This is a genomic window from Streptomyces sp. NPDC002573 (assembly GCF_042889625.1).
Lineage (GTDB): Bacteria > Actinomycetota > Actinomycetes > Streptomycetales > Streptomycetaceae > Streptomyces > Streptomyces gibsoniae.
The window spans coordinates 1-57671 of record NZ_JBIARC010000040.1 but is presented as its reverse complement, the minus strand read 5'-3'; the positions used below and the strand labels follow the sequence as shown (position 1 = coordinate 57671).

General features: G+C 70.7%; 52 protein-coding genes and 1 riboswitch (1 of these 53 running past the window's edge). Of the genes, 33 read left to right on the top strand and 19 right to left on the bottom strand.

Annotated features, from left to right (window positions below):
* Both ACFYX0_RS30805 and ACFYX0_RS30800 read right to left on the bottom strand, forming a co-directional pair.
* On the bottom strand, positions 1–1101 hold the 5' portion of the coding sequence (locus ACFYX0_RS30805) for an ABC transporter ATP-binding protein (RefSeq protein ID WP_388974923.1). Its footprint begins 768 nt before the window's first position; only the first 1101 of its 1869 coding nucleotides appear in the window; its start codon is at positions 1099–1101; its stop codon lies off the left edge, out of view.
* Entirely contained in the window at positions 1098–2927 is a 1830-nt protein-coding gene (locus ACFYX0_RS30800) for an ABC transporter ATP-binding protein (RefSeq protein WP_388974920.1), read from the bottom strand. Before ACFYX0_RS30800 ends, ACFYX0_RS30805 begins: the two co-directional genes overlap by 4 nt.
* A 207-nt stretch (positions 2928–3134) precedes the next feature.
* Between ACFYX0_RS30800 and ACFYX0_RS30795 the strand changes: the two genes are divergently transcribed.
* The 4 genes from ACFYX0_RS30795 to ACFYX0_RS30780 are packed head-to-tail and all read left to right on the top strand — an operon-like array spanning position 3135 to position 6775.
* Positions 3135–4055 carry an ABC transporter ATP-binding protein gene (locus ACFYX0_RS30795; protein WP_388974918.1) on the top strand — a complete coding sequence of 307 codons (921 nt, stop codon included), beginning with the start codon at positions 3135–3137 and terminating at the stop codon, positions 4053–4055.
* Positions 4052–4816: an ABC transporter permease gene (locus tag ACFYX0_RS30790; RefSeq protein ID WP_388974915.1), complete on the top strand. Its 765-nt coding sequence runs from the start codon at positions 4052–4054 to the stop codon at positions 4814–4816. Before ACFYX0_RS30795 ends, ACFYX0_RS30790 begins: the two co-directional genes overlap by 4 nt.
* A gap of 29 nt (positions 4817–4845) precedes the next feature.
* A complete protein-coding gene (locus ACFYX0_RS30785; RefSeq protein WP_388974913.1) occupies positions 4846–6150 on the top strand; it encodes a sensor histidine kinase in 1305 nt (434 codons plus the stop codon).
* Positions 6140–6775 (top strand): response regulator, encoded by a 636-nt coding sequence (locus ACFYX0_RS30780; protein ID WP_388974910.1) that lies wholly within the window; start codon positions 6140–6142, stop codon positions 6773–6775. Before ACFYX0_RS30785 ends, ACFYX0_RS30780 begins: the two co-directional genes overlap by 11 nt.
* On the opposite strand, the gene ACFYX0_RS30775 is transcribed toward ACFYX0_RS30780, so the two are convergent.
* Positions 6720–7601, bottom strand: coding sequence for a transposase (locus ACFYX0_RS30775; protein ID WP_388974907.1), 882 nt, complete (start codon positions 7599–7601; stop codon positions 6720–6722). The genes ACFYX0_RS30780 and ACFYX0_RS30775 overlap by 56 nt on opposite strands.
* 134 nt (positions 7602–7735) lie before the next feature.
* On the opposite strand from ACFYX0_RS30775, the gene ACFYX0_RS30770 reads away from it, so the two are divergent.
* The gene (locus ACFYX0_RS30770) at positions 7736–9214 is read left to right on the top strand and encodes a transposase (protein WP_388974904.1); all 1479 of its coding nucleotides are present in this window, start codon (positions 7736–7738) and stop codon (positions 9212–9214) included.
* Positions 9215–9912: 698 nt separating this feature from the next.
* Here the strand turns inward: ACFYX0_RS30770 and glgX are convergent.
* Positions 9913–12174, bottom strand: a complete 2262-nt coding sequence (gene glgX, locus ACFYX0_RS30765) for a glycogen debranching protein GlgX (protein ID WP_388974901.1) — start codon at positions 12172–12174, stop codon at positions 9913–9915.
* A gap of 268 nt (positions 12175–12442) precedes the next feature.
* Here glgX and ACFYX0_RS30760 point away from each other — a divergent pair, with 268 nt between their 5' ends.
* From ACFYX0_RS30760 to ACFYX0_RS30720, 9 genes are all read left to right on the top strand, one after another.
* Complete coding sequence (locus ACFYX0_RS30760; RefSeq protein ID WP_388974898.1) at positions 12443–13648, top strand: Ig-like domain-containing protein; 1206 nt, start codon at positions 12443–12445, stop codon at positions 13646–13648.
* 328 nt (positions 13649–13976) lie between these two features.
* Positions 13977–15248 (top strand): Ig-like domain-containing protein, encoded by a 1272-nt coding sequence (locus ACFYX0_RS30755; RefSeq protein ID WP_388974895.1) that lies wholly within the window; start codon positions 13977–13979, stop codon positions 15246–15248.
* Positions 15249–15332: 84 nt separating this feature from the next.
* Entirely contained in the window at positions 15333–16100 is a 768-nt protein-coding gene (locus ACFYX0_RS30750) for an enoyl-CoA hydratase-related protein (protein ID WP_355921464.1), read from the top strand.
* A gap of 248 nt (positions 16101–16348) precedes the next feature.
* Positions 16349–16921 carry an ATP-binding protein gene (locus tag ACFYX0_RS30745; protein ID WP_355921526.1) on the top strand — a complete coding sequence of 191 codons (573 nt, stop codon included), beginning with the start codon at positions 16349–16351 and terminating at the stop codon, positions 16919–16921.
* Between the two features lie 184 nt (positions 16922–17105).
* Entirely contained in the window at positions 17106–17945 is an 840-nt protein-coding gene (locus ACFYX0_RS30740; protein ID WP_388974892.1) for a polysaccharide deacetylase family protein, read from the top strand.
* On the top strand, positions 17945–19117 hold the full coding sequence (locus ACFYX0_RS30735) for a hypothetical protein (RefSeq protein WP_355921458.1): 1173 nt from the start codon (positions 17945–17947) through the stop codon (positions 19115–19117). The genes ACFYX0_RS30740 and ACFYX0_RS30735 overlap by 1 nt, the downstream gene beginning before the upstream one ends.
* A 45-nt stretch (positions 19118–19162) precedes the next feature.
* Positions 19163–20074: a MerR family transcriptional regulator gene (locus ACFYX0_RS30730; protein WP_388974890.1), complete on the top strand. Its 912-nt coding sequence runs from the start codon at positions 19163–19165 to the stop codon at positions 20072–20074.
* A gap of 60 nt (positions 20075–20134) precedes the next feature.
* Positions 20135–20350, top strand: coding sequence for an EF-hand domain-containing protein (locus tag ACFYX0_RS30725; RefSeq protein ID WP_355921452.1), 216 nt, complete (start codon positions 20135–20137; stop codon positions 20348–20350).
* Between the two features lie 126 nt (positions 20351–20476).
* A complete protein-coding gene (locus ACFYX0_RS30720; protein WP_388974974.1) occupies positions 20477–21187 on the top strand; it encodes an NADPH-dependent F420 reductase in 711 nt (236 codons plus the stop codon).
* Positions 21188–21446: 259 nt separating this feature from the next.
* Here the strand turns inward: ACFYX0_RS30720 and ACFYX0_RS30715 are convergent, their stop codons facing one another.
* Together ACFYX0_RS30715 and ACFYX0_RS30710 are read right to left on the bottom strand one after the other, a co-directional pair.
* Positions 21447–22004, bottom strand: a complete 558-nt coding sequence (locus tag ACFYX0_RS30715; protein WP_388974887.1) for a glycoside hydrolase family 25 protein — start codon at positions 22002–22004, stop codon at positions 21447–21449.
* An 85-nt stretch (positions 22005–22089) separates the two neighbouring features.
* Positions 22090–23112: a phosphatidylinositol-specific phospholipase C domain-containing protein gene (locus ACFYX0_RS30710; protein ID WP_388974971.1), complete on the bottom strand. Its 1023-nt coding sequence runs from the start codon at positions 23110–23112 to the stop codon at positions 22090–22092.
* Positions 23113–23608: 496 nt separating this feature from the next.
* Here ACFYX0_RS30710 and ACFYX0_RS30705 point away from each other — a divergent pair, with 496 nt between their 5' ends.
* Together ACFYX0_RS30705 and ACFYX0_RS30700 are read left to right on the top strand one after the other, a co-directional pair.
* Positions 23609–25375 (top strand): endonuclease/exonuclease/phosphatase family protein, encoded by a 1767-nt coding sequence (locus ACFYX0_RS30705; protein ID WP_388974885.1) that lies wholly within the window; start codon positions 23609–23611, stop codon positions 25373–25375.
* Positions 25376–25404: 29 nt separating this feature from the next.
* Positions 25405–27384, top strand: a complete 1980-nt coding sequence (locus ACFYX0_RS30700; protein WP_388974883.1) for a phosphocholine-specific phospholipase C — start codon at positions 25405–25407, stop codon at positions 27382–27384.
* Positions 27385–27554: 170 nt separating this feature from the next.
* Here ACFYX0_RS30700 and ACFYX0_RS30695 read toward each other — a convergent pair whose 3' ends face one another.
* The 8 genes from ACFYX0_RS30695 to gcvT form a co-directional block, all read right to left on the bottom strand.
* Positions 27555–28337, bottom strand: a complete 783-nt coding sequence (locus tag ACFYX0_RS30695; protein WP_388974881.1) for an ABC transporter permease — start codon at positions 28335–28337, stop codon at positions 27555–27557.
* Positions 28334–29326: an ATP-binding cassette domain-containing protein gene (locus ACFYX0_RS30690; RefSeq protein ID WP_388974968.1), complete on the bottom strand. Its 993-nt coding sequence runs from the start codon at positions 29324–29326 to the stop codon at positions 28334–28336. Before ACFYX0_RS30690 ends, ACFYX0_RS30695 begins: the two co-directional genes overlap by 4 nt.
* A gap of 97 nt (positions 29327–29423) precedes the next feature.
* Positions 29424–30266 (bottom strand): DUF4097 domain-containing protein, encoded by an 843-nt coding sequence (locus tag ACFYX0_RS30685; protein WP_388974879.1) that lies wholly within the window; start codon positions 30264–30266, stop codon positions 29424–29426.
* Between the two features lie 90 nt (positions 30267–30356).
* On the bottom strand, positions 30357–30878 hold the full coding sequence (locus ACFYX0_RS30680; protein ID WP_388974877.1) for a hypothetical protein: 522 nt from the start codon (positions 30876–30878) through the stop codon (positions 30357–30359).
* Positions 30879–31199: 321 nt separating this feature from the next.
* Entirely contained in the window at positions 31200–32567 is a 1368-nt protein-coding gene (locus ACFYX0_RS30675; protein WP_355904656.1) for an L-serine ammonia-lyase, read from the bottom strand.
* 86 nt (positions 32568–32653) lie between these two features.
* Positions 32654–33916, bottom strand: coding sequence for a serine hydroxymethyltransferase (glyA, locus tag ACFYX0_RS30670; RefSeq protein WP_355904659.1), 1263 nt, complete (start codon positions 33914–33916; stop codon positions 32654–32656).
* Between the two features lie 12 nt (positions 33917–33928).
* Complete coding sequence (gcvH, locus tag ACFYX0_RS30665) at positions 33929–34306, bottom strand: glycine cleavage system protein GcvH (RefSeq protein WP_311695112.1); 378 nt, start codon at positions 34304–34306, stop codon at positions 33929–33931.
* Positions 34307–34413: 107 nt separating this feature from the next.
* Positions 34414–35535 carry a glycine cleavage system aminomethyltransferase GcvT gene (gene gcvT / locus ACFYX0_RS30660; protein ID WP_388974875.1) on the bottom strand — a complete coding sequence of 374 codons (1122 nt, stop codon included), beginning with the start codon at positions 35533–35535 and terminating at the stop codon, positions 34414–34416.
* A gap of 185 nt (positions 35536–35720) precedes the next feature.
* Positions 35721–35831: riboswitch (glycine riboswitch) on the bottom strand.
* A gap of 171 nt (positions 35832–36002) precedes the next feature.
* Here gcvT and ACFYX0_RS30655 point away from each other — a divergent pair.
* The 10 genes from ACFYX0_RS30655 (at position 36003) to ACFYX0_RS30610 (ending at position 47954) form a co-directional block, all read left to right on the top strand.
* Complete coding sequence (locus tag ACFYX0_RS30655; RefSeq protein WP_388974965.1) at positions 36003–36686, top strand: AAA family ATPase; 684 nt, start codon at positions 36003–36005, stop codon at positions 36684–36686.
* A gap of 115 nt (positions 36687–36801) precedes the next feature.
* Positions 36802–37593, top strand: a complete 792-nt coding sequence (locus tag ACFYX0_RS30650) for an enhanced serine sensitivity protein SseB (RefSeq protein WP_388974873.1) — start codon at positions 36802–36804, stop codon at positions 37591–37593.
* 278 nt (positions 37594–37871) lie between these two features.
* Positions 37872–38672 carry an enhanced serine sensitivity protein SseB C-terminal domain-containing protein gene (locus tag ACFYX0_RS30645; protein WP_311695108.1) on the top strand — a complete coding sequence of 267 codons (801 nt, stop codon included), beginning with the start codon at positions 37872–37874 and terminating at the stop codon, positions 38670–38672.
* A 342-nt stretch (positions 38673–39014) separates the two neighbouring features.
* Positions 39015–40022, top strand: a complete 1008-nt coding sequence (locus ACFYX0_RS30640; RefSeq protein WP_388974871.1) for an ABC transporter permease — start codon at positions 39015–39017, stop codon at positions 40020–40022.
* Between the two features lie 70 nt (positions 40023–40092).
* On the top strand, positions 40093–41883 hold the full coding sequence (locus ACFYX0_RS30635; protein WP_388974869.1) for an ABC transporter substrate-binding protein: 1791 nt from the start codon (positions 40093–40095) through the stop codon (positions 41881–41883).
* 110 nt (positions 41884–41993) lie between these two features.
* The gene (locus tag ACFYX0_RS30630) at positions 41994–42992 is read left to right on the top strand and encodes an ABC transporter permease (protein ID WP_388974867.1); all 999 of its coding nucleotides are present in this window, start codon (positions 41994–41996) and stop codon (positions 42990–42992) included.
* Positions 42989–44086 carry an ABC transporter ATP-binding protein gene (locus ACFYX0_RS30625; RefSeq protein ID WP_388974865.1) on the top strand — a complete coding sequence of 366 codons (1098 nt, stop codon included), beginning with the start codon at positions 42989–42991 and terminating at the stop codon, positions 44084–44086. Before ACFYX0_RS30630 ends, ACFYX0_RS30625 begins: the two co-directional genes overlap by 4 nt.
* A 23-nt stretch (positions 44087–44109) precedes the next feature.
* Entirely contained in the window at positions 44110–45660 is a 1551-nt protein-coding gene (locus tag ACFYX0_RS30620) for an ABC transporter ATP-binding protein (RefSeq protein ID WP_388974863.1), read from the top strand.
* A 177-nt stretch (positions 45661–45837) separates the two neighbouring features.
* Entirely contained in the window at positions 45838–47229 is a 1392-nt protein-coding gene (locus ACFYX0_RS30615; RefSeq protein WP_388974861.1) for a M1 family metallopeptidase, read from the top strand.
* 68 nt (positions 47230–47297) lie between these two features.
* Complete coding sequence (locus ACFYX0_RS30610; protein WP_388974963.1) at positions 47298–47954, top strand: trimeric intracellular cation channel family protein; 657 nt, start codon at positions 47298–47300, stop codon at positions 47952–47954.
* On the opposite strand, the gene ACFYX0_RS30605 is transcribed toward ACFYX0_RS30610, so the two are convergent.
* Positions 47863–49089 (bottom strand): alpha/beta hydrolase, encoded by a 1227-nt coding sequence (locus ACFYX0_RS30605; RefSeq protein WP_388974859.1) that lies wholly within the window; start codon positions 49087–49089, stop codon positions 47863–47865. The genes ACFYX0_RS30610 and ACFYX0_RS30605 overlap by 92 nt on opposite strands.
* Before the next feature lie 219 nt (positions 49090–49308).
* On the opposite strand from ACFYX0_RS30605, the gene ACFYX0_RS30600 reads away from it, so the two are divergent.
* Positions 49309–50169 carry a thioesterase family protein gene (locus ACFYX0_RS30600; protein WP_388974858.1) on the top strand — a complete coding sequence of 287 codons (861 nt, stop codon included), beginning with the start codon at positions 49309–49311 and terminating at the stop codon, positions 50167–50169.
* A gap of 70 nt (positions 50170–50239) precedes the next feature.
* Here the strand turns inward: ACFYX0_RS30600 and ACFYX0_RS30595 are convergent, their stop codons facing one another.
* Positions 50240–50824, bottom strand: a complete 585-nt coding sequence (locus ACFYX0_RS30595; protein WP_355904691.1) for a TIGR03086 family metal-binding protein — start codon at positions 50822–50824, stop codon at positions 50240–50242.
* Positions 50825–50925: 101 nt separating this feature from the next.
* Between ACFYX0_RS30595 and ACFYX0_RS30590 the strand changes: the two genes are divergently transcribed.
* Positions 50926–51891: a helix-turn-helix transcriptional regulator gene (locus ACFYX0_RS30590; RefSeq protein ID WP_388974856.1), complete on the top strand. Its 966-nt coding sequence runs from the start codon at positions 50926–50928 to the stop codon at positions 51889–51891.
* A 36-nt stretch (positions 51892–51927) separates the two neighbouring features.
* Here the strand turns inward: ACFYX0_RS30590 and ACFYX0_RS30585 are convergent, their stop codons facing one another.
* A complete protein-coding gene (locus ACFYX0_RS30585; RefSeq protein WP_388974854.1) occupies positions 51928–52554 on the bottom strand; it encodes a TetR family transcriptional regulator in 627 nt (208 codons plus the stop codon).
* 131 nt (positions 52555–52685) lie between these two features.
* Here ACFYX0_RS30585 and ACFYX0_RS30580 point away from each other — a divergent pair, with 131 nt between their 5' ends.
* From ACFYX0_RS30580 to mnmA, 4 genes are all read left to right on the top strand, one after another.
* On the top strand, positions 52686–52853 hold the full coding sequence (locus ACFYX0_RS30580) for a hypothetical protein (RefSeq protein WP_388974852.1): 168 nt from the start codon (positions 52686–52688) through the stop codon (positions 52851–52853).
* A 39-nt stretch (positions 52854–52892) separates the two neighbouring features.
* Positions 52893–53225 (top strand): DUF4190 domain-containing protein, encoded by a 333-nt coding sequence (locus ACFYX0_RS30575; RefSeq protein ID WP_388974850.1) that lies wholly within the window; start codon positions 52893–52895, stop codon positions 53223–53225.
* Between the two features lie 97 nt (positions 53226–53322).
* On the top strand, positions 53323–54486 hold the full coding sequence (locus ACFYX0_RS30570; RefSeq protein WP_388974848.1) for a cysteine desulfurase family protein: 1164 nt from the start codon (positions 53323–53325) through the stop codon (positions 54484–54486).
* An 88-nt stretch (positions 54487–54574) separates the two neighbouring features.
* Complete coding sequence (mnmA, locus tag ACFYX0_RS30565) at positions 54575–55699, top strand: tRNA 2-thiouridine(34) synthase MnmA (protein WP_388974846.1); 1125 nt, start codon at positions 54575–54577, stop codon at positions 55697–55699.
* Positions 55700–55727: 28 nt separating this feature from the next.
* On the opposite strand, the gene ACFYX0_RS30560 is transcribed toward mnmA, so the two are convergent.
* Together ACFYX0_RS30560 and ACFYX0_RS30555 are read right to left on the bottom strand one after the other, a co-directional pair.
* On the bottom strand, positions 55728–56507 hold the full coding sequence (locus tag ACFYX0_RS30560; RefSeq protein ID WP_388974844.1) for an alpha/beta fold hydrolase: 780 nt from the start codon (positions 56505–56507) through the stop codon (positions 55728–55730).
* Between the two features lie 37 nt (positions 56508–56544).
* Positions 56545–56868, bottom strand: a complete 324-nt coding sequence (locus ACFYX0_RS30555) for a DUF427 domain-containing protein (protein ID WP_311695087.1) — start codon at positions 56866–56868, stop codon at positions 56545–56547.
* A gap of 51 nt (positions 56869–56919) precedes the next feature.
* On the opposite strand from ACFYX0_RS30555, the gene ACFYX0_RS30550 reads away from it, so the two are divergent.
* Entirely contained in the window at positions 56920–57459 is a 540-nt protein-coding gene (locus ACFYX0_RS30550; RefSeq protein ID WP_388974842.1) for a TIGR00730 family Rossman fold protein, read from the top strand.
* The last annotated feature ends 212 nt before the right edge of the window (positions 57460–57671 follow it).

Here is a 57671-nt window from a genome sequence, read left to right as displayed (position 1 = left end):
CGGCGCGGACGGTTCGGGCACCGACGGCGTCTGCGCCAGCAGGCCCGCGATCTTCTCCAGCGAGGCCGCCGCCGACTGATAGGCGTTGAGGAACATCCCGAGGCGGTCGATGGGGTCGTACAGGCGCCGCAGATAGAGGACCGCGGCCGCGAGCACGCCCAGCGCCAGTGAGCCGTCCGCCACCCGGGACGCGCCCCACAGCACGATTCCGGCCACCGCCGTGTTGGCCACCAGCCGGGAGCCGGTGACATAGCGGGCCATCTCCAGCAGCGCGTCGCCGTTGGTGTTCGCGTGCCGCGCGTTCAGGACGCGGAAGCCGGTGTCGTTGGTGGCCTCGCGGCGGAACGCGCGCACCGGCCGGATGCCGTTCATCGTCTCCGCGAACTTGACGATGACCGCGGCGATCGCGGTCGACCGGCGGCGGAAGATCCGCCCCGCCCGGCGCCGGTAGAGCCGCACCAGCCAGTACAGCGGCACCAGGGACACCACCGCCACCGCGCCCAGGCCGAGGTCCAGCCAGAGCAGCATCGCGGAGATGTAGACGAACGACAGGATGACCGTGACCAGTTCCTGAAGGCCCTCGCTGAGCAGTTCCCGCAGCGACTCCACATCCGTCGTGGACCGGGAGATCAGCCGGCCGGAGGTGTAGCGCTCGTGGAAGTCGACGCTCAGTGCCTGCGCATGGCGGAAGATCCGGCCGCGCAGATCGAGCAGCACGTCCTGGTTGACGCGGGCGGAGGCGACGATGAACGCGTACTGGAGCCCGCCGCCGGCCAGGGCGGACAGCAGATAGCCGACCGCCACCGCGATCAGCGGACCGTGGTCGCCGTCCCGGAACGCGGGCACGGCCCGGTCGATGGCGTACGCCACCAGCAGCGGGCCCACCTGCACGGCCGCCTGCTGGAGCAGGAGCAGCACGCAGGTCACCACGGTCCGGGCCCGCAGCGGGGCGAGCAGGGAGCGCAGCAGTGCGGCCGTGGCGCCCGGGGGCGTGGGCAGGGTGTCACGGTCGAACGGGTCGTCGGAGGCCGCGGAGGGCGGGGCGGAGGGCCCCTGCCGCTCGTCCTCCTCGTTCGGCGCGGTGGTCGTCTGCGCCGTCATCGGGCCTCCTCGCGGTCCTCGCCGTGCTCGGGGCGTCCGGACATCAGATGGGCGTACTCGGCGTTCGTGCGCAGCAGTTCCTGGTGGGTGCCCACGGCGGCGATCCGGCCGCCGGAGAGCAGGGCGACGCGGTCGGCCAGCAGGACCGTGGACGGGCGGTGCGCGACGACCAGGGCGGTGGTGCCGTCCAGCACCCGGCGCAGCGCCGCCTCGACCGCGGCCTCGGTGTGCACGTCCAGGGCGGAGAGCGGGTCGTCGAGGACCAGGAAGCGGGGGGTGCCGACGACGGCACGGGCCAGCGCGAGGCGCTGCCGCTGGCCGCCGGACAGGCTGAGGCCCTGCTCGCCGACCTGGGTCCGGGTGCCCTGGGGCAGGGCGTGGGCGAAGTCGGCCTGCGCGACGCCGAGGGCACGCTCCAGTTCCCGGTCCCCGGCGGTGTCCGGGGCACCCATCAGAACGTTGTCGGCGACGGTCGCGGAGAAGAGGGTGGGCTCCTCGAAGGCGACGGCCACCCGGGTCCGCAGCTCCGCGCGGGACAGGGCCGTGATGTCCTCGCCGTCCAGTGTGATCCGGCCCGACGTCACCTCGTGCAGCCGGGGGATGAGCGCGGTCAGCGTGGTCTTGCCGCTGCCGGTGGCGCCCACGAGGGCCATGGTCTCGCCGGGGCGGATGTGGAGGTCGATGCCGTCGAGGACGGCGGCGGAACCGGCGGGCGCGTCGGGGTAGCGGAAGCGGACGCCGTCGAAGCGCAGTCCGTCCGTGGCCGCGGACGGCCGGACCGCCCGGGCACCGAGGGACTCCGCGGCCACGTCGGCCGTGTCGGCGGTGTCGTTCTCGGGTCGTTCGTCCATCACCTCGAAGTACCGCTCCGTGGCCGTGGCCGCCTCCTGGCTCATCGCCAGCAGGAAGCCGATCGAGTCCACCGGCCAGCGCAGTGCCAGCGCCGTCGACAGGAAGGCCACCAGCGTGCCGGCGGACAGGGCGCCGTCGGCCACCCGTACCGTCCCGAGCACCAACGCCACCCCGATGGCCAGCTCCGGCAGGGTGACGATGACCGTCCAGATCCACGCGAGCAGCCGCGCCTTCTCCAGCTCCGTCCCGCGCAGGGTGCGCGACAGCTCCCGGAACGCCCGGGCCTGGCTGCGGTGGCGGCCGAACCCCTTGACGATCCGGATGCCGAGCACGCTCTCCTCGACCACGGTCGTCAGATCGCCCACCTGGTCCTGCGCCCGCCTCGCCACCTCCGCGTAACGCCGCTCGAAGACCCAGCACATGATCACCACCGGGATGCCCGGCCCCAGGACGACCAGCCCGAGAACCGCGTCCTGGGAGACCATGATGATCACGCCCACCAGGATGGTCACCCCGTTGACCAGCAGGAACGTCAGCGGGAAGGCGAGGAACTGACGCAGCAGCATCAGATCCGTGGTGCCCCGCGACAGCAGCTGTCCCGAGGCCCAGCGGTCGTGGAAGGCGACCGGAAGGCGTTGCAGATGCCCGTACAGATCCGCCCGCATGTCGGCCTCGACGCGGGACAGCGGGCGGGCCACCAGCCACCGCCGTATCCCGAACAGCACGGCCTCGGCGATCCCGAGCAGCAGCAGACACAGCGCACCGAGCCACACACCGGCCGGATCCCGGTCGGCCACGGGCCCGTCCACCATCCACTTCAGGACGAGCGGGATCACCAGGCCGACGCACGACGCGACGATCGCGACGAACGCGGCGGTCAGCAGCCGCGCCCGCACCGGCCGTACATAGGGCCACAGGCGCAGCAGCGTGCGGACAGCCGAACGGTCCTTGGGTGTCACAGGTTGAGTGGGCATCAGTGTGAGCGTACGGACCGGCACTGACGGTGCCCACCGAGTTTTGGCCCGACCCGGATCCGCCGGTGGTCCTACGACCTGCGCGTTCGAGGGGCCGTACGGACGTACCCGGCCCGGGGCCGTACCCCGCCGTCAACCGATCGGCCGATGCCGCTTCGAGCGCGACGGCCGATGTGCCGGGGGCCGCCCGTCCGCGACCCTCGATCCATGACACCCACGTCCTCGCACCCCGTCATCGAAGTCAGCGGACTGCGCAAGTCCTACTGCGGCCGGGCCGCCGTCGACGGTGTCTCCTTCTCCGTCGAGGAGGGCGAGATCTTCGGCATCCTCGGACCCAACGGCGCCGGGAAGACCACGACCGTCGAGTGCGTCGAAGGCCTGCGGGTCCCCGACGCGGGCCGGGTCCGGGTCACCGGGCTCGACCCCGTCGCGGACCACGAGCAGGTCTCCCGCGTCCTCGGCGCCCAGCTCCAGCAGAGCGAACTGCAGGCCAAGCTCACCGTGCGGGAGGCGCTTCAGCTGTACGCGTCCTTCTGCCCCCGCCCCGCCGACTGGCGCCCGCTGTCCGAACGGCTCGGCCTGACCGACAAGCTCACCAGCCGTTTCGGCAAGCTGAGCGGCGGCCAGAAACAGCGCCTGTTCATCGCCCTCGCCCTCGTCGGCAACCCCCGCGTGGTCGTCCTCGACGAGCTGACCACCGGACTCGACCCCCGGGCTCGGCGCGACACCTGGCAGCTCATCGAGGAGGTACGGGCGGGCGGCGTCACCGTCCTGCTCGTCACGCACTTCATGGAGGAGGCGCAGCGGCTCTGCGACCGCATCGCGGTCATCGACAAGGGGCAAGTCGCCGCCCTGGACACCCCCGCGGGGCTGATCCGCCGCACCGCCGGCTCCACGGTCATCGGCTTCACCCCGTCCGCGCCCCTGGACGAGCACGAGGTGCAGGCGCTGCCCGGGCTCGCGTCCGTCGCGTACAAGGACGGCCGGATCACCCTCACCGGCACCGACGAGACCGTGAACGCGGTCATCTCCCTGCTCGCCCGGCACCACATCACCGCCCATCAACTCCGCGTCACCGACGCCACGCTGGACGACGCGTTCCTGGACCTGACGGAGGCATCGGCATGAGCACCGCGACCCTCAGCACCCCCCGCCCCCGGGCGGCCGTCCTGCGCACCGAGGTGCGGCTCTTCCGCCGTGAACCCGGCAGCATCTTCTGGATCCTGCTGTTCCCCACCCTGCTGCTGGTGATCCTCGGCTCGATCCCGAGCTTCCGCAGGAGCCAGACGTCGCTCGGCGGGCTGCGGCTCATCGACACCTACGTCCCTGTCGTCATCCTGGTCGCCATGATCACGGCCGGGGTGCAGGTCATGCCGCAGGTCCTCACCGGCTACCGCGAGCGCGGCATCCTGCGCCGGATGTCCACCACCCCGGTACGGCCCTCCGCGCTGCTGTCCGCGCAGATGGTGGTGCACGGCCTGGCCGCCCTCGTCGCCATGCTGCTCGCGCTCGCGGTCGGCCGGCTCGCCCTCGACGTCCGCCTGCCGCGGCAGCCCGGTGGCTACCTGCTCGCCCTGCTGCTCGCGATCCTCGCCGCCCTCGCCCTGGGTTCGGTGGTCTCGGCCGTCTCCCGTACGACGAAGATCGCGGGTGCGGTCGGATCCGCCGTGTACTTCCCGATGATGTTCTGCGCGGGGGTGTGGGTGCCGGTGCAGTCCATGCCGCACACGATGGGCCGCATCGTCGAGCTGACCCCGTTCGGCGCGGCCGCCCGGGCGCTCGGGCAGGCGGCCGCCGGGGACTGGCCCGGCTGGAGCCATCTGGGCGTCCTCGCCGCGTGGACGGTGCTGCTGTCGGCCGCGGCGTCGCGGTGGTTCCGCTGGGAATGAGGCCGGACCTCGCTGTGCAGACTGGCCGTATGACAGCCGAGACCGACAAGGCGCCCGGCATCGAGGCCGGCGCGTGGACGGCCGGGGGCTCGGCCGCGGTGGAGGAACGCTGGGCCGCCTTCCACCGCTGGGGCCCCTACATCCTCCTCTCCATCAGCGCCGTCGCCGCGGCAGGCTCCGCGGACATGGAGAGCATGACCACCGGTGAGCGGTACGCGGCAGCGGCGCTGACGGTCGCGGGCTTCGCCCTTCAACTGGTCTGGGGCAGGGTGGCCCGCGACCGTCCGGGCCCGTCCACGGCCGCGGCCGTGTACTACGCCGTCCGCTGGACGCTCGCCTACGTCCTCAGCTGGCTCAACCCGTTCTTCGCCTTCTACGCCGTCATCGGCTACTACGGCGCCAACCGGCTGCTGCCCCGCCGCTATGTGAAGGCCGGTCTCTTCGCCACCGCCGTCACGATCTCCGGCTGCCAGATCGGCGGCATGCCACCGCACGGACTGCTCCTGTGGCTGGCCTTCGGCGTGGTGCTGGGCGTCAACGTCGGGCTGGTCGGCCTCCTGTCCCGGCTCGCCGCGCAGGAGGACGAACGCTCCCGCGCCCAGGCCGCCACCATCGCCGAGCTCGAACGCACCAACGCGGCCCTGCAGCAGGCCCTCGACGAGAACGCGGCCCTGCACGCCCAACTCCTCGTCCAGGCCCGGGAGGCCGGGGTGGCCGACGAGCGCCGGCGCCTGGCCGCCGAGATCCACGACACCATCGCGCAGGGCCTGACCGGGATCATCGCCCAGCTCCAGGTGGTCGCGAACGCCCCGGACCTGGCGGTGGCCCGCACCCATCTCGAACGGGCCGCCGCCCTCGCCCGGCACAGCCTCGGCGAGGCCCGCCGCTCCGTGCACAACCTCGCCCCCGTCGACCTGGAGCACGCCGGGCTGCCCGAGGCGCTGAAGAAGACGGTCGCGGACTGGGCCGAACGGACGGGTGTGGGCGCGCAGTTCACCGTCACGGGCACGGCGGAGCAGCTCCACGACGAGGTGTCCGCCACGCTGCTGCGCATCGCGCAGAAGGCCCTCTCCAACGCCGCTCGGCACGCCTTCGCCACCCGTGTCGGCGTGACCCTCAGCTTCATGGGCGACGAGGTGAGCCTCGACATCCGCGACGACGGCCGCGGCTTCGACCCGCTCCGCCTCGCCGAACGCACCGGCACCGGAGGGTTCGGCCTGGCCGGCATGCGGGCCCGCGCCGAACGCATCGCTGGCTCCCTGACCGTCGAGTCGGAGCCCGGGCAGGGCGCGGCGGTCTCGGCTCGCGTACCTTTGGTGCGCCATGAGCGATGACGCGAGCGTCTCCCTGCTGATCGTCGACGACCACCCCGTCGTTCGGGACGGGCTGCGCGGCATGTTCGACAACGCCCCCGGGTTCCGCGTCCTCGGCGAGGCGTCGAACGGCGTGGAGGCGGTGGCCCTGGCGGGCCGGCTCGACCCGGACGTGATCCTGATGGACCTGCGCATGCCGGGCGGCACCGGAGTGCAGGCCATCACGGAACTGACCCGCCGGGGCGCCCGCGCGAAGATCCTCGTCCTGACGACGTACGACACGGACTCCGACACCCTGCCCGCGATCGAGGCGGGCGCGACGGGCTATCTGCTGAAGGACGCCCCGCGCGACGATCTGTTCACCGCCGTACGGGCCGCGGCCGAAGGCCGCACGGTCCTGTCCCCGGCGGTCGCCTCCCGTCTGGTCTCGGCGGTCCGCGCCCCCGGCAACGAGCCGCTCTCCGCCCGCGAACGCGAAGTGCTGGCCCTGGTCGCCAAGGGCACCTCCAACCGCGAGATCGCCCGCGTCCTGTTCATCAGCGAGGCCACGGTCAAGACCCACCTCAGCCACCTGTACGCCAAGCTGGGCGTCAAGGATCGCGCGGCGGCGGTCGCGGTGGCCTACGACCGGGGAATCCTCGGCTAAGAGCCATCACGTAATGCGGGCCCGGGCGTGCCTCACCTCTGTGAATGGCGCGCCTACCGGATGTCGATCTTGAGGTTGTGGAGTGCGGCGACGCCGGCGACGGCGTGGTTAACCGCGTCGCCGCGCGCCTGCATTGGCGGAGGATCTGGTGGTCTTTGAGCCGGGCGATGGTGTGTTCGGCGACAGCCCGGCGTTTGCGGAACCGGCGGTAGTTGCGGTCTTTGATGATGCGGCCGTCCGGCCCGCGGCGTGGTGTTCGGATGCGGTCGCTCCCGCGGTAGCCGCCGTCGCCGGACAGCCGGGGATGGTCGGGCAGTGTTCTACCGAGGGTTTCGCGGAAGACGATGACGTCGTTGCGGTTGCCCGGCCAGGCGTCCCCAACCGCGACGACGCGGCGGTCGCGTGCCCGGCAGACGATCTGCACGTTGACGCTGCGTCGGTAGTTCTTGCTCTTCGCGGAGCGCCTTTGGTCGTGGACGGGGATGAGTGTGCCGTCGACGACCCACAACCCCCGCCTGTCAGCAGGTGGCGGTCCCAGAAGCTGTGCGAGCGGTCCGGCGAGCCGGTTGATGACCCGGTGGGCGGCGGCGTGGGAAATGCCGAACAGTGAGCCGAGCTGCTGCATGGTGAGGTTGGTCCGATAGGCGAGAACCACCAGCAGGACACGGTCGGTGAACAGCAGTGCCCAGGGCCGGCCCCGGCCGGCGTCCGGTGCAAGTTCCCACAGCTGCCCGACGAGGTGCTGCATCTGCGGCCCACTCAAACCGGTCCAGGCACGAAGGTCGGCCGATGTGGAGTGGGCAAGACGCAGGCGCATGAAGACCATCGTAGAGACCGAAGTCCTGCCGCAGCACAGGGCGTTGTCAGTGGGCTCTTGTAGCTTTGGTGTTGGTTGCCGCGCTGGTCGAACCGAGGACAGGTGACTGCGTCCGGCATGAGCCGAAGAAGGAGGTGGGAGCATTGGTCACACCAGTGCGTGACGCCGCGCCCACCTCCGAGGTTGCTGCTCGCCGCTACCGGAGGAAGAACAAGAAGAAGCGCTGGACGCGGGACGCGGACACTGAGCTTGCGGTGATCCGCCTGCCGCTCGACCTCCACGACCCCGCCACCAGGCACCGGACCGAGGATCTGTTCTCGGCGATGTGGTCCGTCAAACGGGCGCTGCAGCGCGACGCTCGCGACGCCGTCGATGCGTACTGGGCCGGAGATGTCCGCCGCGAGACGGACGCGAAAGCCAGGCGTTGGGAGCTCGGATTGTCCCGGGAAGGCATGGAACGCCGCGCCTACCGGCACATGGAAAACTCGAAGCATCTCGCGCATCACGTCACCAAAGCACTGGTGATGCACCAGGCCGACGAGGTGTTCGAAACCTCGATCAGTCGGCATCTGTTCCCCGATGCTTCCGGCCGCCGGCACGGCCGGCCGAAGACCGGCCGGTGGTGGGACTACACCCGCATCCCCGGCCGTGCCCGCTCCCACACCACCGACCGCAAGTGGGAGACCTTCCGCCTTCACGGCACACTCGCCGGGCACCTGGACACCTACCGCCACCGCAGCATGGACCGCCAAGTCCTCACCCCCGAGCAGGCTGCCGCGCTTCCCGCAGGAACCGCAGTGCTCGCACAGCCGCGGCACCTGCCCACCCCCGCGCGCCCTGAAGGACGCATCGCGACAGGCGAGGCCACGGCGAAGAACACACCGAAGACGCGGGCCGCGACGTGGTGGGACCACACCGGACCTTTGGCAGTCGTGTTCACCGGCGGCGCGGATTCGAGCCGCGGCGATCTGGTCCTGCCCGTTCGCCTGCCCTCGGGTTCCGGGCGGTGGCCCTACCTGCTGCACTTCCTGAACAGCCCGGACACCTGGCACAAGATCGACCTCGTGCGCCGCCGGGACAGCTGCGCACCCGGCGGGTGGGCGTACGAAGCGCACCTGATGGTCCTGACCGGCGGTTACGCATCCCCCGCCACGAAGGCCCGGCGCACGGCGGCGGCCGCACTTCAGCGGGTCGCAGGGATCGACGGCAACGTCTCCAACCTGTCCGTCGTCTCCTTCCCGGACACCTTCGACCCCGCCGACGGAGACATCGAAGCAACCCGCATCGAACCCAGCGACGCGGAGCTCGCCGCACTGGCGAAAGCCCGCCGTAAGGACCGCGGCCGCAAACGTGCCCTCGACCGCTCCCGCAGAGCCTCCAACCCCGGGCAGTACGGGCCGTCGAAACGGCAGCAGGCCCGCGCCGAACGCCGTCAGGCCGCTGGCCTGCCCGCGCGGGACGTCGCAGTGCCCGGCGGGGCGAGGGCAGCGAACAAGGGCGGGGTGCCCAAGCAGGCCTACCGGCGCGACAGCCTGTCGACCGGCTACCAGTTCAACCGGGCCCGCCTCGCCGAGCCGCCGCCACCGCCGCGACGGCCAAAGACCACCGCGCCCGGCGAATAGCCGAGGAGATCATCAGCGGCCACGGCACCAACCTCGTCGTTGAGGACTGCGACATCCGCACCTGGTACCGCAGGTGGGGCAAAGCACTGCAAGCCACCACACCCGGCAGGCTCATCACCGCCATCTCCCGCGAGTGCGAAAAGACCGGCGGACGGATGCTGCGGGCTTCCACCTTCACCACCAAACTGTCCCAAACCTGCTTCTGCGGCGAGACGGTCACCAAAACCCTCGCCGACCGAATCCACGCCTGCACCGCCTGCGGGCTCGTCGGAGACCGGGACAAGGTCTCCGCAGCCCTGGCTGCACACGTCCATTTGGAAGACTCGGACGACCCCAGCACTGCGGGCCTGGACAAAGTCCAGGCCCGCCACACACAGATCTTGTTCCATGAAGGGCTGCAAGAAGCCCTGTCGAGTCAACCGCAGCGCGGTGCCCGCCCCACCCGGGGCCGCACCCACGCGGCAGCCCACACGCCGGATATATCCGGCCGCGGGCCTCTGCTCGACAAAACACCACCACCCGGTACCGGACCTACCCCGAATGAGACCCGACCCGCAACTAAGCGGCACAAGGCCCACGTCGGAACAGCCGGCCGTACGGAGCAAGCACGCCACCCCGGCCTGCTGGCCCCGCACGGACATTGGGTGGGCATCACCTCATTACGTGATGACTCTTAGTGCTGCGACAGCACCAGCCCCTCACTCCACCACCCGCAGCAGCAGCACCGTCCGCGCGGGCACCGTCACGGTCGCGCCCGCCCGGTGCGGTGTCCCCGGCGGACGCGACTGCTCCTCCCGGGAGGTGTCCACCACCAGTTCGTAGCGTCGTGCCCAGGGTCCTTGCGGCAGCACGAAGTCCACCGGCCCCTCCCCGGCGTGCAGCACCGCGAGGAAGCTGTCGTCCACCACCGGCGCCCCCCGCGCGTCACGGCCCGGTATGTCGCGGCCCGAGAGATACATGCCGAGGGTCGATGCGGGCGCGTACCAGTCGCCCTCCGTCATCTCCTGCCCGTGCGCCGTGAACCACGCCAGGTCCCGCAGGCCGTCCGCCGAATGGGCCCGCCCGGAGAAGAACGCCCGGCGGCGCAGCACCGGGTGGCGGTGGCGCAGCGCGATCAGCCGGGAGGTCAGCTCGAACAGCTCCCGCCAGCCCGGGTCATCGAGCAGGCTCCAGTCCACCCAGCCGGTCTCGTTGTCCTGGCAGTAGGCGTTGTTGTTGCCGCGCTGGGTGCGGCCCATCTCGTCGCCCGCCACCAGCATCGGCACCCCCGTCGACAGCAGCAGGGTGGTCAGCAGGTTCCGCAGCTGCCGCCGGCGCAGCGCCCGTACCCCCGCGTCGTCCGTGTCCCCCTCCGCGCCGCAGTTCCAGGAGCGGTTGTCGTCGGAGCCGTCGCGATTGCCCTCGCCGTTGGCCTCGTTGTGCTTGCGCTCGTAGGAGACCAGGTCGCGGAGCGTGAAACCGTCGTGCGCCGTCACGAAGTTGACCGACGCGTACGGACGGCGGCCTCCCCACGCGTACAGATCGCTGGAGCCCGACAGGCGGTACCCGAGGTCGCGTACGTCCGGCAGCGCGCCCCGCCAGAAGTCCCGTACGGCATTGCGGTAGCGGTCGTTCCACTCCGTCCACAGCGGTGGGAACGCGCCGACCTGGTAGCCGCCCGAGCCGACGTCCCAGGGCTCCGCGATCAGCTTCACCCGGCGCAGCACCGGGTCCTGGGCGATCACGGCCAGAAACGGGGAGAGCATGTCGACGTCGTGCATCGACCGCGCGAGCGCCGCCGCCAGATCGAAACGGAAGCCGTCCACCCCCATCTCCGTGACCCAGTACCGCAGGGAGTCGGTGATCAGCCGCAGTACCTGCGGCTGCACCACGTGCAGGGTGTTGCCGCAGCCGGTGTAGTCCGCGTACCCGCGTCCGTCGGACCGCAGACGGTAGTAGCCGCGGTTGTCGATGCCCTTCAGCGACAGCGTCGGGCCCAGTTCGCCCGCCTCCGCCGTGTGGTTGTAGACCACGTCGAGGATCACCTCGATCCCGGCCGCGTGCAGCGCCCGCACCATCCGCTTGAACTCCCCGACCTGCTGGCCGGTCGTGCCCGTGGAGGCGTAGGCCGCGTGCGGGGCGAAGTAGCCGATCGAGTTGTAGCCCCAGTAGTTGCGCAGGCCCCGCCGCAGCAGATGGTCCTCGTGCGCGAACTGGTGCACGGGCAGCAGCTCCACGGCCGTCACCCCGAGCCGCACCAGATGGTCGACCGCCGCGGGGTGCGCCAGGCCCGCGTAGGTGCCGCGCAGTTCCGGGGGGATGCCGGGGTGCAGCCGGGTGAAGCCGCGGACATGCAGCTCGTAGATCACCGAGTCCGCCCACGGGGTCTTCGGACGGTGGTCGTCCGACCAGTCGTCGTCATCGTGCACGACGACGCCCTTGGGTACGTACGGCGCCGAGTCCCGTTCGTCGCGCACGGTGTCCGCGACCCGCTGGTCGGGCCAGTCCCGCACATGCCCGTACACCTCCGGCGGCAGACCGAAGTCCCCGTCCACGGCACGCGCGTACGGGTCGAGAAGGAGCTTCGCCGGGTTCCAGCGCGCGCCCGTCCAGGGGTCCCAGCGGCCGTGCACCCGGTAGCCGTACCGCTGTCCGGGCATCACGCCCGGCACGAACCCGTGCCAGATCTCGTGCGTCAGCTCCGTGAGCGCGACCCGGGTCTCGCGGCTCTCGGCACCCCGCCCGTCGAACAGGCACAGCTCGACCGCCTCGGCGCCGCCCGCCCACAGCGCGAAGTTGGTGCCCACGGCCCCGTCCGGGCCCGCGCGAAAGCGCGCCCCGAGCGGGGTGGGCGCACCCGGCCACACGGGCACGGCCGGCACCGGGCGGCGCCTGCCGTTGAGCACGGCGGCCGGGCGCGCGGACCGTCCCTCGTCCGCCCGCTCCCTCTCCACTGCCTCCTGCTCGGCTGCGCTCGACACCGTTCAGCCTCCCGCGGCTCGTCGGGGCGACACGGAAAAGGGCGTGCGGCATCCGCCCTTCCGGCCTGCCCGGCTCCGGGGCGCCTGGGCCGGTGCAGGGGACCGGCCGTGCGGGCCGCAAGGGCCCGCGCACACCGATCGCCCGGCACGGGCGCGCCCTTGCGGCTCAGGGGCGCGGCTTCCCGTCGCGTCGTCCTCCCCACTGTTCTGCCCAGAGCGTGGCTCGCACTCACGTTTCCCCAGGAGGGCCTGGGTCGTTGGGTTCGGCGTGATCCACGTACAGACGCAACGGCGGCGCGCGGGAGCCGCGCTGGCCGCCGCACTGACCTGGGCAGGCCTGGTGACCGGCTGCAGCTCCGGATTCGACGAGGCGCTCGGCAAGTCGCCCGCGTCCCGGGACGTCATCCGCGTCTCCCCCGACGACGGCAGCAGGGCCGTGGGCCCCGGGAGGCGGCTGCGGGTACAGGTGGCCGACGGCCGGCTGGAGTCGGTGACCGTCGTCGCCGCCCAGGACGCGCAGGACACCCCGGTGCCCGGGCATCTCTCCGACGACGGCAGGGTCTGGCGGCCCGACGACGACCGTCTCGCCCTCGCCGCCCGCTACACCGTGGACGCGGTGGCCCACGACGGCAGCGGCCGCCGCTTCGCCCGGCACGCCACCTTCACCACGTTCGTCCCGGCCCGCCGGTTCATCGGCTACGTCACCCCCGAGGACCGTGCCACGGTCGGCACCGGGATGATCGTGTCCCTCCAGTTCAACCGGGAGATCGAGCACCGGGCCGCCCTGGAGCGCGCGATCCGGGTGACCGCGAGCCCGCCGGTGGAGATCCGCCCGCACTGGTTCGGCCGGGACCGCGTCGACTTCAGGCCCCGCCGGTACTGGCGGCCCGGCACCCGGGTCACCGTCGCGCTGCGGCTGCGGGACGTGGAGGGCGCGCCCGGGGTCTACGGCCTGCAGCACAAGACGTTCTCGTTCACCGTCGGCCGCAGCCAGGTCTCCCTCGTCGACGCGGCCGCGCACACGATGCAGGTCCGGCGCGACGGCCGGCTGATCGCCACCGTGCCGATCACCGCGGGCGCCCCGAAGACCACCACCTACAACGGGAAGATGGTGGTCATGGAGATGCTGGAGGTCACCCGCATGGACGGCCGCACGGTCGGCTTCGGCGGCGAGTACGACATCCCCGATGTCCCGCACGCCCTGCGTCTGACCGACTCCGGCACTTTCGTGCACGGCAACTACTGGGCACCCGGTGCCCCCGGGCGTGTCAACGTCAGCCACGGCTGCGTGGGTCTCAAGGATGTCAAGGGCGGCGACTCCCACACCCCCGCGGGCTGGTTCTACGACCGCAGCCTCGTCGGCGACGTGATCGAGGTCGTGCACAGCAGGGACAGGCAGGTCGCTCCCGACAACGGGCTCGGCGGCTGGAACATGAGCTGGCCGGAGTGGACGGCGGGCGTCGCGGACCGGTAGTCCGGAGGGGGCACGGACCGTCGGCCGGGAGGGGGTGCGCGGGGGGTGTGCGCCCGGCGGTCCGGGATGCTCCTTCGCGCGCCCGGAAGTTGGGACTGAACAGTGACAATCGCGGGGAGTCATCCGGCCGGGGCGTGTGATTAATTTGCGCAATGCGCGCGGGTCGCGAGCCGGAGCGGCAGCGACGTGCCAGGGGCGGGAGACCGAGCACGCGCAGGCCCGAAGGGCTGAGCACGGTCGGTGTCACCACCACCGGCTCGGGCGTCCCTGAGGCGCTGACATGTCGGGGTGTGCGGGCCTGATCAGGCCGTGCGAGGGGAGAACGAACGTGAACGGGCGACCGATATCGGGGGCGTCGGTTGATGCGCGGGGAAGACGGGAGCGGGGGAGCGGCAGTGCCCGGCGGGGACGCAAGGGGCTCACGGCACTGGTACTCGGTGCCCTCCTGGTGACCGCCACCGCGTGCGGCGGGGGAGGGAACGCCGCCTCGGGGGCCGGCGGCGGGAAGGGCAAGGACTCGGGGGAGGCCGCGAACAAGCAGTCGCAGGCCGTCGTCACCATCGCTCCCAAGAACGGCGCCAAGTCCGTGGACACCGGCGGCGCCCTCAAGGTGACCGCCGCCAAGGGCAAGCTGACCGAGGTCAAGGTCGAGGACACCAAGGGCCACGAGGTCGCCGGGACGATATCCGGCGGGGGCACCACCTGGACGCCCTCGACCCATCTGACCGGAGCCACGACGTACAAGGTGCACGCGGTCGCCAAGGACTCCGCGGGGCTCGCCTCCGCCGAGGAGTCCTCGTTCACCACGCTCACCCCGCAGCACACCTTCATCGGCACCTACCAGCCGGACGACGGCACCACCGTCGGCGTCGGCATGCCGTTCTCGATCCACTTCACCCGGGGCATCACCCACCCGGCGGCCGTCGAGAAGGCCATCACCATCAAGACCGAGCCGGCCGTCGAGGTCCGCGGCCACTGGTTCGGCAACGACCGTCTCGACTTCCGGCCCGAGGAGTACTGGAAGGCCGGCACCGAGGTCACCGTGAAGCTCGACCTCGACGGTGTCGAGGGCCGTCCGGGCGTCTACGGCAAGCAGGCGAAGACCGTGCACTTCACCATCGGCCGCAGCCAGGTCTCCACCGTCGACGCCAAGACCCACAAGATGGTCGTCAAGCGCGACGGCAAGGTCATCAAGACCCTCCCGGCCACCACAGGCAAGCCGGGCTACGACACCTGGAACGGCCAGATGGTCATCAGCGAGCGCCTCGCCGTGACCCGGATGAACGGCGAGACCGTCGGCTACGGCGGCGAGTACGACATCAAGGACGTGCCGCACGCCCAGCGTCTGACCGACTCCGGCACCTTCATCCACGGCAACTACTGGGGCGGCGACGCCTTCGGCAACTACAACGCCAGCCACGGCTGCGTCGGCCTGCGCGATGTGCGCGGCGGCTACGACAAGTCCGTGCCGGCCGCGTGGTTCTACGACAACTCGATGATCGGCGACGTCGTCGTCGTGCAGCACTCCCACGACCGGACGGTCGCGCCCGACAACGGGCTCAACGGCTGGAACATGCCCTGGAGCGAGTGGATCAAGTAGAAGCACCCGAGAGGCCGGGCCCGGTGCACCGCTGTGAGCGAGTGCACCGGGCCCGGCCCGTTAGTGCCCGTTAACCTACCTGGCATGACTGTGCATCTCGAAGTCGCCGAGGGCGTCGGCACCCTGCGCCTGGACCGCCCGCCGATGAACGCGCTGAATGTCGCCGTCCAGGACCGGATCAGGGAAATCGCCGAGGAGTTCACGCGCCGCGAGGACGTGCGCGCCGTGATCCTCTACGGCGGGGAGAAGGTGTTCGCGGCGGGCGCGGACATCAAGGAGATGCAGGGCATGGACCACACCGCGATGGTGCTGCGCTCCCGTGTCCTGCAGGACTGCCTGACCACCGTGGCCCGCATCCCCAAGCCGGTCGTCGCCGCCGTCACCGGCTACGCCCTGGGCGGCGGCTGCGAGCTGGCGCTCTGCGCGGACTACCGCATCGCCGCCGAGGACGCGAAGATCGGGCAGCCGGAGATCCAGCTCGGCCTGATCCCGGGAGCAGGCGGCACCCAGCGGCTGGCGCGCCTGATCGGCCCGTCGAAGGCCAAGGACCTCATCTTCACCGGGCGGATGGTGAAGGCCGACGAGGCGCTGTCGCTGGGCCTCGTGGACCGGGTGGTGCCGGCCGGGGAGGTGTACACCGAGGCGCACGCCTGGGCCGCCAGGCTCGCCAAGGGGCCCGCGATCGCGCTGCGCGCCGCGAAGGAGTCCATCGACGCGGGCCTGGAGTCCGACATCGAGACCGGGCTCGCGGTGGAACGCAGCTGGTTTGCGAGCCTGTTCGCGACCGAGGACCGGGAGCGCGGCATGCGCAGCTTCGTGGAGGAGGGCCCCGGCAAGGCGAAGTTCGTCTGACGGGACCGGCGGACGGCGGGGCGGATCTGAGAATTGTTCAGGAAATCACGCTGATCAACTTGCAGTTGACGCCGTGTCTTATCCGCCGTCCCTCGAAGGAGCGGATTACGGCAGCCTTAAGACAACCTTAAGGCTGCTCCGCCGCCGACAACCGGCTCATGCCGTCAACTGACCTTTGACTGCAGGTCAGTTGGGGTATGTACGACCCCAAGTTGCGCCTGGCATATGTCAATCGAATCGTGTGGGATATGTGGTGCCTGGGGTCGTGTTCCGTCGTATCGCCCCCCGGCAGGCCCCTGGGCGGCCATGATGGGGGCATGGCGGGGCTGGAGGGTATCGAACAGCCGCGGCGGCACGCGAGTGCGACCGCGGCACGCTGGTCGCCTGCGGTCGAGGACGAACGGGCGCTGAAGGCACTGGAGTTGTACGGCAACCCCGCCGAGATGGAAGTTCCGCTTCCGTCCCTCCCCGAATCCGCGGCCATCGCGCGCCGTCTCGCCCAGGTGGTGGTCCTGCGCCACTGGGGGCTCTCTCCGAGAATGGCCGAGGACACGGTCCTGCTCGTCTCCGAACTCGTCGGCAACGCCGTACGGCACACCGGCGCGCGCATCTTCGGATTACGCATGCACCGGCGCAGGGGCAGGATCCGTATCGAGATCCGCGACCCCTCCCGAGGGCTGCCCTGCCTGATGCCCGTACAGGAGCTGGACGTCAGCGGCCGCGGACTCTTCCTCGTCGACAAGCTCGCCGACCGCTGGGGCGTCGACCTGCTGCCGCGGGGCAAGATGACATGGTTCGAGATGCGCGCCGCCGACCGCTGACCGGGCCGCCCGGCCGAACCGCATGCGTGCGCCCGCGGACCGGAACCACGGATGCGCAACGGGGTTCGGTCATGGAACCCTACCTGTGCCGGGTCTGTGGACGGTTCGTCCTATCATGCGCCGGTGCGACCCGCCCGGCCGCCAGGTGGGCCAATCGCCGCTTTGGGCGTCGTCTGCCCCTTAAATGGGGAGAGTGACCACGCCCGTCCCCTCCCCGCCACCGGACCCTGCGACGGGCACCGCACGCTCGGTGCCCGACCGCCGCTCGGCGCTGCGCGCGGGCGCGGTGCTCGCCGCCGGCGCGTTCGCCACCGCCTGTTCCCCCGGCCCCACCGTCGTCCATCCCGCGCTTCCCTCCCCCTCCGACGGCGGCGGTTCCCCCGGCGCCGGCACCTGGGCGCCCACGCCGCGCTCCTTCCCCGGGCAGCCCGCCGAGATCGAGCACGGCCCGCGCGACCGGCCCCGGGTGGCCCTCACCTTCCACGGGCAGGGCGACCCCGGCATCGCCGCGGCGATCCTCGACCGGGCCGAGGACGCGGACGCGAAGGTCACCGTGCTCGCGGTCGGCACCTGGCTGGACGAGCACCCCGACATCGTCCGCCGGATCCTGAGGGGCGGTCACGACCTGGGCAACCACACCCAGCGCCACCTCGCCATCAACACCATGACCGAGGCGGAGGCACGCGCGGAGATCCAGGGATGCGCGGACCGGCTGCGGCGGCTCACCGGGTCCATCGGCACCTGGTTCCGCCCCTCGCGCGCGCCCCGCGCCAGCCCGCTCGTCGAACGGCTGGCCCGTGACGTCGGCTACCCGCACGTCCTGTCGTACGACATCGACTCGCGCGACTACACCTCGCCGGGCGCCCCGGCCGTCACCCGGAAGGTCACCGACGAGATCCGCAACGGGTCGGTGGTGAGCCTGCACTTCGGGTACGCGGACACGGTCGCAGCCCTCCCCGACATCCTCCACGAACTCGACCATCGTGGCCTCGCCGCGGTGACCACCACGGAGCTGCTGAGCTGATGCCCCTCTCGACCGCCTCGCGCGTACTGATCGCCGGCGCCGCCCTCGTCGCGCTCGCCGGCTGCAGCAGCGGACACCACAAGGACCGGGCCCTGCCCTCCAAGGCCCCCATCGACCGAGCCCAGCAGCAGAACGCCGTGCGGGTGCTGCCGGGCATGCCGCCCGTGCTCGACCCGAGCGACATCTACTCGGCCGACCGGCCGGGCCGGCTCTCCGAGGTGGTCAAGGACTTCCCGTCCCGGGTCTACGTCCCCAACACCAACTCCGACACCGTGACCGTCATCGACCCGAAGACGTACCAGGTCCTGGACACGATCCCGGTCGGCCGCCAGCCCCAGCACGTGGTGCCCTCCTGGGACCTGAAGACCCTGTGGGTCAACAACGACCTGGGCAACTCCCTCACGCCCATCGACCCGAGAACCGGCGAGGCGGGCAAGCCCGTCGCCGTGCACGACCCGTACAACCTGTACTTCACGCCGGACGGGCGGTACGCGGTCGTGATGGCCTCCAGGGACCGCGAGCTGGTGTTCCGCGACGCGCACACCATGAAGGTGGTCAAGACCCTGCCGGTGAGCTGCTACGGCGTCAACCACGCCGACTTCTCGATCGACGGCCGTTACTTCATCGTCTCCTGCGAGTTCAGCGGGGAACTGCTCAAGGTCGACACCGAGAAGATGGAGGTGACCGGCGAGCAGAAGCTGGCGGTCCACGGAGCCATGCCGCAGGACGTCAAGCTCTCCCCGGACGGCAAGACCTTCTACATTGCCGACATGGTGGCCGACGGACTGTGGATCCTGAACGGCGACACCTTCGCCAAGCCGTCCTTCCTCGCCACCGGCAAGGGGGCGCACGGTCTCTACGTCAGCCGCGACTCCCGCGAGATGTACATCTCCAACCGGGGCGAGGGCACGATCTCCGTCTTCGACTTCGCGAAGGACAAGCTGACCGCCAAGTGGCGCCTGCCGGGCGGCGGCAGCCCCGACATGGGCGGCGTCTCCACCGACGGCACCGTGCTGTGGCTGTCGGGCCGGTACAACTCCGAGGTCTACGCCATCGACACCCGGACCGGGAAGCAGCTCGCCCGGATCAGGGTGGGCAGCGGCCCGCACGGCCTCGCGGTCTATCCGCAACCGGGCCGCTACTCCCTGGGGCACACGGGCGTCTACCGCTGACCCGGGCTTGAGTCTCCACCCACTGGAAGGCCCAGACTCGGAGGCATGAACGACAGCGGCACCGGTCTCTTCACCATCGGCGAGCTGGCGCGGGCCACCGGACTGACCGTCCGCACCATCCGGTACTGGTCGGACGAGGGCGCCCTGCCCCCGGTCGCCCGCTCCTCGGGCGGCTACCGGCTCTACGACGCGCGGTCCGTGGCCCGTCTGGAACTCGTCCGCACCCTGCGCGAACTGGGCCTCGGCCTGGACGACGTGCGTGGCGTGCTGGCCGGCGAGCGAACCGTCGCCGAGTTGGCGGCCGCGCATGTGGCGGCCCTGGACGCGCAGATCAGCGCCCTGAAGGTGACCCGGGCGGTGCTGTCGACGGTGGCCCGGCGCGGCTCGAGTGCGGAGGAGGCGACCCTGATGAACAGACTGGCACGGCTGTCGGTGGCCGAGCGGAAACGGATCATGGAGGCGTTCGTGGAGGAGATGCTCCACGGGCTCGACACCGTCGATCCGGAGATCCGGGAGCGGATGCGCCGCTCGGCCACGGAGCTGCCGGAGGACCCCACGCCCGAGCAGGTGGACGCCTGGGTGGAGCTGGCCGAGATGGTGCGGGACCCGGAGTTCCGGGACCTGATGCGGAAGGCGGCCGAGTTCAACGCGGCCGACCGGGGGCCCGAGGTGCCCGCCGGAACATCCCTGTGGTTCGTCAGACGGCTCGTCGACCTGGTGGGCGCGGCACGGCGGCGCGGGGTCGCCCCCGAGGCCCCCGAGGCCGACGCGGTGCTGCGCGAACTGCTCGGCGACGCCGACCCGGCCGCGGTGCTGGAACGCATGGAGACGGCCTTCGACGAGCGGGTCGCCCGCTACCGCGCACTGCTGTCCGTGGCGAACGGCTCGCCCGCGCCACCGCACGGGGAGGACTTCGCCTGGGTGGTCGCCGCACTGAGGGCGCGGACGGACCGTTAATCTGACCTCCGTCAGTAGGACGGCCGTACGACGGCAAAGGCACCAAGAAGGGGCGGATCGGTGGCGGACATCGAGGAAGCACGCAGTCAGTTCGAGCGGATCGATGCGGACGGTGACGGATTCATCACCGCCGCCGAGTTCAAGTCGGCCCTGGCCCAGGGCGGCGACTGGAACGTCACCGACGCGGTGGCCGAGGCCGTCATCAAGACCCGTGACCTGAACGGCGACAAGGTCCTGTCGTTCGACGAGTTCTGGACGTACCTGAACAAGCAGTGACACGACCGCTCGCGCGTCGGGGCGCCCGTCCTCCCGGGGACGGGCGCCCTTCGCCGTTCCGGGTGCCGACGCGCCCGGACGGCCCCGTCGAGGAATAGCCCGCGCGGTGCGGCGGTTGGTGCTGCCCTGGACGCTGTACAAGGACACCGACCCCCCGGAAGGGCGAGGCGAGTCATGAAGATCGGCATCATCGGCGCGGGCAACATCGGCGGCAATCTCACCCGGCGGCTCACCGCCCTCGGGCACGAGGTCTCCGTCGCCAACTCCCGAGGACCCCACACACTCACCGCACTGGCCGAGGAGACCGGCGCGCAGCCCGTCCCGGTCGAGGAGGCGGCCCGCGGCGCCGAGGTCGTCGTGGTCACGGTCCCCCTCAAGGCCGTACCGGACCTGCCGTCCGGACTGCTGGACGGCGCGGCCGAGGGCGTCGCCGTGATCGACACCGGCAACTACTACCCCAGGGAGCGGGACGGCAGGATCGGGGGCATCGAGGACGAGGGCATCACCGAGAGCCGCTGGACCGAGCGGCAGATCGGCCACCCCGTGATCAAGGCGTTCAACGGCACCTACGCCCAGGACATCCTGGACCGCCCCCGCCCGGCCGGCGATCCCGACCGGATGGCGCTCCCGGTCGCGGGCGACGACGAGACGGCGAAGCGCACGGTGCGGGCCCTGATCGACGAGCTGGGCTTCGACACGGTCGACGCGGGCGGCATCGACGACTCCTGGCGCCAGCAGCCCGCCACCCCCGTGTACGGCCTGCGCGCCGGCACGGACGGGGTCACCAAGGCCCTGGCGGAGGCGTCCGCGGAGCGCACACCGGAGTTCCGGGGCTAGTGCTGCGACCGGAAAGGTACACCGGCTCGCGACGCCCGGCACGGCACCTCGCCGCGTTGTCGCATCGCCCGAGTACATCCAGTACTCGGGCGATGCTCCGCCTTTGCGATGCTCCCCCACTGCCTGAAAGGCGTGGGGGCACCCCCAGCACCGGACGCCGCGAGCCGTCCGGCAAACCTTTCCGGCCACAGCACTAGCCGCCACCGACGCCGGGCGGACCGGTGAACGCGGCCCGCCCCGGCCTCCGCCCGTGTGCGGCTCAGGTACCCGCCGCCCACTGCTGGAGCCCGGCCTTGGTCGTGAAGTTCGCGACGTCGCGGTCCACGGGGTCGGAGGTGTACTGGTGGAAGCGCCACGCCGCCTGGATGCGGGGCTTGCCCGCCGTGACGTAGTCGGCGATCCACAGACCGTCCCCGGCGTAGGAGGTGGTGTCGATGGTGAGCCAGAAGTTGCGGTTGGTGTAGAGGACGACGCGGTTGTGGGGCCGCAGGCTCTTCACCTGGCGGATGAAGCTGTCCTTCTCGGCGTTGCTCGCGTGGGTCCCGTCGCCGGTCGTCTCCCAGTCCACGGCCAGCACGTCGTCCGCCCGCTCCGGGGCCTTGGAGACGAAGTGCTCGGCCTGGGCCGCGAGGTCCCCGGGCCACAGGAAGTGATAGAAGCCGACCACGCAGCCGGCGTCGCGGGCCGTCTTGGTCTGGGCGGTGAGCTTCGGGTTCACATACGAACGCCCCTCCGTCGCCTTGATGAAGACGAAGGAGAGGCCGCTCGTGTCGTAGGCGGACGACTGGTACGCGCTGACATCGATGCCTTGCAGCATGGGAGCTCCCTGAAGTGCTCGTGGGGGGCAGGGATCGCTGCCTGGTTCACCCTGGTACAGGTGGTATGCCCCCTGAGCGGGAGTATCAGCCGCGGTCGGCCACCGAACTCAGCACCGAGGCCGACTTGGCCGACCAGTCCGAGGTGATCACGCTCGCGTCGTGCGAGGCCAACAGCGCGAGCCGGGCCGCCACTTCCGCGTCCGTCGGGTTCGTGGACGAGATCGCCGGCGAGACGCTCGCGGCGTCCGTCATGATCAGGAAGTAGTGGTTGGCGTCGTACCAGGGGGTGTCGTAGCCGTTGTTGACGTACGTCGCCGCGTCCCCGTCGAAGAACACGAACCAGGGGCGGATCGAGGCGTCGTAGCGACTGGTGCGAGGGTCGCCGTTCGCGGCGCCGAGCACGGCCGGGAAGGCCTGCGCCTGGGCGATCTTCCCCGCCGCGTACAGGTCGTGCAGGTGATCGCCGTACTCCTGGTCCGTCCAGTAGTGGTCGAACGGGTTGGCCTGCTCCACGGTGCCGGGGATCAGCTCGAAGAGGAACTTGCCCTTGAGGGAGTCGCGGGAGGGCCAGGCGTTCGCCTTGGCCGCCGCGTCCAGGGAGGGGTACGACCCGCCCAGCAGGTCGGCCGGCTTGTACACGCTGTTTCCGAGCTTCTGAGACACCAGTGTGTCGAACTCGTTCGGGCCGAGCCCGCCCTTGGCGTTGAAGCCGACCTTCATCTCGACCTTGAACACGATCGGCGGGTGGTCGGGGTGGAGCTGGTTCCACGCCGCGATGTTGTCCAGGCAGCTGCCCAGGTCCTGGTTGCGGGCCTTGCTGTACAGCTCACCCGGGGTCTTCGCGGCCTCGCAGTTGTTGTCGTTGCCGAACGGGTTGCTGTGGCTCACCCGCCACCGATGGGTCAGGCTGTCCACGTACACGTCCAGTTCGAGCAGCGAGGCCCCGGAGTCCAGCGCCTGCGCGAAGTAGGTGTACTTGGCCTTGTCATAGGCGTTGTGCGTCCCGATCGTGGTCGCATCGGCGAAGTCGGGCCCCGCCGCACGGGCGTTCCCCCCAACGCCCGTCACCATCACGGCGGCACCCAGCAACGCCGCCACGCGTCTCATCACTCGCACGTCAACTCCCTTTCTATACAGTCGAGTTGGCGGCAGCCTAGAAGCGCGGGATTACTGCGCGGTAGCCCCAGGGGGAACATCGGCCCCCGCGCTACGAGGTCGCCGTCCGCCGCGCGGCGGTGTGCGGAACGCATCCCGGAATCACCCTGCTGTGTGCACAGATCGGTGCGCGTCACCGAAGGGCCCGGAGTGCCGCGTCCCTTTGACCACCCCGGTCCGCGCGAGCTGGTGCCACCGGCCTTCCGGTACGGCCGTTGAGCCCGACCGACTCACAAATCCCCAGTTCAGAAAGGTTGTCGAGATCGGAAGTCGCTCGCTCTCCACGCACAGGGCATCCTCAGATTTCCGTCTACTTCCCGGATGACGGCAACCCGTCGTTCACTGGCCCGTCGCTCTCGAACGGCTTGCTGAGGGTGAAGTTATCTAGACAACTTTGCTCACTGGGGGATCGCAGCGGCGACCCCGGGGGCGGAGAGGACCCGACACCGTGCCACCCCTCTCACAGGCCGTCGCATCCGGCAGCAGCATCGCGATCGCCTCCACGACGCCCCCGCAGCGGGGCGACAAGCTGACCTTCGCCTGGGCGACCGACGCGCCCGACGCGAAGAACTGGATCGGCGTCTACGACGGCGACCGGCAGCCCCGCAGCGGCAGCAGCTCCCTCGTATGGGCCTATGTGCCCGACGCCGCCTCCGGGCAGACGACCGTCGACACCTCCGGCCTCAGCGGAGGCCCGTACACCGCGTACCTGCTGGCCAAGGACGGCTACGACATCCTCGCCCGGACCGAGGCGTTCAGCTTCGCCGGGGCGCCCACCGGCTCCTCGATCACGCTGACCACACCCGCCCCGCACGAGGGGGACAAGGTCTCCTTCCACTGGGCGACCGACGCGCCCGACGCGAAGAACTGGATCGGCGTCTACGACGGCGACCGGCAACCCGGGCACGGCGCCTCTCTCGCCTGGGAGTACACCCCCGGTGTCTCCGGCGACATCACCATCGACACCTCCGGCCTCAGCGGCGGCCCGTACACCGCCTACCTGCTGGCCAAGGACGGCTACGGCGTCCTGGCCCACACCGCCGCGTTCACCTTCACGGTCCGGCCCGTGTTCCCGCGCCCGCACGCGGTCGTGGACGCCGTCACCACCGCCCCGCAGACCGCGGGCACGGCCTTCTCGGTGAAGCTGGGCGGCCTGTGGATCAGACCGGAGGGCAACGCCGCGGGCAGCGCGGCCTTCAGACGGGTCGCGGGCGACGGGTGGCTGTCGGTGGCCGCGGACGGCACGGTCGAGGGCAAGGCTCCGGCCATCGCCCCGCGGACGCCCGGCCGGATGGTGGTCGCCGTCACCGACAGTGCCGTCGGCACCGACACCGTCACCGTCCAGGTGCCCGTGCGGGCCTCCCGGGACCGGCTGCGGCTGAAGGTCGCCACGCTGAACCTGTGGGACGCCGGTACCCACATCGACGGGTTCCTGGAGAAGCAACTGCGGCTGGTGCTCACCCAGGGCCTGGACGTCGTGGCGCTCCAGGAATGCGGCGACGACGGGGCCGGGAACCTCGCCGGGGCGCTCGGCTGGCATGTGCACCAGGCCGGTGGCCTCGGCATCGTGAGCCGCTATCCGCTCACCGACGTCGTCGCCCCGACCACGGCGCTCCCGGCCGCCGCCGCGACGCTGCACCTGCCCGGCGACCGCACGGTGCGGCTGTGGACGGCCCAGCTCGACGAGGCCGCCTACGGCCCGTACGCGCTGCTGGCGGGACGGACGCCCGCACAGGTCGAGACGGCGGAGAAGGGAACGGCACGCTACCGGCAGGCGCAGGCGCTGGTGGCCGCGATGCGCTCGGATCTGGCCTCCCGTACCCCCGTCGTGCTGGCGGGCGGCCTCGCATCGCCCTCCCACCACGACTGGACGAACCGGACGGCGTCCGCGCACGGGGGAGTGGGCCGGGTCGAATGGCCGGTCACCGAGGCGCTGGCGAAGGCCGGACTCGTCGACGCCTTCCGGGACGCCAACCCCAGCCCGGCGAAGGCGCCCGGCATCACCTGGTCCCCCGTCAGGCCGCAGCACGAGGGCGGTGGCGTGGAACCCCAGGACCGGATCGACCAGGTCCAGTACGCGGGGCGGCTGAAGGTGCTGGAGGCCCACAGCCTGTTCACCGGCTGGCCCCGGCCCGTGCCGGACACCTCCGCCAACGGCTGGCCCTCCGACCACGCCGCCGCCGTCGTCGCCTTCTCCCTGTCCGCCCGCGGCTGACCCCCGAACGACCGAAGGACCTTCCTCTCATGACCGAGATCAGCCGCCGCACCTTCATCGGCACCACCGCGGCCGGCGCCGCCCTCGCGGCCGGACTCCCCGGCACCGCGGAGGCCGCGGAGGCTGCGGGCCGCACCGCCCGGCACGGCAGCATCGCCGACGTCAAGCACGTCGTCATCCTGATGCAGGAGAACCGCAGCTTCGACCACTACTTCGGCACTCTGAACGGCGTACGGGGCTTCGGCGACCGTCAGGCCTCCGTCCTCGCGGGCGGCGACTCCGTGTTCCGCCAGCCCTCCAGAGGCCGCAAGGAGGGCTATCTGCTGCCCTTCCGCATGGACACCACGAAGTACAACGCGCAGAACGCGGGCGGCCTCGCGCACGACTGGGACACCGGCCACAACGCCGTCAACCACGGCGCCATGGACAAGTGGGTGCAGTCCAAGGGCGAGCGCACCATGGGCTACTTCACCCGCGCGGACATCCCCTACCAGTACGCCCTGGCCGACGCCTTCACCCTCTGCGACGGCTACTTCTGCTCCCTGAACGGCCCCACCGACCCCAACCGCCTCTATCTGTGGACCGGCACCGCGGGCCCCGGCGTCGACGGCACCACCGGCCCGTGGACCGACAACACTCCTGTCACGGGCAACCCGGTGGCCGACTGGACGACGTACGCCGAGCGCCTGGAGAAGGCCGGCGTCAGCTGGCGCGTCTACCACAACCCGGACGGCTCCGACGACCGGTACGGGGACTACGACGACAACGCGCTGTCGTACTTCAAGCAGTTCCACGAGTTCCCCAAGGACGACCCGCGCTACATCAACGCCATGACGAAGTGGGACCTCACGGCGTTCGACAAGCACTGCAAGGACGGCACCCTGCCCACGGTCTCCTGGCTGGTGGCGCCGTACCTGTTCTGCGAGCACCCGAACGCCAGCCCCGACTACGGCGCCCACTGGGTCGACACCGCGCTGCAGTCGCTGTTCTCCAATCCCGAGGTGTGGAAGCACACCGTCTTCCTCCTGATGTACGACGAGAACGACGGCTACTTCGACCACGTCATCCCGCCGTTCCCCGAGGCGGGCACCAAGGACGAGTTCGCGAACGGCAAGCCCATCGGTCTGGGCAGCCGGGTGCCGCTGTGGGTGGTGTCGCCGTGGTCGCGCGGCGGCTGGACCAACTCCCAGGTGTTCGACCACACGTCGGTGCTGCGCTTCCTCGAACGCGTCACCGGAGTGCAGGAGCCCAACATCTCCGACTGGCGGCGCACCGTCTGCGGCGACCTCACCAGCTGCTTCGACTTCACCAAGCCCGACTACGGCATCCCCGACCTGCCCGACACGGTCGCCCTGATGGCCAAGGCCGACGCCGGCAACTCCCTGCCGCCGGTGAAGATCCCCGACCAGCAGTCCATGCCCGCGCAGGAGGAGGGCACGCGCCCGCATCGCGCGCTTCCGTACCGGCCGTGGGCCGATGTCACGGTCGACCGCGCCACGGGCAAGGTCACCTGCACGCTCACCAACCAGGGCAGCGTCGGCTACCACTTCACCGTGCTGCCGAACACCGCCCTGCCCTTCACCGGCACCCCGTTCACGGTCCCGCCGCATGCCTCCCGCACCTATGTGTGGGACGCCACGGCCACCGACGGCCGCTACGACTTCTCCGTGTACGGCGCCGACGGGTTCGTCCGCCGCTTCTCCGGCACGGTCGTCCGCGAGGGCCAGGACGACGTGGCCGTGCCGTCGGTCACCGCGACCCTGCGGCACCCCGGGCGCCCGGAGCACGCGACGGTGGAACTGGACCTGCGCAACGCCGGCGGCACGGAGGTGGCCTTCACGATCACCCCGAACGACTTCGCCGGCAAGGAACAGACCGTGTGGGTCAAGGCCGACGGCCACACCCGGCTGACGTGGCGCACCGAGGACGGACGCTACGACGTCACGGTCACCGCGGCGACGGGCACCCGCTTCGCCCAGCGCTACGCGGGAACCGTGCACGCCGGGTGAGCCACCGCCCGGGCGGGACCGGCCGTGGGCTGCGGCTCATGGCCCACGGCCGGTCCCTCCGGGCGATGGATGCGGAACGACCGCGAGCGGAGGGCTTTGTGGGAATCGAGCCCTCCGCTCGCGGTGCCTGTGCGAGATCCGAGATCGGACCGAGGTCGAGAGACAGGCCCTCAGCGCTTGGTGGTGCTGTTGAACAGTGAGCGCGACCAGACGTAGCCGACCAGGGTGATGCCGGCGCACCAGGCGAGCGCGATCCAGGCGTTGTCGCCGATCGCGGAGCCGGAGAGCAGGCCGCGCAGGGTCTCCGTCATCGGGGTGAACGGCTGGTTCTCGGCGAACCAGCGCAGGCCCGGCGACATCGAGCCGGCCGGTACGAACGCCGAGCCGAGGAACGGCAGGAACTGGATCAGCAGCGGCTTGTTGCTCGCGGACTCGACGGTCTTGGAGATCAGACCGAGCGCCACCGACAGCCAGGTCACCGCGAAGGCGATGGCCGTGAGGAGGCCGGCCGCCGCCAGCCACTCCAGCGGGGTCGCCCCGGACCGGAAGCCGACGGCGAGCGCGACGCCCACGACCGGGACCATGCACACCATCGTCTGGATGACGCTGCCGAGGACATGCCCCGTCATGAACGACGACCGCGTGATGTTCATGGTGCGGAAGCGGTTGATGATGCCCTCGGTCATGTCGGAGCAGACCGCGATCGAGGTCGACATCGAGCCGGCGGCCACGCCCATGATGATGATGCCGGGGGTGAGGTAGTTCACGTACGTGTCCCGGCCGCCGCCCATGCCGGCGCCGATCGAGTCACCGAAGGCGTACACGAACAGCAGCAGCATAAGGATCGGCATCATGGCGCTGCCGAGCCCCACGGACGGATAGCGGATCGCGTGCTTGAGGTTGCGCCGCAGCATCGTCGTCGAGTCGTGCACGGCGTAGGTGAGGGTGCTCATCGCAGGGTCTCCTTGACGTGGAGCGGGGAGGCGGTGGTGCTCTCGCCGGTCAGGACGAGGAACACGTCGTCGAGGTCGGGGGTGTGCACGGAGAAGCCGGCGGCCCGGATGCCGGCGGCGTCGAGCCGGTCGAGCAGCGCGCGCAGCGCGTCGAGGCCGCCGTCGCCCGCCACCCGCAGCGCGAGGTTCTCGTCGTCCCGAGCCGCGCCGGGGAAGGCGGCGGCCGCGCGCTCGTACTCGGCGGACTCGGTGAACCGCAGCCGTACGTGACTGCCGGGGATCTGCGCCTTGAGCTCGTCGGCGGTGCCCTCGGCGACGATCCGGCCGCCGTCGAGCACGGCGATCCGGTCGGCCAGCTGGTCGGCCTCCTCCAGGTACTGGGTGGTGAGGAAGACGGTGGTGCCGCCCGCGACCAGCGAGCGCACCGTGTCCCACATGGTGCGGCGGCTGCGCGGATCGAGCCCGGTCGTCGGCTCGTCCAGGAAGATCACCTGAGGGTCGCCGACCAGCGTCATGGCGAGGTCGAGCCGGCGCCGCATACCGCCGGAGAAGGTCGCGGCCCGGTTCTTCGCCACGTCCGCGATGCCGAACCGCTCCAGCAACTCCTTGGTCCGGGCCCTGCCTTCACGCTTGCCCAACCGCAGCAGGTCGGCCATGAGGAGCAGGTTCTCCTCGGCGGTGAGCAGGTCGTCGAGCGCGGAGAACTGCCCGGTGACGCCGATCGCGGCGCGCACCCCGTCCGGCGACGTGGCGACGTCGTGGCCCGCGACCTGGGCCTGCCCGCCGTCGGCGGCGATGAGCGTGGACAGGATCTGCACGGTGGTGGTCTTGCCCGCGCCGTTGGGCCCGAGCAGCGCGAACACGGACCCGGCCGGGATGCGCAGATCGATGCCGTCGAGCACGGTCTTGTCGCCGTACGCCTTGCGCAGACCGATGGTGGAGACGGCGGCGGGCGGCATTGGACCGACCCCCTGACTGGGTGTGGGCATGACAGAAGAAGGCATGGAGTCCTCCCGTTCGAGGGCTGAAGCGACTGGGGAGTGGGCGAAAGCGACTGGGGAGTGGGTGAGTCGGCGGCGCCGGTGCTCAGAGCCGGGCGCGGCGTACGTCGATGTTGCCCCAGCGGGTCCTGGCGCGGACCTCGACGGTGTCCTCGGTCTTGTCCGGGGCCTCGGAGGCGGCGATCGCGTTGCGCACCTGCCCGCGCTCGGAGCTGACGTCGAGCCAGGCGGCGGTGCCCTCGCGGACGCCGACCTCGATGGCGCCGTACGAGGTCTCCAACTGGACGGTGCCACGGGCGACTTCGGCGACGCGCAGGGTGCCGTGGGCGGTGGTGGCGGTGACCGAGCTCTCGGCGCGTGTGACGTCGATGTCGCCGTGGGCGCCGCTCACCCGCAGGTCGCCGGTCACGGCGCCGACGACCGTGGTGCCCTGCGAGTTCTTCAGGACGGCGGGGCCGTCGACGGTACCGACGCGCAGGCTGCCGGAACTGGTGGTGATGTCGGCCGTGCCCTCGACCCGGTCGACGGTGATCGAGCCGTGGGAGACGGTCAGCTTGAGCGGCCCGGTCGCGTCGAGGCGGACGTCACCGACCGAGGACTTCACCCGGACCTCGCCGAGCCGGCCCTGGCCGAGCACCTGGATCCAGGAGCCGTTCACGTCGACGCGCGAGCCGGCGGGCAGGTCGACGGTCACATCGACGGTGCCACTGGGCCCGATGAAGGCGCGCTCCCTCGTCCTCACGGTCAGGACGCCGCTCGCGTACGTGACCTCGGTCTGTTCGGCGGCCCGTACGTCCTTGCCCCGCTTCTGGCTGCCGGGTTGCACCTCCACGACGGTGTCGAGGCGGTCGCTCGTGGTGAAGCGGATGGAACCGGCGCCCACGTGGGCGGCGACCGAAATCGGTCCGGGAGTGTCGAAAGTAGGCATGGCTGTGCCGTCCTCATGAGTCCTTGGGGTGTCCCTGCAGGTGGGACGTGGTGTGAGTGAAGTGCCCTGCTGAAGCGGGCGCGGGCGCGGCTAGCGCACCCAGCCCGTGAAGCTCTGCCCGACGGTGCTGGTCCGCTGCGTGGCACGTGGTGGCTGCGCACCGCCGTCGACCGCGGCCGACACGGCCCGCACCAGCCACGCGTTGACCGACAGGCCCTCGCGGCTCGCGGCCTCCTCGGCGCGCACCTTGAGGTGGGCCGGCAGCCGCAGATTGACGCGGGCGGTGCCGCCCTCGTCGACCTCGGCGGGCACCGGTGCCTTGAGCGGTTCGACGGGTGGGGCGGCCGTCTCCGCCGGGCCGCTGTCGACGGGCGGCAGCGTCACCACGAAGTCGGGGTCCAGACCGCGCAGCCGTACGTCGACCGAGCCGGGGGCGAGCTCACGGGTGATCTCGTCCATCGCGGCGGAGAGCACATTGAGCATGGTCAGACGGGTCGCCGACTCCAGAGGAGCGGTGAGCCGCTCGGCCAGCTCGCGAGCATCCTCCCCGCCTGCCTCGGCGGCCACCGCGAGTTCACGGCGGAGGGTGTCGACATACGGGGTGAGGTCCATGACGTCATAGTGGCACCACGATGGCGCCATATGCAAGCCTCAATGGTGCGCCGCGACGCGTCGGCTTGAGGGAAGTCGCCCTGACCTGCGGAAACGTGAAGGTGTCGACGTGGGTCATCGTGGCGCCATGCGTGCTCATGCAGCCATGCGGGCGCGAAATGGCACCACGTGACACCACATGGCACCACGTGGTGCCACTCGGCGTCGCGTGACGCCACTCGATGCCTTGTGACGCCGCAACGGGTGGGACGTCGACAGAGAACCCCGGCGGTCACCTTCCCGCCGGGGTTCTTCAACGCTGCACAGGTTTTCCGACCGGCCTCAGCACTCGATGATGTTGACCGCGAGCCCGCCCCGCGCCGTCTCCTTGTACTTGACGCTCATGTCCGCCCCGGTCTCCTTCATCGTCTTGATGACCTTGTCCAGGGAGACCTTGTGGGAGCCGTCGCCGCGCATCGCCATGCGGGCCGCCGTGACCGCCTTGACCGCCGCCATGCCGTTGCGCTCGATGCACGGGATCTGGACCAGACCGCCGACCGGGTCGCAGGTCAGGCCGAGGTTGTGCTCCATGCCGATCTCGGCCGCGTTCTCCACCTGCTCGGGGGTGCCGCCCAGGACCTCCGCCAGCGCGCCCGCCGCCATCGAGCAGGCCGAGCCGACCTCGCCCTGGCAGCCGACCTCCGCGCCGGAGATGGAGGCGTTCTCCTTGAAGAGCATGCCGATCGCGCCCGCGGCGAGCAGGAAGCGGACCACGCCGTCCTCGTCCGCGCCGGGCACGAAGTTGATGTAGTAGTGCAGCACCGCCGGGATGATGCCCGCGGCGCCGTTCGTCGGGGCCGTGACCACCCGGCCGCCGGCGGCGTTCTCCTCGTTCACGGCCATCGCGTAGAGGGTGATCCACTCCATCGCGCGGGCCAGCGGGTCGCCCTCGGCGCGGAGCTGGCGCGCGGTGACGGCCGCGCGGCGGCGAACCTTCAGGCCGCCCGGCAGGATGCCCTCACGGGACAGGCCGCGGGTCACACAGCCCTGCATAACCTGCCATATCTCCAGCAGGCCCGCACGGATCTCCTCCTCCGTGCGCCAGGCCCGCTCGTTCTCCAGCATCAGCGAGGAGATCGACAGACCCGTCTCCTTGGTCAGGCGCAGCAGCTCGTCGCCGGTGCGGAAGGGGTACTTCAGCACCGTGTCGTCGAGCTTGATGCGGTCCGCGCCGACCGCGTCCTCGTCGACGACGAAGCCGCCGCCGACCGAGTAGTAGGTCTTGGTGAGCAGCTCGGCCCCCGTGGCGTCGTACGCCCACAGGGTCATGCCGTTCGCGTGGTAGGGCAGCGCCTTGCGGCGGTGCAGCACCAGGTCGTCGTCGAAGGAGAACGCGATCTCGTGCTCGTCGAGCAGCCGGAGGCGGCCGGACTCCTTGATGTCCTCCACCCGCTGGTCGGCGCCCTCCACGTCCACCGTGCGCGGCGAGGCGCCCTCGAGGCCGAGCAGAACGGCCTTGGGTGTGCCGTGGCCGTGGCCGGTGGCGCCCAGGGAGCCGTACAGCTCGGTGCGCACGGACACGACCGATTCCAGCAGGGCCTCGTTGCGCAGACGCAGGGCGAACAGGCGCGCCGCGCGCATCGGGCCGACCGTGTGGGAGCTGGACGGGCCGATGCCGATCGAGAACAGGTCGAAGACCGAGATGGCCACGGGTACTCCTCAATACGGGGGTGGTGCAGGGGCCGGCCGGGCACCGCGCCTCTCTCCAGTGTGCGCGGTGCCGGCCGAAGGGTGACTTACCGGGCGAGAGCCGGGTACAGCGGGTGCTTGTCGGCCAGGGCCTTCACCCGGTCCTTGAGCGCCTCGGCGTCGTAGGACGGCTTGAGCGCCTCGGCGATGACGTCCGCGACCTCGGCGAAGTCCTCGGCCGTGAAGCCGCGGGTCGCCAGGGCGGGCGTGCCGATCCGAAGGCCCGAGGTGACCATCGGGGGGCGCGGGTCGTTCGGGATCGCGTTGCGGTTGACCGTGATGCCGACCTCGTGCAGACGGTCCTCGGCCTGCTGGCCGTCCAGCTCGGAGTTCCGCAGGTCGACCAGGACCAGGTGCACGTCGGTGCCGCCGGACAGCACGTCCACGCCCACGGCCCGGACGTCGTCCTTGACCAGGCGCTCGGCCAGGATGCGGGCGCCCTCCAGCGTCCGCTGCTGCCGCTCCTTGAAGTCCTCGCTCGCCGCGACCTTGAAGGCGACCGCCTTGGCGGCGACCACATGCTCCAGGGGACCGCCCTGCTGACCGGGGAAGACCGCGGAGTTGATCTTCTTGGCCAGCTCGGCCGTCGAGAGGATCACGCCACCGCGGGGGCCGCCCAGCGTCTTGTGGGTGGTGGTGGTGACCACGTGGGCGTGCGGGACCGGGTTCGGGTGCAGACCTGCCGCGACCAGACCGGCGAAGTGCGCCATGTCGACCATGAGGTACGCGCCGACCTCGTCCGCGATCCGGCGGAAGGCGGCGAAGTCCAGCTGGCGCGGGTACGCCGACCAGCCCGCGACGATCAGCTTCGGGCGGTTCTCCTTGGCGAGGCGCTCGACCTCGCCCATGTCCACGGTGCCGTCGTCGCCCACGTGGTACGCGACCACGTTGTAGAGCTTGCCGGAGAAGTTGATCTTCATGCCGTGGGTCAGATGGCCGCCGTGTGCCAGGTTCAGACCCATGATCGTGTCACCGGGCTGGAGCAGCGCGAACATCGCGGCCGCGTTGGCCTGCGCACCCGAGTGCGGCTGCACATTGGCGTGCTCGGCGCCGAAGAGCGCCTTGACGCGGTCGATGGCGATCTGCTCGACCACGTCGACGTGCTCACAGCCGCCGTAGTAGCGGCGTCCCGGGTAGCCCTCGGCGTACTTGTTGGTGAGGACCGAGCCCTGGGCCTCCATGACCGCGACCGGGGCGAAGTTCTCCGAGGCGATCATCTCGAGGGTGGACTGCTGGCGGTGCAGCTCGGCGTCGACGGCCGCGGCGACATCCGGGTCGAGTTCGTGCAGGGGGGTGTTCAGAAGCGACATGGATGTGGTTCCTCAGCTGCCGGAGAACTCGGTGTACTCGTCCGCGGTGAGCAGGTCGGAGGGCTCCTCCGACACGCGTACGCGGAACAGCCAGCCGCCCTCGAAGGGGGCGGAGTTCACCAGCGACGGGTCGTTCACCACGTCCTCGTTGACCTCGGTGACCTCGCCGGAGACCGGGGAGTAGAGGTCGCTGACCGACTTGGTCGACTCCAGCTCGCCGCAGGTCTCGCCCGCGCTCACCGTGTCACCGACCTCCGGGAGCTGAACGAACACGACATCGCCGAGCGCGTTGGCCGCGTGCTCCGTGATGCCGACCGTCGAGACGCCGTCCTCGGCGCCCGACAGCCACTCGTGCTCCTTGCTGTAACGCAGCTGCTGGGGGTTGTTCATGGCCTGAATTCTCCTGTACGCGCGGGAGTGGTGGTGAAGGGGGACTGCTGAAGGCGTTCGTGAGCAGGCCGGACGGGACGGTGCGACGTCCGGCCCGGGCCCAGTGTCTACTTCTGGCGCTTGTAGAACGGCAGCGCCACGACCTCGTACGGCTCGTGGCTGCCCCGGATGTCCACCGCGACCCCGGCCGTGCCGGGCGCGGAGTGCGCGGCGTCGACGTACGCCATCGCGATCGGCCGGCCCAGCGTGGGGGAGGGCGCGCCGGAGGTGACCTCGCCGATCACCTCGCCGCCGGAGACGACTGCGTACCCGGCCCGCGGCACCCGCCGGCCCTCGGCGACCAGGCCGACCAGGACGCGCGGCGGGTTCTGCGCGGCGCGCTGGGCGGCCTCGTGGAGCGCCGCGCGCCCCACGAAGTCGCCCTCCTTCTCGAACTTCACGACCCGGCCGAGACCGGCGTCGAAGGGGGTCAGGGAGGTGGTCAGCTCGTGCCCGTACAGCGGCATGCCCGCCTCCAGGCGCAGCGTGTCCCGGCAGGACAGACCGCAGGGGATCAGGCCGACCGGCGCACCCGCCCCGGTCAGCGCCTGCCACAGCTTCTCGGCGTGCTCGGGGGCGACGAACAGCTCGAAGCCGTCCTCGCCGGTGTAGCCGGTCCGGGCGATCAGCGCCGGGACGCCGGCGACCGTGCCGGGCAGGCCCGCGTAGTACTTGAGGCCGTCGAGGTCGGCGTCGGTGAGGGACTTCAGGATGCCGGGCGACTCCGGGCCCTGGACGGCGATCAGCGCGTAGGCGTCGCGGTCGTCGCGCACCTCGGCGTCGAAGCCGGCGGACCGTTCCACCAGCGCGTCCAGCACCACCTGGGCGTTGGAGGCGTTGGCGACGACCATGTACTCCCGCTCGCCGAGCCGGTACACGATCAGGTCGTCGAGGATGCCGCCGTCCGCCTGGCAGATCATGGTGTAGCGGGCGCGGCCGACGCCGACCGAGCCGATGTTGCCGACCAGCGCGTGGTCGAGCAGCCGGGCCGCGTCCGGGCCGGTCACCGTGATCTCGCCCATGTGCGAGAGGTCGAAGAGGCCCGCCTTCGTCCGGACCGCGAGGTGCTCGTCGCGCTCGGAGCCGTATCGCAGGGGCATGTCCCAGCCGGCGAAGTCGGTCATCGTCGCGCCCAGCGAACGATGCAGGGCATCGAGCGCGGTACGGCGCAGGGGGCTGCTACTGCTCATCGGTTGTGCTCCCAGGGCGATGGGGTCCCGGCGCGCGAACGAAGCCGGGCGCAGGGGGAGGGCGAGGTGGTTTCCTCCCCATCTGTCATCGGAACCTGAGAGGTTCGCCATGACCCCGCGGGGCGGGTCGTCACGGCTTGCACCTTGGGTGGAGCCACCTGAAGCGGCCCGCTTTCCAGATGTGCCTCGCCCGCGCGGTATCGGGGCCTGAGAGATTCAAGGGAGGGACTTGCTCCTTCGGCGCCCGGGCGGACGTACGGCGACGTACGGACCCGGGACTCTCCCGCGCGGATTCAAGCGGCCGGTATGCAGTTGGCGGGCACATCATTGCACGCCTTGTCCGATCATGGCAGGGCCGTATCCGTGACCGGCTTGTGGCGCTACGGCGACACCATCACGAGACACCGCCCATTACCTTCTCTTTACGCTCGACGGGGACGGGACTTCCTGACCCCCAGGGGAGGACGATCACGGTGGACAGGACGACGGCGTACGCGACGATCTCGGGCATCGCGGTGCCCGCCCAGCCGGGCTCCCCGGCCCGTCGGGCCCGCAGCGAGCCGCGGGCGGTGGCGGGCGCCCGGGTCCGCGATCTGCGGGGCCGGGCGGGCCGGGGCCCCCGGGGGCTCACCTTCCGGGCGGGCGACATCGTCGTGATCACCGGGCTGCCCGGCAGCGGCAAGTCCACCCTCATGCGCCGGGCGGTGCGGGGCGCGCGGATCGACTCCCAGGACGTCCGGGACCGCTGGGACGAGCGGCTGTCCCGCTTTCTGCCGTACGCGGTCTATCGCCCCCTCGTCCGCCTCGCCCACTACGCCGGCCTGCGCCGCGCCCTGCGCGCCCGCACCGGAGTCGTCGTCCACGACTGCGGTACGCAGACCTGGGTGCGCGCCTGGCTGGCCCGCGCGGCCCGCCGCCGCGGCGGCGCCCTCCATCTGCTCGTGCTCGACGTCACCGCGGACACGGCCCTGGACGGTCAGCGCGAGCGCGGCCGTGGCGTCTCGCGGTACGCGTTCCTCAGGCACCGCCGGGCCACCCGGCGCCTGCTGGGCTCCGTCGCGAGGGGAACCGTCCCGGACGGCTGCGGCTCGGTGGTCCTCCTGGACCGGGAGGCGGCGGACGTCCTGCACCGGATCGACTTCGCGGACTGAGGCGGGCGCCGGGGCGGAGGCGGACGTCGGACCGACCCCGCGAACACACCCCCCGCACCCGTTAGCCTTTCGGTCCTCAGCAGTGGTTTCTCAGCTCTTTCGCAGGCGGTAGCAGATGGACTTCCCGGCGGATCTTCCCGCGGACTTCCCCGCACAGACACACCCCCATCCGCACGGCGGATGGCCGGGCAACGAACTGGAAGAGGTGCTCTCCGCCTCGCTCGGCGTCCCGTCGGCCGGCGGCCGGATCGTGGAGGTCCTCGGCCGCAGCTTCCTGTGGGTGCCGCTGCCGAGCGGCGGGGGCCCGCAGAGCGGCCCGCTCGATCTGCCCACGCTGGAGATCGAGGGGCAGGCGTATGTACCGGTGTTCAGTTCGGAGGAGCAGTTCCGCCAGGTCGTCGGCAACCACATGTCGTACACGATCGCGCCCGCCGTCGAGTTCGCCCGCGGGCTGCCCCCGCAGGTCGGCATCGCCGTCAACCCGGGCGGGCTGGTGGGCGTGCCGCTGCCGCCGGCCGCGGTGGCCGAGCTGTGCCGCGGCGGGCGCACCGAACTGGACGGCCCGGTGAGCGGCGGACGGGTCCGGCTCTTCGAGCCCGACTGGCAGGACGACCCGGTGGACTTCCTCGCCGCCGCGTCGGCCGAGTTCGCCGCGACGGGGGTCGTGCTCACCGCCCGCCGCTGCCTGGCGGTGATCGAGACCGCCGACCCGGTGATGTTCATCGGCGTCGAACTCGCCGCCGCGGAGGCCGACATACGGACGCTTCCGCTGGACGCGCTCGGCCGGGCGCTCGGCCGGGTCCCGGTGGGAATGCCCGTGAACATGGTGTTTCTGGATGTGGCGCAGGACCCGGTCGGGGAGTGGCTGCGGGAGCAGGTGCGGCCCTTCTACCAGCACGGTTACTGAACTGCCCGGAAACGCGGCGCGCGCTGCCGTCACGATGTGGGGTGGCGCGCGTCGGGGTGCTGTCAGTATGGCGCCCTAACCTGGTTTCATGGCCGGGACGGAACACGCGGTTTCCGGCTCGGGGCGGGGGTCCGGCCCCCGGCACGGCCGCGGGGGAGTGCAGTGTCCCGCGGACAGGGGAGAATGGCTCGGTCGGGGTGACGCGGCTGAAATCCGTGCACCACGCACCGAAGACCTCCGTCGGGGTTGTCAGGTTTGTCGTGAAGGGGCGGTAGAGGGTGAGCGCGTCGGGCACGGCCGCGGCCGGACAGGTCGAGCAGATGCTGCGCCAGGTGACGCCCGGGCGTTACGACGCCTACGAGGCGCTGCTGCGCCTGCTCGCGACCCCTTCCTCCGGTCAGGTCTGGATGCTGCTCTGGCACGGCCAGGCCGGCTCGCCGGACGCCCAGTACGGAAACATGGACGTGAACGGCTACGGCTACGCGCCCTGCGTCACCTCCGCCCAGGAACTCTCGGCCAGCGGCTGGAACCGCTCGTACGAGGTGGTCGACGCCCTCGACGCGGCCCGCACCCTCTACCCCGACCACTACGGCCTGTGGCTGAACCCGCATGCGCCGGGCGGCGGCGTCGGCATCCCCTGGCTGGATCTGCGCCGTATCGCGACCGGTCTGGAGCGCCAGCCCGCGGGTCCGCTCCGGCTCACCGAACCGGTCATCGAGATCCCGCAGTTCTACGCCGTCCTCACCCAGAACGCGCACCGCACGTCCGCGGTGCGCTCGCTGCGCCGCGCCTGGGTGCAGCCCGCCGTCGGCGCCCCCTACCTGGCCATCGGCCTGGACGTCTACGACACCTCGCCGCCCGCCGTCGACTCGGTGCGCGCGATGATGCAGCAGTCCGTCGTGGCGGTCCCGGAGGGACTGTCCGTGTCGACCGTCGCGATGTCCGACGAGTACGACCCGGTCGCGATGTGGCTCCGCGCCCGTGCCCGTCCGTTCTATGACCGGGAGGCCCACGCCGCCCCCGCCCAGGCTCCGGCGGCCGGGGGATACGGGTATCCGCCGGTGCGTGGGGCGTACTGAGTCCGGAGTGATTCGGGTGGGCCCCCGGACCGTCTCGGATGCCGGTCAGCTACCGTGGCAGGAGCCCCTCTTCGCGCGTAGATGCGGGAGATAGATCCAAATCTTGTGCGGTCTGCCCCACTTGGTGGGTGTCCGCACCCCGTTACCCATCGTCCGGATAACGGAATCCCCTTGTGCGTGTCACGTTTGCGCATCCTTTCATCGCCAAGTCTGGCAACTGATCGCCAAAGCGTTGAAGACTCCCGCTTCAAGGGGTTCCGCCCCTGTGTACGACGGACTGATCATGCCGCCACAGCGGCAAGTGCGGGCCGGTCACCGCCGGTTGAGAGGGGTCCCTGCCAGATGACGGCACCATTGCACGAGCCGACCGCGGAAGCGGCACCGAGTGCTGCCGAGGAAGCGGCCGTAGCCAGTGCTGACGCGAAGGCTGTACAGGGACGTTCCCTGGGCCGCATCGCCTGGGAGCGCCTCAAGCGGGACAAGCTCGCCCTTGCGGGCGGCGTCGTGGTGCTCATCCTCATCGTGATCGCGGTGCTCGCGCCGGTGATCACGAACCTGGTCGGACAGGACCCGGACGTCTACCACGAGAACCTGGTGGACCCGTTGTTCAGCACGCCCACGGGATCGCTGGGCGGCATCAGCGGCGACCATCTGCTCGGTGTCGAGCCGGTCAACGGCCGCGACGTCTTCGCCCGCATCCTGTACGGCGCCCAGATCTCGCTGCTCGTCGGCTTCCTGTCCGCCGTGGTCGCCGTCGTCCTGGGCACCGTTCTCGGCATCCTGGCGGGCTTCTTCGGCGGCTGGGTCGACTCGGTCATCAGCCGGGTCATGGACGGTCTGCTCGCCTTCCCGCAGCTGCTGTTCATCATCGCGCTGGTCTCCGTGATGCCCAACGAGATGCTGGGGCTCTCCGGCACCGGTGTCCGTGTGTTCGTGATGATCCTGGTCATCGGCTTCTTCGGCTGGCCCTACGTGGGCCGCGTGGTGCGCGGCCAGACGCTCTCGATGCGTGAGCGCGAGTACGTCGAGGCGGCCCGTTCGCTCGGCGCCGGCCGGCTCTACATCCTGTTCAAGGAACTGCTGCCGAACCTCGTCGCCCCGATCATCGTGTACACGACGATGATGATCCCGACGAACATCCTCACCGAGGCTGCCCTCAGCTTCCTGGGCGTGGGCGTCAAGCCGCCCACCGCCTCCTGGGGGCAGATGCTCTCGAGCGCGATCGACTACTACGACTCGGACCCCATGTACATGGTGGTCCCGGGCGTGGCGATCTTCATCACGGTTCTGGCCTTCAACCTGTTCGGCGACGGCGTGCGTGACGCGCTCGACCCGAAGGGTTCGCGCTGAAGTGCCATACCCCAAGCGTCCCGTGAGCTCATCCACGGGGTCTCTCATCAAATCCGGAGGATCCGAGATCGTGACTACCCAACGCACCTCAGGGCGGCGCAAGCGGGCCCTTGCCGCTGCCGCAGTGGTCGCCGGGCTGCTGACCACGGCGGCGTGCGGCGGAGGCAACGGCGACGGCGGCAGCAAGGACGGCGCGGCCGGCTTCGACGCGGCGAACAACAAGGTCGCCCAGGCCGACCAGGTCAAGAAGGGCGGCACGCTGAAGTTCGTGAGCGCCCAGGACGCCGACTCGTGGGACACCACGCGCGGCTACTACGGCTTCATGTGGGACTTCTCGCGGTACTACAGCCGTCAGCTGCTCACCTACAAGACCGCGCCGGGTGCCGAGGGCGCGCAGCTGCAGCCGGACCTCGCCACCGACATGGGCCAGGTCGCGGACGGCGGCAAGACGTACACGTTCAAGCTGCGTGACGGCATCACCTGGGAGGACGGCAAGCCGATCACCTCCCAGGACATCAAGTACGGCATCGAGCGCGTCTGGGCGCAGGACGTCCTGTCCGGCGGTCCGATCTACCTCCAGCAGATGCTGGACCCGAAGAACGCCTACAAGGGCCCCTACAAGGACACCTCCAAGGACCACCTGGGCCTGAAGGCGATCGACACGCCCGACGCGAAGACGATCGTCTTCCACCTGCCGCAGGCCAACTCGGACTTCCTGCAGGTGCTCGCGATGGTCACGGCCTCCCCGGTCCGCCAGGACCAGGACACCAAGTCCAAGTACGGCCTGCACCCGTTCTCCTCCGGCCCGTACAAGTTCCAGTCCTACAGCCCGGGCAAGAACCTGGTGCTGGTCCGCAACGACAAGTGGAACGCGTCCTCGGACCCGGTCCGCAAGGCGTACCCGGACAAGATCACGCTCGACATCTCGACCAACCAGGCCGACATGGACCAGCGTCTGATCAAGGGCGACTACGACCTCGACGCCGGCCAGACGGGTCTCGGCCCGCAGGGCCGCCAGATCGCCCTGAAGCAGCACAAGGGCAACCTGGACAACCCGGTCTCCGGCTTCATCCGCTACGCGGTCTTCCCGCAGAGCGTCAAGCCGTTCGACAACCTGCACTGCCGCAAGGCCGTCATCTACGCGGCCGACCACGTGTCGCTGCAGACCGCTCGCGGTGGCCCCATCGCCGGTGGTGACATCGGCACCAACATGCTCCCGCCGTCGGTGGCCGGTGGCGAGGGCCAGAAGTACGACCCGTACCAGATCTCCGGGGCCAACAAGAACGGCAACGTCGACCTGGCCAAGCAGGAGCTGAAGGCCTGCGGTCAGCCGAACGGCTTCAAGACCACGATCGCGGTCCGCAACAACAAGCAGCAGGAAGTCGCCACCGCCGAGTCCCTCCAGGCCGCGCTGAAGAAGGTCGGCATCACCGCCGACATCTACCAGTACGACGGCTCGCAGACCCCGGGCATCATCGGCGCCCCCGCGAACGTCGCGAAGAAGAACCTCGGCATCATCATCATGGGCTGGGGTCCGGACTTCCCGACAGTCCAGGGCTACGGCATTCCGCTGTGGGACAGCTCGTACATCCTGCAGAGCGGTAACAACAACTACGCTCTGATCAAGGACAAGACGATCGACGGCCTGTTCAACCAGTACACGAGCACGCTCGACGAGTCGAAGAAGACCCAGCTCGCCACCGAGATCGACCACAAGGTCATGGAGGGCGCGTACTACCTGCCCTTCACCTTCGAGCGGCTGCTGAACATCCGCTCCTCGCGTCTGGCCAACGTGTACACGACGAACGCGTACAGCGGTTACTACGACTTCGTCAACCTCGGCCTGAAGTCCACGAAGTAAACCCGGCACACCCGCCGTACGGCACGAAAGGCAGGTGAAGGCCGGCGCGGCGAGACCGCGGGCCATCGGACGACCTCCGGTGGCCCGCGGTCCGCGGCGGGCCGTAAGCTGTGCTCGCTTACCTCATCAGGCGGCTGTTCGCCGCCGCAGTGATGCTGGTGGTCATCATCCTGGTGGTCTTCAGCATCTTCTTCCTCGTCCCCAAGTGGGCGGGCGTGGACATCGCCACGAGCTTCGTGGGCAAGCAGGCAGACCCCCACGCCGTCGAGGCGGTACGGGAGAAGCTGGGCCTGAGCCACCCGATCTATGTCCAGGTCTGGGAGTTCTTCAAGGGCATCTTCGTCGGCCGCACTTACTCGGCCGGCGGCGACGTCACCCACTGCGCCGCGCCGTGCTTCGGCTACTCCTTCCGCAGCGAGCAGGCCGTGTGGCCGGTGCTGACCGACCGCTTCCCGGTGACCCTGGGTCTCGCGCTCGGCGCCGCCGTGCTGTGGCTGGTCTTCGGTGTCGCGGCGGGTGTGCTCTCCGCGCTCAAGCGGGGCAGCCTGTGGGACCGCGGCGCGATGGTCGTCGCCCTCAGCGGTGTCTCCCTGCCGATCTACTTCACCGGTCTGCTCTCGCTGGCGATCTTCAGTTATGGACTGAACTGGATCGACGGCAAGTACGTCTCCATCAGTGACAGCTTCACCGGGTGGCTCGGCGGCATGATCCTGCCGTGGATCACCCTGGCGTTCCTCTACGCGGCGATGTACGCCCGGATCACCCGCGCCACCATGCTGGAGATCCTGGGCGAGGACTACATCCGCACGGCTCGCGCCAAGGGCCTCAAGGAGCAGGTCGTCATCGGCAAGCACGCCATGCGTTCCACCATGACTCCCATCCTCACCATGCTCGGCATGGACCTCGGCGCCCTCATCGGCGGTGCGATCCTCACCGAGACGACGTTCAGCATCCCCGGCCTCGGCCAGGCCGTGCTGACCGCCATCAAGAACCAGGACCTGCCCATCATTCTGGGCGTCACTCTGATCACCTCCCTCGCGGTGCTCGTCGCCAACCTCGTGGTGGACGTCCTGTACGCCGTGATCGACCCCCGAGTGAGGCTGTCATGACCGAACTCAGCAAGACCGGAGCGGCCGTGGGCGAGCCCACCGGCTCCTCGCCCGCGTCGACAGCCTTCCTGGAAGTGCGCGATCTGAAGGTGCACTTCCCGACCGACGACGGCCTGGTCAAGTCCGTCGACGGCCTCAGCTTCCAGCTGGAGAAGGGCAAGACCCTCGGCATCGTGGGCGAGTCGGGCTCGGGCAAGTCGGTGACCTCGCTCGGCATCATGGGCCTGCACACCGCCGGCCAGTACGGCAAGCGCAAGGCGCGGATCTCGGGCGAGATCTGGCTGGACGGCACCGAGCTGCTGTCCGCCGACCCGGACCACGTGCGCAAGCTGCGCGGCCGTCAGATGTCGATGATCTTCCAGGACCCGCTGTCCGCGCTGCACCCGTACTACACGATCGGCCAGCAGATCGTGGAGGCGTACCGCATCCACCACGACGTCGACAAGAAGACCGCCCGTAAGCGGGCGATCGAGATGCTCGACCGCGTGGGGATCCCCCAGCCGGACAAGCGGGTGGACAACTACCCGCACGAGTTCTCCGGCGGTATGCGCCAGCGCGCGATGATCGCGATGTCGCTGGTCAACAACCCCGAACTGCTCATCGCGGACGAGCCGACGACCGCCCTGGACGTGACCGTCCAGGCGCAGATCCTCGACCTCATCCGGGATCTGCAGAAGGAGTTCGGCTCCGCGGTCATCATCATCACCCACGACCTGGGCGTCGTCGCCGAACTGGCCGACGACATCCTGGTGATGTACGGCGGCCGCTGCGTCGAGCGCGGTCCGGCCGAGAAGGTGTTCTACGAGCCCCGTCACCCCTACACCTGGGGCCTGCTCGGCTCGATGCCGCGCCTGGACCGCGAGCAGCAGGAGCGCCTGACCCCGGTCAAGGGCTCCCCGCCCTCGCTGATCAACATCCCGTCCGGCTGCGCCTTCAACCCGCGTTGCCCGTACGCGGACATCCCGAAGGACAACGTCACCCGCACGGTCCGCCCCGAGCTGACCGAGGTCGGCGGCAAGCACTGGGCCGCCTGCCACATGTCGCAGGAGCAGCGGGAGCGGATCTGGATCGAAGAGATTGCGCCGAAGCTGTGAGCGAGAACACAGAGGACAAGGCAGTGAGCATCCCTGCCCAGAGCGACGGCGCCGAGGACAAGGCCTCCGGCACGGCCACTCTCAACCAGGACGCCGCTCCCGGCGAGGTCCTGCTGAAGGTCACCGGGCTGCAGAAGCACTTCCCCATCAGGAAGGGCCTGCTCCAGCGGCAGGTCGGGGCGGTGCGCGCGGTCGACGGCCTCGACTTCGAGGTGCGGGCCGGTGAGACCCTCGGTGTCGTGGGCGAGTCGGGCTGCGGCAAGTCGACGATGGGCCGGCTGATCACCCGACTGCTCGAACCGACCGCCGGCAAGGTGGAGTTCGAGGGCAAGGACATCACGCACCTCGGGGTGAGCGGCATGCGTCCGCTGCGCCGCGATGTGCAGATGATCTTCCAGGACCCGTACTCGTCGCTGAACCCGCGTCACACCATCGGCACGATCGTCGGCGCTCCCTTCCGGCTGCAGGGCGTCGAGCCCGAGGGCGGCATCAAGAAGGAGGTGCAGCGGCTGCTGTCGGTGGTTGGGCTCAACCCCGAGCACTACAACCGCTACCCGCACGAGTTCTCCGGCGGTCAGCGCCAGCGCATCGGCATCGCCCGGGCGCTGGCCCTGAAGCCGAAGCTGGTCGTCGCCGACGAGCCGGTCTCCGCGCTGGACGTGTCCGTCCAGGCTCAGGTCGTGAACCTCATGGACGACCTCCAGCAGGAGCTGGGCCTGACGTACGTGATCATCGCGCACGACCTCTCGGTCGTCCGGCACGTCTCGGACCGGATCGCGGTGATGTACCTCGGCAAGATCGTCGAGCTGGCCGACCGCGACTCGCTGTACAAGGCGCCGATGCACCCGTACACCAAGGCGCTGATGTCGGCGGTGCCGATCCCGGACCCGAAGCGACGGAACGTCAAGAGCGAGCGCATCCTGCTCAAGGGTGACGTGCCCTCGCCGATCTCCCCGCCGAGCGGTTGCCGCTTCCACACGCGGTGCTGGAAGGCGACGGAGATCTGCCGCACCACCGAGCCGCAGCTCCTGGAGCTGAAGCCCGGCCAGCGCGTGGCCTGCCACCACCCGGAGAACTTCGAGGACCAGGCCCCGCAGGACACCGTGCTGCTGTCCGACGCCAAGGAGGCGGCGGAGCTGGTCCCGGACGCGGTGCTGGAGGAGTCGGCGGAGACGTCGGCGGCGGTGGCCGCGGAGGTTCAGGCGGAGGCTGCTGCCGAGGCGTCGACGGAGGCCGCGGAGCCTGCTTCCGAGGAGACCCCGGAGACCGCGGAGACCACCGAGGCCGCCGCCGAGGAGCCGGCGGAGGCCGAGGCCGCCGAGGCCGCGGAGACCGCTGCCGAGGAGCCGGCCGAGGCTGCCACGGAGGAGCCCGCGGAGGCCGCGGAGCCTGCTTCCGAGGAGACCCCGGAGACCGCCGAGGCCGCCGAGGCCGAGGAAACGCCGGAGGCCGAGGCCACGGACACCGAGGAGTCGGCCGAGACCGCCTCCGAGGAGCCCGCGGAGGCCGCCTCCGACGAGACCCCGGGGTCGTCGGAGGCGGCGAAGCAGTCGAAGACCGACGGCGGGAAGTAACTCACGCACGGGTATGCCCCGGTGACCGGAGAACGGTCACCGGGGCATACCCGTTTCGTCAGGAGCAACGCGAGGTATGGCACATGACGGATTGGTAAAGTCATGTACATGCCTGGAAGGGAGAGTGCAGAGTCTGGCGTGTCCGTCTGATCGACAGCACGCTCGAAGGGATGACTCATGGCGCTCTCCCGTTCGGCACGCTTGGGAGCCCTCGCCGTCTCGGCGGCCTCCTTCCTCGTCATCGCGGCCTCCCCGGCGCCCTCGGCCGGGGCCCCCGGCATCGGCGACTCCTACTTCCCGCAGCTGGGCAACGGCGGTTTCGACGTCCGCCACTACGCCCTCGACGTGGCGTACGACCCGGCCCGCGGCCGACTCGACGGTCGTACGACGATCACGGCCCGGGCCACCCAGAGCCTCACGTCCTTCGATCTGGACCTCCAGAAGCTCCAGGTCACGCGGATCGAGGTGAACGGCAGACGGACCGCGTTCACGCGCGACGGCGACGAGATCCGGATCACCCCGCGCGGCGTCCTTCCCCGGGGCGGGAACTTCACGGTCACCGTCACCTACGGCGGGGTCCCCGAGCCGCTCAGCGGCCCCATCGTCTTCGGCTCCCAGTACGGCTGGATGAAGACGGCCGACGGCGTCTTCGTCGCGTGCGAGCCCAACGCCGCCTCCACCTGGTTCCCCTCCAGTGACCACCCCTCCGACAAGGCCACTTACGACATCCGCATCAAGGCGCCCAAGGGCCTGACCGCCGTGTCCAACGGGCGGCTGGTGTCGACGTACGACAAGGGCGACAAGACGATCACCCACTGGCGGGAGTCGCGGCCGATGGCCACATACCTGGCCACGGCGACCATCGGCAAGTTCGATGTGCGCACCGGGAGGACGCCGTCGGGCATCCCGATCTACGTCGCCATCGACCCCGCGCTCGCGAACAGCAACACGGTCGACGTCTACGCGGTCACCGCCGCGGCGACCGACTACTGGTCCAAGATCTTCGGCCCGTACCCCTTCGAGGAGACCGGCGCCATCGTCGACGACATGCCCGAGGCCGGCTTCTCGCTGGAGGTCCAGTCCAAGCCCGCGTACTCGGCCGTGCGCTCCGAGTCGACGATCGTGCACGAGCTGGCCCACCAGTGGTTCGGCGACTCGGTCTCCGTCGAGCGCTGGAAGGACATCTGGCTCAACGAGGGCTTCGCGACCTACGCCCAGTGGCTGTGGGCGGAGCACAAGGGCACCGGCACCGCACACGACCAGTTCCTCGCGGCGTACAACAGCCGCCCGGCCGACAACCCGTTCTGGAAGATCGAGGTGGCCGACCCCCAGCGCGACACGATGTTCGCCTCCGCGGTCTACCAGCGCGGCGCGATGGCCCTCCAGGCCCTGCGTGAGCGCATCGGGGACACCGCGTTCTTCCGGCTCCTGCCCGCCTGGACGAAGCTCCACCGCTACGGCAACGCGAACACCGCCGACTTCATCCGGCTCGCGGAGAAGGTCTCCGGGCAGCAGCTGGACGACCTGTTCCAGAAGTGGATCTACAGCACCGAGCGTCCGGTCTTGTAACCTCGGTGTTCCGGAGCCCTTGCCTTGCTTTGCAAGGTACATTCACCCGAGTGGGTGAGAATGTAAAGGTGCTCCAGCAATTGTTCAGCCCCTCCGTCCAGCACACCCTGGATCTCGTCGGCATCTTCGTCTTCGCGATCTCCGGTGCGCTCCTGGCCGTCCGCAAGAACTTCGACGTGTTCGGCATCGCCGTGCTCGCCGAGGTCACGGCGCTGGGCGGAGGGCTGTTCCGCGATGTGATCATCGGTGCCACACCGCCGGCCGCGTTCACGGATCTGGGGTACTTCCTGACCCCGCTGCTCGCCGCGCTCCTGGTCTTCTTCCTCCACCCGCAGGTGGAGCGGATCCAGACGGCCGTCAACGTCTTCGACGCGGCCGGCCTCGGCCTGTTCTGCGTCTCGGGCACGACCAAGGCCTACGACTACGGGCTGGGCCTCACCGCGAGCGCGGCCCTCGGCCTCGCCACCGCGGTGGGCGGCGGCGTCCTGCGCGACGTTCTCGCCAACGAGGTGCCCTCACTGCTGCGCTGGGACCGCGACCTCTACGCGGTCCCGGCGATCGTCGGCTCCACCATGGTCGTGCTCTGCATCCGCTACGACACGCTGACCCCGCTGACGACCGGGCTCGCGGTCGTCACCGCTTTCGTACTACGCCTTTTGGCGATGCGGTTCCACTGGCGAGCGCCGCGCGCTTGGAACCGCCGGTCAACGGTTGCTGAGGAGTAGTCCCCGCGGTGTCCTTCCCGCTCATCTGCTGGGTGAGCCAGGTGAAGACGTACGGGATCTGCGGCCGCCACAGGGCCATGCTGTGCCCGCCGGCGCTGCGCGGGATCAGCACCGCGCGCACCACGGTCGGGGGCTTGGCGATCTGCTCCAGCGCCGCGGCCGCCTGGTAGCCGTCACCGAGCTGGCCGGACAGGTAGAGGGAGATGTGCGGCGGGGTGTGCTGGCCCTTCAGCAGGAAGTAGGGGTTGTTCGCGTGGCGCAGCGCGATGGTGCGCGCGGCCAGGGACTTGCGCTCGCCGATCGGGTCGTTGTAGCCGGACAGGCTGATCGCGGCCCGGTAGCGGTCGGGGTGCGCGGTCGCTAGCTTCGCGGCGCAGTGTGCGCCCGCCGAGTAGCCGGCCGCCGCCCAACCGTTCGGCGCGGACTGGGCGCGGAAGTTGTCCGTCACCATCTTCGGCACGTCGATGCTGAGCCAGGTGTCGGCGTTCACGACGCCGGGGATGTTCGCGCAGCCCGTGTCGACCTTGGCGATGAGGTTGGTGCGCGGCGCCACCAGGATGAAGGGCGCCACCTGCCCGGTGCGCATCAGCGGCAGCAGCTGCTCATGCACCTGGAGGGAGCCGAACCAGGCCTTCGCCGAGCCGGGGTAGCCGGAGAGCAGCTCCACGACGGGGAACTTCTTGTTCTTGTACGCGGGGTCGTTGTACTGCGGCGGCAGCCAGACGTAGACCTCGGCGTCGACGCCCGACACCTGGCCCTTGAGCTGGGTGACGCTGACACCGCCGGCCGAGCGCATGCCCGGCCCGTCGGCGGGGGTGAACGCCTGGTGGATCTTGGGCAGGGCCTTGATCTGGATCCCGCCGGTGCCGTCCTTGCCGAGGTCGGCGGCCTGGCTCACATGGTTGCCGGTGCCGAGCAGGTCGGACCAGTTGTCGTAGAGGCTGTTCGCGTTGTTCACCAGGACGAACACCAGGGTGACCGCGGTGACCTGGGCGAACAGCAGCATCGCCACCCGGGCGGCGTGGCGCAGCAGTACGGGCCCGCGGATCCGGGACCACAGGAACAGAGGCAGGATGAGGGCGATCGCCACTAGGACGATCGACGTGAAGAGGAACGGCGTCCCGGTCAGGCTCATCGGCGTGGCGGCTCTTCCTGTGAACGGGATGGTCTGGCTGTACGTCTTCTGAGAGGGAAACGAGGGCCACTCGGTCACGGACGAGTGCGGACACTTACCGAGAAATTGCCAAAACCTCACCTAGGAATGGCTGGATCCGTATGGGTGTTCCTCGGGGTGTCACGGATTTGGAACACAACAAAGCTACCGCTTAGTAATTTCTCATTGTACGGTTCAGGCATGCCAGAAGCAGCAACCGCACAGGCCGTGACGGCCGCGATCGGTGACAGCGAGTTCGACCGCGACACCGCGGTCACCCTCCGGGAACCCGGCGTCTACGACATCGACCTCTCCGCCGGCTGGACGATCATCAGCGCCGTCAACGGCGGCTATCTGCTGGCCGTCCTCGGCCGCGCCCTCGCGGACGCCCTGCCGCATCCGGACCCGTTCACCATCTCCGCCCACTACCTCACCGCCTCCCAGCCGGGACCCGCGGTGATCCGCACGGACGTCGTGCGCACCGGCCGCACCCTCTCCACCGGCCAGGCGTCCCTCTTCCAGTACGACGACGAGGGCCGCGAGGTCGAACGCATCCGTGTCCTCGCCTCGTACGGCGACCTGGACTCCCTGCCCGACGACGTGCGCACGAGCGCGCAGCCACCCGCCTTCCCGCCCATCGACCAGTGCTTCGGCTCCGGGGACGGTCCGGCGCCCGTCTCCGGCAGCTCGGCGATCACCGAGCGGCTGATGCTCAAGCTGGACCCGGCCACCCTGGGCTGGGCCCTGGGCGCGCCCAGCGGGAAGGGCGAGATGCGCGCGTGGTTCGGGCTCGCCGACGGCCGCGACGCGGACCCGCTGTCGCTGCTCCTCGCCGTGGACGCACTGCCGCCCACCGCCTTCGAGATGGGCATCTCCGGCTGGGTGCCCACCGTCGAGCTGACCGTGCATGTGCGCTGCCGTCCGGCGCCGGGCCCGCTCCGGGTCTCGATCACCACACGCAACCTCGCCGGCGGCTTCGTGGAGGAGGACGCCGAGGTCTGGGACAGCCAGGACCGCCTGGTCGCACAGTCCCGTCAGCTGGCTCGGGTCAGGCTGGCCTGAGCCCGCCCGCGCGTCGGACCGCGCCCCGGTGGGGGTGCGGTCCGGAACGTGCCGCAACCTGGTCGCGCGGTCAGCCGACCGCCACCGGCCCACGGCCGAGCCAGGCCGCCAGTCGTTCGTAGGCGTCGCCCCCCTCGGGAGCCGGACGGGCCGAGCCGAAGGGGACGTCGTCGCCGCGCTCCGGCTCCGGCAGGACGACCCGGGCGACGGCGAGCGCGAACTCGGCCACATCCGGATCCAGTTCGATCGGTCGGCCGAGGGCCTCCCACAGGTCCCAGGTGTGTGTGACCGCCTCCATCACATACCCTGACAGCGCGTTGCGCCCCGGAGTCTCGCCCCACGGCACCCGGACCGGCGCGTCCAGCCGGGCGTCGTCCGCCCAGGCGCGCCGGACCTCGGCGCCGGCCGCGTCGTACGCCTCGGGCCAGCCGTCGTCCGCGACGCCGTCCACGAACGGGTGCACGGCCAGCCCGTCGCCGCCCGCACCGATCACGGCGATCCGGCGCGTGCCGCCGACGATGTGCGACAGCAGCGTCCGCACGTCGAACTCGGTGCACGGCGTGGCACCGGAGAGCTGCTCCGGACGTACGGTCCTGACCAGCGCGGCGATCTGCTCGGCGGCGCGGGCGTACACGGGACGGGGATCGGTGTTCATGACGGTCCTCTCGGTGGGTCGGTGCCCCGAGGTTCCCCGTAATACCTGACAGTTCCCGTCAACATTTGCGAACGGCCTTTCGCCGCCGCGATGCTGGGTCGGTGAAGTCGGACCGCCTGCTGTCGATACTTCTGTTGTTGCAGACCCGCGGACGCGTCCCGGCCCGCGAACTGGCCGAGCGGCTGGAGGTGTCGGTGCGCACCATCTACCGCGACGTCGACGCCCTGTCCGCGTCCGGGGTTCCGGTGTACGCCGAGCGGGGACGCCACGGCGGCATCGAACTGCTCACCGGATTCCGTACGGACGTCACGGGACTGACCGCCGACGAGTCGCGCGCCCTGTTCGTCCTGGCCGCACAGGGCGCGCACGCCGCACTCGGTCTGGACGCGGCCCTCGGCTCCGCGCTGCGCAAGGTGATGGCGGCGCTGCCCGCGCCGCACCGGCCGGCCGCCGAGGCCACCAGCCGCCGTGTCCTCGTCGACGCGACGCGCTGGAAGGGCGGTCCGCAGCCTATCGTCGACCTGGACACCCTTCAGGGCGCGGTGTTCAGCGACCGCCGGCTGCTGCTGCGCTACCGGCACGGCGGGGACACCGAGGCGCACACCTACACCGTCGATCCCTACGGGCTCGTCTCGAAGGCGGGCGTCTGGTACCTGGTCGCCGACCGGCGCGGCACCCCGCAGCTCTTCCGCGCCGACCGGGTGCGTGCGGCGACCCTGCTGGCGGATCCCGTCCGGCGGCGCCCGGGGGTCGAACTCGCCGACGCCTGGGAGGTGCTGCGGCGGCAGGTGGAGGAACGGCCGGGCGGTGTAGAGGTGACGGTCCGGGTGCGCCGTGAACACCTCGACATGTTCCGGCGCCTGACGGCCTCCATGCTGACGGCCCCGCCGGAGGAGGAGGGCGACGGCGCCTGGGTGACCGCCCGGCTGTCGTACGGCGTCCTGCGCGAGGTGCGCGGACTCCTGCTGTTCGCCGACCGGGTCGAGGTGCTGGCGCCGCCGCAGGCGCGCGCCGAACTGGCGCGGGCGGCGGCCTCCGTCACGGAGCTGTACCGGCAGGGCGGGTGAGCGCCTGGGCGTCCCGTCGGCCGCGGGGGCGGTCCGCTACGACTTCCAGTGATGGCGGCCGAGGCTGATCAGCCGCAGCCGCTGGGTCGCCGATCTGGCCACCCGGTCCCGTTCGTCGGCGGGGCCCTCCATCGCCTCCAGGAACTGGTTGGCCGTCGCCAGCATCTGGTCGACGTACAGACCGGCGAGCATCAGCAGATCCTCCTCGCTCCACCCCGCGGACTCGGGGTGTCCGGCCAACGCCACCTGCACCTCCTCGGCGAAGCGCGCCAGTTGGCGCCGGATCGCCTCCCGCACCGTCTGCACACCGCCGTGCCGCTCCCGCGCGATGAACCGTACGTGCGCCGGATACGCGTCGACATGGTGGGCGATCAGGTCGACGGCGCGCGCGATGCGTTCCTCGCTGTCGCCGGCCGCGGCGACGGTGGAGTCGATCATCGGGTGAAGGCTGCCGAGGGCCGCCTCGACGAGCTCCACGCCGAGATCCGCCGTCGACCGGAAGTGCCGGTAGAAGGCGGTGGGCGCGACACCCACCGCACGCGTGACCTCGCGCAGCCCGAGACTGCTCAGGCTCTGTTCCTCCAGCAGGCCGAGCGCCGCGTCCAGGAGGGCCTGGCGCGTCTTCTGCTTCTGGGCCTGCCGGAGGCCGAGGGTGTGACTCATGCCATGCAGTTAACAACTGTTCGCTGGAATTGCAAAGCCGTCGGACGCGTTAGACTAAGGAGTCAGTGAACGAATGTAACCACAATCGTTCACCGAACCGTCACGAGAGGCCTCTTGGAGGGGATCTCACCATGCTGTTCCTCGTCGCCGCGCTTCTGCTGCTGGGGACCGTCCTGGGCACCGTGGCCCATGCCCCGCTGCCCGTCACCCTTGTGGCCGCGACCGGCATCGCCGTCTGGCTCGTGATCTTCGCGATCCGCGAGTGGCACGGCCGTCGGCGGCACACATCGGCCCACTGATCGCCGTACGCCATCCGACCGTCGGGAGATGACCGCACCATGAACCTCACCGCGACACGCAACGAGACCACCACTCCGGCCGACGACACCACCACGACCCGCGCCGACCGGAACGCCACGACTCCGGAGAGCCGCACCGGCACCCGCGACGCCGAGGGCATGGCCGTGGCGTCCTTCATCCTGGGCCTCCTCGGCCTGCTGGTCCTCAACGTCTTCCTCGGCCCCGTCGCCATCGCGCTGGCCGCCGTCGCCCTGTGGCGCGGCACGCAGCGCCGGGGACGCGCCTATCTCGGCCTCGGCCTCGGCATCGCGGACCTGGTGGTCCTGGTGGCCCTGATGCAGATGGACCACACGGTGTCCTGGAGCATCTAGGCGCGGTGCGGCCCGGTGACCCGAAGACCCGGCCGCACCCCGCCCGGCAAGGGCCGCGCCACGCCCGCAGAACCACCGGCCATAGAATTGGCCCACCATGGCTTACCTCGACCACGCCGCGACCACTCCGATGCTCCCCGAGGCGGCAGAGGCACTGACCGCCCAGATGGCCGTCACCGGCAACGCCTCCTCGCTGCACGCATCCGGCCGCCGCGCCAGGCGCACCGTCGAAGAGGCCCGCGAGACCCTCGCGGAGGCGCTCGGCGCCCGCCCGAGCGAGGTCGTCTTCACCTCCGGCGGCACCGAGGCCGACAACCTCGCCGTGAAGGGCCTTTACTGGGCCCGCCGCGCCGCCGACCCGGCCCGCACCCGGGTCCTGTCCAGCCCCGTCGAACACCACGCGGTCCTCGACGCGGTCGACTGGCTCGGCGAACACGAGGGCGCCACGGTCGAGTACCTGCCCGTCGACTCCTACGGCCGGGTCCGCCCCGAGGATCTGCGCTGGGCCATAGCCCGCAACCCCGACGACGTCGCCCTCGCCACGGTCATGTGGGCCAACAATGAGATCGGCACCGTCCTGCCGATCCGCGAACTGGCCGACGTGGCCGCCGAGTTCGGCGTCCCGCTGCACTCCGACGCGGTCCAGGCCTTCGGCCAGGTCCCGGTCGACTTCGAGGCGTCCGGCCTCGCCGCCATGACGGTGTCCGGCCACAAGATCGGCGGCCCGTACGGCATCGGCGCGCTGGTGCTCGGCCGCGAGTACAGCCCCGTGCCCGTGCTGCACGGCGGCGGTCAGGAGCGCCATGTGCGCTCCGGCACCCTCGATGTGCCCGCCATCGCCTCCTTCGCGGTCGCCGGACGGCTCGCCGCCGAGCAGCGCGAGTGGTTCGCCCGGGAGATCGGCGCGCTGCGCGACTCCCTGATCACCGCGGTCCGTACGGCGGTCCCGGACGCCATCCTGGGCGGGGACCCGGTGCACCGGCTTCCGGCCAACGCCCACTTCAGCTTCCCCGGCTGCGAGGGCGATTCGCTGCTCCTGCTGCTGGACGCACAGGGCATCGAGTGCTCCACGGGCTCGGCCTGCACCGCGGGGGTGGCCCAGCCGAGCCATGTGCTGCTCGCCACCGGCGCCGACCCGGACCTCGCCCGCGGCACGCTCCGCTTCTCCCTCGGCCACACCTCCACGGAGGCGGACGTGGAGGCGGTCGCGAAGGCGATCGGCCCCGCGGTGGAGCGGGCGCGCAGCGCGGGACTGACCTGAGCCGGTCCGAGCCGGCCCACGGGCCCGGCGCACGGCGGCGGGTACTCGCGAGCCGGGCGCGCCGGGCGCCCCGTACTCTTGAAGGGCTATGACTGACACCCCGCAGCGCCCTCTCCGCGTCCTCGCCGCGATGTCCGGCGGAGTCGACTCCGCCGTCGCCGCCGCCCGCGCCGCCGAAGCGGGCCACGACGTGACCGGCGTCCATCTCGCGCTGTCCGCGAACCCGCAGTCGTTCCGCACCGGTGCGCGCGGCTGTTGCACCATCGAGGACTCGCGCGACGCCCGCCGTGCCGCGGACGTCATCGGCATCCCCTTCTACGTCTGGGACCTCGCCGAGCGGTTCCGCGAGGACGTCGTCGAGGACTTCATCGCCGAGTACGAGGCGGGCCGCACCCCCAACCCGTGTCTGCGCTGCAACGAGAAGATCAAGTTCGCGGCGCTGCTCGACAAGGCGCTCGCGCTCGGCTTCGACGCCGTCTGCACCGGCCACTACGCCAAGGTCGTCATGCTCGACGACGGCACGCGCGAGCTGCACCGCGCCTCCGACATGGCCAAGGACCAGTCGTACGTCCTCGGCGTGCTCGACGAGAAGCAGCTGGCCCACGCGATGTTCCCGCTCGGCGACACGGTCACCACCAAGGACGAGATCCGCGCGGAGGCCGAGCGCCGGGGCCTCGCGGTCGCCAAGAAGCCCGACTCGCACGACATCTGCTTCATCGCGGACGGCGACACCCAGGGCTTCCTGGCCCAGCGGCTCGGCAAGGCCGAGGGCGACATCGTCGACGAGTCCGGCATCACGATCGGCACCCACGAGGGCGCGTACGGCTTCACGATCGGCCAGCGCAAGGGCCTCAGGATCGGCACCCCGGCGGCCGACGGCAAGCCGCGCTACGTCCTCGACATCTCGCCGGTCGACAACACCGTGACGGTGGGCCCGGCGTCCTCCCTGGACGTCGACGCGCTGACCGCCGTCAAGCCCCGCTGGTGCGGCACCGCCCCGGCCGGCCCCGGCACCTACACGGCCCAGCTCCGCGCCCACGGCGGCGAGACGGAGGTGACGGCGGAACTGGTCGACGGCGAACTGCGGGTGCGCTTCACCGAGCCGGTCCGCGGCGTGGCCCCCGGCCAGGCGATCGTCCTGTACGACGGCACGCGCGTGGTCGGTTCGGCGACGATCGCGTCGACGACCCGCGCGACGCCCGCGGTGGCGTGAGACCCGGGAGCACGACGTTCTTCGGGGGCTAGCCCCCGAAGAACTCCACCAGCACCGGGGCGAGCACCTGGGGCTCCACCATGTGGTCCTGGTCCCGCAGGGTGCGGTACGTACCCCGGGGGGTCGCCCTGGCGACCGCCTCGGCCGCCCTGCGCAGCCACTCGGGGCTCGCCCCGCCCGCGACGGCCAGCACGGGGACGGTGACCGAGGCGAGCCGCTCCCGGGGCACCAGCCCGTCGCCCATCACGGCGTCGTCGTAGGCGAGGGTCGGCGCGAGCGCCTCCATGTCGGTCCACATCGGGGACCGGCGGGCGTTGGCGATCATCTCCGGAGCCAGTCCGGTGAGACCGAGGAACAGCTCCACCGCGTCCCCGCGCCGGCCCTGTCCGAGTGCCTCACCCAGCCGCGCGGTGTACTCCGCGCGTTCCGGCTGCCCGCCCCCGTAGTCGGCGAACGGCGGCTCGTAGACGGCGACCCCGCGCACCGGCAGCCCGCTCGCCGCCGCCTCCAGAGCCAGCGCGCCGCCGGACGAGATGCCGTAGAGCCACGCCTCGCCGCCCGCAGCCTCGATGAGCGCCGCGAGATCCTCGACCTCGCGGGCCACCGCGTACGGCTCCGAGTCACCGCTCCCGCCACGGCCCCGGCGGTCGTACACGATCGCACTGAAGCGGTCCGGGAGATGCGCGCCCAGAGGCGCCACGGTGGCGCCCGTGGACATCGCGCCGCTCACCAGGACGACCGCCGGGCCCTGTCCGGTGCGTTCGTACGCGATGCGGGTGCCGTCGCGTGAGGTGGTCTGCTTGTCCATGTCTGTGAGACTGCCGCAGGGCGGCGGCCTCAGTCGCTCACGACACCTCCACTTCGTAGAAGCAGAGGTGGTCCTTGATGGCGGCGACCTCCGGCTTGGGGTCGGGGTACGCCCACACGAGGTTCTCCGCGTCCGGCAGCGACCAGTACGACGCCGTGCCCTTGAAGGGGCACTCGGTGTGTGTCTCGGAGGGGGTCAGCAGGTCCGTGCGGACATCCTCGGCGGGGATGTAGTACCGCGCGGGGGAGCCGGTCTCGCGCAGCACGAGGGCGCGGTCGCTCTCCGCCAGGACCTGTCCGCCGTGCACCACGCGCACATGCTCGTCGCCCTGCTCGATGGTGATCGTGTGTCCAGTGCTCATATTGGAAAAGCACGTGAGGGACCACGGTTCTTCCCGCGTACGGTGTTCGGCATGAACATCTGTGTCTTCCTCTCCGCCGCCGACCTCGCCGACCGCTACACCCGCCCCGCGCGGCAGTTCGCGGAGCTGCTCGGCAAGGGCGGTCACACCCTGGTGTGGGGCGGCTCCGACGTCGGCCTCATGAAGGTGGTCGCCGACGGGGTGCAGGAGGCGGGCGGCCGGATCGTGGGCGTCTCCGTCCGGTTCCTGGCCGCCAAGGCGCGGACGGGCACCGACGAGATGGTGGTCGCCGAGGACCTGGCCGAGCGCAAGAGGCTGCTCCTGGAGAAGGCCGACGCGGTCGTGATCATGGTTGGCGGGACCGGGACGCTCGACGAGGCGACCGAGATCCTGGAGCTGAAGAAGCACGGGCACACCGAGAAGCCGGTGGTCCTGCTGAACACGGCCGGCTTCTACGACGGTCTGAAGCAGCAGTTCCGGCGGATGGAGGACGAGGGCTTTCTGCCGCGCCCGCTCTCGGAGCTGGTGTTCTTCGCCGAGGAACCGGTGGGCGCCCTCGCATATCTGGAGGAGTCGCTCGGAATCCGCTAGGTCCTGTCGTCAAACTCCCGTCCGTCCGCCCGGAGGGCGGGCTCTGCGGCGGCGTGGGGGCCCCTCCCGCTCGAGCGTGCATGGCGTCGCGGGGCAGGCGGGAGTTTGACGACAGGACCTAGAAGAGTCATGAAGATCTTGGGGTTCTGGCCCCGCCGCGTGAGCGGTGGGGCCAGACTCTTTGTTGTGGTGATGGGGGAATGGGCCGGGGA

Coding starts and splice junctions, on each gene's coding strand:
- ACFYX0_RS30800 (WP_388974920.1), bottom strand. CDS start 2,927: ATGCCCACTCAACCTGTGACACCCAAGGACCGTTCGGCTGTCCGCACG.
- ACFYX0_RS30795 (WP_388974918.1), top strand. CDS start 3,135: ATGACACCCACGTCCTCGCACCCCGTCATCGAAGTCAGCGGACTGCGC.
- ACFYX0_RS30790 (WP_388974915.1), top strand. CDS start 4,052: ATGAGCACCGCGACCCTCAGCACCCCCCGCCCCCGGGCGGCCGTCCTG.
- ACFYX0_RS30785 (WP_388974913.1), top strand. CDS start 4,846: ATGACAGCCGAGACCGACAAGGCGCCCGGCATCGAGGCCGGCGCGTGG.
- ACFYX0_RS30780 (WP_388974910.1), top strand. CDS start 6,140: ATGAGCGATGACGCGAGCGTCTCCCTGCTGATCGTCGACGACCACCCC.
- ACFYX0_RS30775 (WP_388974907.1), bottom strand. CDS start 7,601: ATGGTCTTCATGCGCCTGCGTCTTGCCCACTCCACATCGGCCGACCTT.
- ACFYX0_RS30750 (WP_355921464.1), top strand. CDS start 15,333: ATGACTGTGCATCTCGAAGTCGCCGAGGGCGTCGGCACCCTGCGCCTG.
- ACFYX0_RS30745 (WP_355921526.1), top strand. CDS start 16,349: ATGTGGTGCCTGGGGTCGTGTTCCGTCGTATCGCCCCCCGGCAGGCCC.
- ACFYX0_RS30740 (WP_388974892.1), top strand. CDS start 17,106: ATGGGGAGAGTGACCACGCCCGTCCCCTCCCCGCCACCGGACCCTGCG.
- ACFYX0_RS30735 (WP_355921458.1), top strand. CDS start 17,945: ATGCCCCTCTCGACCGCCTCGCGCGTACTGATCGCCGGCGCCGCCCTC.
- ACFYX0_RS30730 (WP_388974890.1), top strand. CDS start 19,163: ATGAACGACAGCGGCACCGGTCTCTTCACCATCGGCGAGCTGGCGCGG.
- ACFYX0_RS30715 (WP_388974887.1), bottom strand. CDS start 22,004: ATGCTGCAAGGCATCGATGTCAGCGCGTACCAGTCGTCCGCCTACGAC.
- ACFYX0_RS30710 (WP_388974971.1), bottom strand. CDS start 23,112: ATGAGACGCGTGGCGGCGTTGCTGGGTGCCGCCGTGATGGTGACGGGC.
- ACFYX0_RS30700 (WP_388974883.1), top strand. CDS start 25,405: ATGACCGAGATCAGCCGCCGCACCTTCATCGGCACCACCGCGGCCGGC.
- ACFYX0_RS30695 (WP_388974881.1), bottom strand. CDS start 28,337: ATGAGCACCCTCACCTACGCCGTGCACGACTCGACGACGATGCTGCGG.
- ACFYX0_RS30690 (WP_388974968.1), bottom strand. CDS start 29,326: ATGCCCACACCCAGTCAGGGGGTCGGTCCAATGCCGCCCGCCGCCGTC.
- ACFYX0_RS30685 (WP_388974879.1), bottom strand. CDS start 30,266: ATGCCTACTTTCGACACTCCCGGACCGATTTCGGTCGCCGCCCACGTG.
- ACFYX0_RS30680 (WP_388974877.1), bottom strand. CDS start 30,878: ATGGACCTCACCCCGTATGTCGACACCCTCCGCCGTGAACTCGCGGTG.
- glyA (WP_355904659.1), bottom strand. CDS start 33,916: ATGTCGCTTCTGAACACCCCCCTGCACGAACTCGACCCGGATGTCGCC.
- gcvH (WP_311695112.1), bottom strand. CDS start 34,306: ATGAACAACCCCCAGCAGCTGCGTTACAGCAAGGAGCACGAGTGGCTG.
- gcvT (WP_388974875.1), bottom strand. CDS start 35,535: ATGAGCAGTAGCAGCCCCCTGCGCCGTACCGCGCTCGATGCCCTGCAT.
- ACFYX0_RS30650 (WP_388974873.1), top strand. CDS start 36,802: ATGGACTTCCCGGCGGATCTTCCCGCGGACTTCCCCGCACAGACACAC.
- ACFYX0_RS30640 (WP_388974871.1), top strand. CDS start 39,015: ATGACGGCACCATTGCACGAGCCGACCGCGGAAGCGGCACCGAGTGCT.
- ACFYX0_RS30625 (WP_388974865.1), top strand. CDS start 42,989: ATGACCGAACTCAGCAAGACCGGAGCGGCCGTGGGCGAGCCCACCGGC.
- ACFYX0_RS30615 (WP_388974861.1), top strand. CDS start 45,838: ATGGCGCTCTCCCGTTCGGCACGCTTGGGAGCCCTCGCCGTCTCGGCG.
- ACFYX0_RS30605 (WP_388974859.1), bottom strand. CDS start 49,089: ATGAGCCTGACCGGGACGCCGTTCCTCTTCACGTCGATCGTCCTAGTG.
- ACFYX0_RS30600 (WP_388974858.1), top strand. CDS start 49,309: ATGCCAGAAGCAGCAACCGCACAGGCCGTGACGGCCGCGATCGGTGAC.
- ACFYX0_RS30595 (WP_355904691.1), bottom strand. CDS start 50,824: ATGAACACCGATCCCCGTCCCGTGTACGCCCGCGCCGCCGAGCAGATC.
- ACFYX0_RS30585 (WP_388974854.1), bottom strand. CDS start 52,554: ATGAGTCACACCCTCGGCCTCCGGCAGGCCCAGAAGCAGAAGACGCGC.
- ACFYX0_RS30580 (WP_388974852.1), top strand. CDS start 52,686: ATGCTGTTCCTCGTCGCCGCGCTTCTGCTGCTGGGGACCGTCCTGGGC.
- ACFYX0_RS30575 (WP_388974850.1), top strand. CDS start 52,893: ATGAACCTCACCGCGACACGCAACGAGACCACCACTCCGGCCGACGAC.
- ACFYX0_RS30570 (WP_388974848.1), top strand. CDS start 53,323: ATGGCTTACCTCGACCACGCCGCGACCACTCCGATGCTCCCCGAGGCG.
- mnmA (WP_388974846.1), top strand. CDS start 54,575: ATGACTGACACCCCGCAGCGCCCTCTCCGCGTCCTCGCCGCGATGTCC.
- ACFYX0_RS30560 (WP_388974844.1), bottom strand. CDS start 56,507: ATGGACAAGCAGACCACCTCACGCGACGGCACCCGCATCGCGTACGAA.
- ACFYX0_RS30555 (WP_311695087.1), bottom strand. CDS start 56,868: ATGAGCACTGGACACACGATCACCATCGAGCAGGGCGACGAGCATGTG.
- ACFYX0_RS30550 (WP_388974842.1), top strand. CDS start 56,920: ATGAACATCTGTGTCTTCCTCTCCGCCGCCGACCTCGCCGACCGCTAC.